Annotated in this window: 50 protein-coding genes (2 of these 50 cut by a window edge); 23 read left to right on the top strand and 27 right to left on the bottom strand. The window is 69.3% G+C overall.

What is annotated here, in order from left to right; translation table 11 throughout:
- Positions 1-207 carry the beginning of a 5-dehydro-4-deoxyglucarate dehydratase gene (locus AB0B64_RS48340; RefSeq protein ID WP_357939412.1) on the bottom strand. The gene continues 726 nt to the left of window position 1, outside the view, so the window shows 207 of its 933 coding nt (coding positions 1-207); its start codon is at positions 205-207; the stop codon falls past the left edge of the window.
- 93 nt (positions 208-300) lie between these two features.
- Here AB0B64_RS48340 and AB0B64_RS48335 point away from each other — a divergent pair, with 93 nt between their 5' ends.
- On the top strand, positions 301-1,086 hold the full coding sequence (locus AB0B64_RS48335; protein WP_358193326.1) for an IclR family transcriptional regulator: 786 nt from the start codon (positions 301-303) through the stop codon (positions 1,084-1,086).
- Positions 1,087-1,097: 11 nt separating this feature from the next.
- On the opposite strand, the gene AB0B64_RS48330 is transcribed toward AB0B64_RS48335, so the two are convergent.
- Both AB0B64_RS48330 and AB0B64_RS48325 read right to left on the bottom strand, forming a co-directional pair.
- Positions 1,098-3,185 carry a beta-galactosidase gene (locus tag AB0B64_RS48330; protein ID WP_358193313.1) on the bottom strand — a complete coding sequence of 696 codons (2,088 nt, stop codon included), beginning with the start codon at positions 3,183-3,185 and terminating at the stop codon, positions 1,098-1,100.
- A gap of 164 nt (positions 3,186-3,349) precedes the next feature.
- Complete coding sequence (locus tag AB0B64_RS48325; protein WP_357939418.1) at positions 3,350-4,339, bottom strand: LacI family DNA-binding transcriptional regulator; 990 nt, start codon at positions 4,337-4,339, stop codon at positions 3,350-3,352.
- 410 nt (positions 4,340-4,749) lie between these two features.
- Between AB0B64_RS48325 and AB0B64_RS48320 the strand changes: the two genes are divergently transcribed.
- The 3 genes from AB0B64_RS48320 to AB0B64_RS48310 are packed head-to-tail and all read left to right on the top strand — an operon-like array spanning position 4,750 to position 8,010.
- Positions 4,750-5,682 (top strand): sugar ABC transporter permease, encoded by a 933-nt coding sequence (locus AB0B64_RS48320; protein WP_357939420.1) that lies wholly within the window; start codon positions 4,750-4,752, stop codon positions 5,680-5,682.
- Positions 5,679-6,599, top strand: a complete 921-nt coding sequence (locus AB0B64_RS48315) for a carbohydrate ABC transporter permease (protein WP_358193282.1) — start codon at positions 5,679-5,681, stop codon at positions 6,597-6,599. Before AB0B64_RS48320 ends, AB0B64_RS48315 begins: the two co-directional genes overlap by 4 nt.
- 34 nt (positions 6,600-6,633) lie before the next feature.
- Positions 6,634-8,010 (top strand): sugar ABC transporter substrate-binding protein, encoded by a 1,377-nt coding sequence (locus tag AB0B64_RS48310; RefSeq protein ID WP_357939424.1) that lies wholly within the window; start codon positions 6,634-6,636, stop codon positions 8,008-8,010.
- Positions 8,011-8,090: 80 nt separating this feature from the next.
- Here the strand turns inward: AB0B64_RS48310 and AB0B64_RS48305 are convergent, their stop codons facing one another.
- The 3 genes from AB0B64_RS48305 to AB0B64_RS48295 are packed head-to-tail and all read right to left on the bottom strand — an operon-like array spanning position 8,091 to position 11,470.
- On the bottom strand, positions 8,091-9,713 hold the full coding sequence (locus AB0B64_RS48305; protein WP_358193257.1) for a hypothetical protein: 1,623 nt from the start codon (positions 9,711-9,713) through the stop codon (positions 8,091-8,093).
- Complete coding sequence (locus AB0B64_RS48300; RefSeq protein ID WP_358193250.1) at positions 9,710-10,603, bottom strand: ABC transporter ATP-binding protein; 894 nt, start codon at positions 10,601-10,603, stop codon at positions 9,710-9,712. The genes AB0B64_RS48305 and AB0B64_RS48300 overlap by 4 nt, the downstream gene beginning before the upstream one ends.
- A gap of 42 nt (positions 10,604-10,645) precedes the next feature.
- Entirely contained in the window at positions 10,646-11,470 is an 825-nt protein-coding gene (locus AB0B64_RS48295; RefSeq protein WP_358193238.1) for an oxidoreductase, read from the bottom strand.
- 214 nt (positions 11,471-11,684) lie between these two features.
- Here AB0B64_RS48295 and AB0B64_RS48290 point away from each other — a divergent pair, with 214 nt between their 5' ends.
- Positions 11,685-12,395: a helix-turn-helix domain-containing protein gene (locus AB0B64_RS48290; RefSeq protein WP_358193228.1), complete on the top strand. Its 711-nt coding sequence runs from the start codon at positions 11,685-11,687 to the stop codon at positions 12,393-12,395.
- Positions 12,396-12,409: 14 nt separating this feature from the next.
- Here the strand turns inward: AB0B64_RS48290 and AB0B64_RS48285 are convergent, their stop codons facing one another.
- A complete protein-coding gene (locus AB0B64_RS48285; RefSeq protein ID WP_357939434.1) occupies positions 12,410-12,724 on the bottom strand; it encodes a sensory rhodopsin transducer in 315 nt (104 codons plus the stop codon).
- A gap of 141 nt (positions 12,725-12,865) precedes the next feature.
- Between AB0B64_RS48285 and AB0B64_RS48280 the strand changes: the two genes are divergently transcribed.
- Complete coding sequence (locus AB0B64_RS48280; protein WP_357939436.1) at positions 12,866-14,287, top strand: hypothetical protein; 1,422 nt, start codon at positions 12,866-12,868, stop codon at positions 14,285-14,287.
- On the opposite strand, the gene AB0B64_RS48275 is transcribed toward AB0B64_RS48280, so the two are convergent.
- Entirely contained in the window at positions 14,288-15,643 is a 1,356-nt protein-coding gene (locus AB0B64_RS48275) for an NB-ARC domain-containing protein (protein WP_357939438.1), read from the bottom strand.
- A 252-nt stretch (positions 15,644-15,895) separates the two neighbouring features.
- Between AB0B64_RS48275 and AB0B64_RS48270 the strand changes: the two genes are divergently transcribed.
- The 4 genes from AB0B64_RS48270 to AB0B64_RS48255 all read left to right on the top strand — a co-directional run bounded on the left by AB0B64_RS48270 (position 15,896) and on the right by AB0B64_RS48255 (position 23,404).
- Positions 15,896-19,477 (top strand): WD40 repeat domain-containing protein, encoded by a 3,582-nt coding sequence (locus AB0B64_RS48270; protein WP_358193206.1) that lies wholly within the window; start codon positions 15,896-15,898, stop codon positions 19,475-19,477.
- A gap of 43 nt (positions 19,478-19,520) precedes the next feature.
- Positions 19,521-20,171, top strand: coding sequence for a hypothetical protein (locus AB0B64_RS48265; protein ID WP_357939442.1), 651 nt, complete (start codon positions 19,521-19,523; stop codon positions 20,169-20,171).
- The gene (locus tag AB0B64_RS48260) at positions 20,171-22,849 is read left to right on the top strand and encodes an NACHT domain-containing protein (RefSeq protein ID WP_358193197.1); all 2,679 of its coding nucleotides are present in this window, start codon (positions 20,171-20,173) and stop codon (positions 22,847-22,849) included. Before AB0B64_RS48265 ends, AB0B64_RS48260 begins: the two co-directional genes overlap by 1 nt.
- Positions 22,850-22,936: 87 nt before the next feature.
- Complete coding sequence (locus AB0B64_RS48255) at positions 22,937-23,404, top strand: hypothetical protein (RefSeq protein WP_357939446.1); 468 nt, start codon at positions 22,937-22,939, stop codon at positions 23,402-23,404.
- A 2-nt stretch (positions 23,405-23,406) separates the two neighbouring features.
- Here the strand turns inward: AB0B64_RS48255 and AB0B64_RS48250 are convergent, their stop codons facing one another.
- Both AB0B64_RS48250 and AB0B64_RS48245 read right to left on the bottom strand, forming a co-directional pair.
- Positions 23,407-24,792 carry a serine hydrolase domain-containing protein gene (locus AB0B64_RS48250; protein WP_358193188.1) on the bottom strand — a complete coding sequence of 462 codons (1,386 nt, stop codon included), beginning with the start codon at positions 24,790-24,792 and terminating at the stop codon, positions 23,407-23,409.
- Between the two features lie 6 nt (positions 24,793-24,798).
- Positions 24,799-25,047 (bottom strand): hypothetical protein, encoded by a 249-nt coding sequence (locus AB0B64_RS48245; protein ID WP_357939449.1) that lies wholly within the window; start codon positions 25,045-25,047, stop codon positions 24,799-24,801.
- A 235-nt stretch (positions 25,048-25,282) separates the two neighbouring features.
- Here AB0B64_RS48245 and AB0B64_RS48240 point away from each other — a divergent pair, with 235 nt between their 5' ends.
- The gene (locus tag AB0B64_RS48240) at positions 25,283-26,206 is read left to right on the top strand and encodes a MarR family transcriptional regulator (RefSeq protein WP_357939451.1); all 924 of its coding nucleotides are present in this window, start codon (positions 25,283-25,285) and stop codon (positions 26,204-26,206) included.
- 162 nt (positions 26,207-26,368) lie between these two features.
- Complete coding sequence (locus tag AB0B64_RS48235) at positions 26,369-26,779, top strand: hypothetical protein (RefSeq protein WP_357939453.1); 411 nt, start codon at positions 26,369-26,371, stop codon at positions 26,777-26,779.
- Between the two features lie 54 nt (positions 26,780-26,833).
- Here the strand turns inward: AB0B64_RS48235 and AB0B64_RS48230 are convergent, their stop codons facing one another.
- On the bottom strand, positions 26,834-27,775 hold the full coding sequence (locus AB0B64_RS48230; RefSeq protein ID WP_357939455.1) for an RNA polymerase sigma-70 factor: 942 nt from the start codon (positions 27,773-27,775) through the stop codon (positions 26,834-26,836).
- 207 nt (positions 27,776-27,982) lie between these two features.
- Between AB0B64_RS48230 and AB0B64_RS48225 the strand changes: the two genes are divergently transcribed.
- The gene (locus AB0B64_RS48225; protein WP_357939457.1) at positions 27,983-28,738 is read left to right on the top strand and encodes an SDR family oxidoreductase; all 756 of its coding nucleotides are present in this window, start codon (positions 27,983-27,985) and stop codon (positions 28,736-28,738) included.
- 41 nt (positions 28,739-28,779) lie between these two features.
- On the opposite strand, the gene AB0B64_RS48220 is transcribed toward AB0B64_RS48225, so the two are convergent.
- The gene (locus AB0B64_RS48220) at positions 28,780-29,646 is read right to left on the bottom strand and encodes an AraC family transcriptional regulator (protein ID WP_358193158.1); all 867 of its coding nucleotides are present in this window, start codon (positions 29,644-29,646) and stop codon (positions 28,780-28,782) included.
- 126 nt (positions 29,647-29,772) lie between these two features.
- Here AB0B64_RS48220 and AB0B64_RS48215 point away from each other — a divergent pair, with 126 nt between their 5' ends.
- Positions 29,773-30,738 carry a DMT family transporter gene (locus AB0B64_RS48215; RefSeq protein ID WP_358193143.1) on the top strand — a complete coding sequence of 322 codons (966 nt, stop codon included), beginning with the start codon at positions 29,773-29,775 and terminating at the stop codon, positions 30,736-30,738.
- A 260-nt stretch (positions 30,739-30,998) separates the two neighbouring features.
- Positions 30,999-31,859, top strand: coding sequence for a M23 family metallopeptidase (locus AB0B64_RS48210; protein ID WP_357939463.1), 861 nt, complete (start codon positions 30,999-31,001; stop codon positions 31,857-31,859).
- A 126-nt stretch (positions 31,860-31,985) separates the two neighbouring features.
- On the opposite strand, the gene AB0B64_RS48205 is transcribed toward AB0B64_RS48210, so the two are convergent.
- Positions 31,986-32,849, bottom strand: coding sequence for an EamA family transporter (locus tag AB0B64_RS48205; RefSeq protein ID WP_358193120.1), 864 nt, complete (start codon positions 32,847-32,849; stop codon positions 31,986-31,988).
- Positions 32,850-33,066: 217 nt separating this feature from the next.
- Between AB0B64_RS48205 and AB0B64_RS48200 the strand changes: the two genes are divergently transcribed.
- Positions 33,067-34,173, top strand: a complete 1,107-nt coding sequence (locus AB0B64_RS48200) for a diaminopropionate ammonia-lyase (protein WP_357939467.1) — start codon at positions 33,067-33,069, stop codon at positions 34,171-34,173.
- Between the two features lie 9 nt (positions 34,174-34,182).
- Here the strand turns inward: AB0B64_RS48200 and AB0B64_RS48195 are convergent, their stop codons facing one another.
- The 11 genes from AB0B64_RS48195 to AB0B64_RS48145 all read right to left on the bottom strand — a co-directional run bounded on the left by AB0B64_RS48195 (position 34,183) and on the right by AB0B64_RS48145 (position 46,699).
- Entirely contained in the window at positions 34,183-34,983 is an 801-nt protein-coding gene (locus AB0B64_RS48195) for a GNAT family N-acetyltransferase (RefSeq protein WP_357939469.1), read from the bottom strand.
- A gap of 47 nt (positions 34,984-35,030) precedes the next feature.
- Positions 35,031-36,899 (bottom strand): hypothetical protein, encoded by a 1,869-nt coding sequence (locus AB0B64_RS48190; protein WP_357939471.1) that lies wholly within the window; start codon positions 36,897-36,899, stop codon positions 35,031-35,033.
- Positions 36,900-36,901: 2 nt separating this feature from the next.
- Positions 36,902-37,732: a carbohydrate ABC transporter permease gene (locus AB0B64_RS48185; RefSeq protein ID WP_357939473.1), complete on the bottom strand. Its 831-nt coding sequence runs from the start codon at positions 37,730-37,732 to the stop codon at positions 36,902-36,904.
- On the bottom strand, positions 37,722-38,663 hold the full coding sequence (locus tag AB0B64_RS48180; RefSeq protein ID WP_357939475.1) for a sugar ABC transporter permease: 942 nt from the start codon (positions 38,661-38,663) through the stop codon (positions 37,722-37,724). The genes AB0B64_RS48185 and AB0B64_RS48180 overlap by 11 nt, the downstream gene beginning before the upstream one ends.
- 1 nt (position 38,664) lies before the next feature.
- Entirely contained in the window at positions 38,665-39,927 is a 1,263-nt protein-coding gene (locus AB0B64_RS48175) for a sugar ABC transporter substrate-binding protein (protein ID WP_358193076.1), read from the bottom strand.
- A gap of 19 nt (positions 39,928-39,946) precedes the next feature.
- Entirely contained in the window at positions 39,947-41,551 is a 1,605-nt protein-coding gene (locus AB0B64_RS48170; protein WP_358193065.1) for an FAD-dependent oxidoreductase, read from the bottom strand.
- Between the two features lie 72 nt (positions 41,552-41,623).
- Positions 41,624-42,634, bottom strand: coding sequence for a LacI family DNA-binding transcriptional regulator (locus AB0B64_RS48165; RefSeq protein WP_358193054.1), 1,011 nt, complete (start codon positions 42,632-42,634; stop codon positions 41,624-41,626).
- 959 nt (positions 42,635-43,593) lie between these two features.
- On the bottom strand, positions 43,594-43,971 hold the full coding sequence (locus tag AB0B64_RS48160; protein ID WP_357939483.1) for a helix-turn-helix domain-containing protein: 378 nt from the start codon (positions 43,969-43,971) through the stop codon (positions 43,594-43,596).
- On the bottom strand, positions 43,968-44,141 hold the full coding sequence (locus AB0B64_RS48155; protein WP_358193033.1) for a hypothetical protein: 174 nt from the start codon (positions 44,139-44,141) through the stop codon (positions 43,968-43,970). The genes AB0B64_RS48160 and AB0B64_RS48155 overlap by 4 nt, the downstream gene beginning before the upstream one ends.
- Before the next feature lie 300 nt (positions 44,142-44,441).
- The gene (locus AB0B64_RS48150; RefSeq protein ID WP_357939486.1) at positions 44,442-45,848 is read right to left on the bottom strand and encodes a pyridoxal-dependent decarboxylase; all 1,407 of its coding nucleotides are present in this window, start codon (positions 45,846-45,848) and stop codon (positions 44,442-44,444) included.
- Between the two features lie 41 nt (positions 45,849-45,889).
- Positions 45,890-46,699, bottom strand: a complete 810-nt coding sequence (locus AB0B64_RS48145) for an AraC family transcriptional regulator (protein ID WP_358193018.1) — start codon at positions 46,697-46,699, stop codon at positions 45,890-45,892.
- 130 nt (positions 46,700-46,829) lie between these two features.
- Between AB0B64_RS48145 and AB0B64_RS48140 the strand changes: the two genes are divergently transcribed.
- The 6 genes from AB0B64_RS48140 to AB0B64_RS48115 all read left to right on the top strand — a co-directional run bounded on the left by AB0B64_RS48140 (position 46,830) and on the right by AB0B64_RS48115 (position 53,504).
- Entirely contained in the window at positions 46,830-47,543 is a 714-nt protein-coding gene (locus AB0B64_RS48140; protein ID WP_358193010.1) for an ABC transporter ATP-binding protein, read from the top strand.
- Positions 47,540-48,229 (top strand): ABC transporter permease, encoded by a 690-nt coding sequence (locus AB0B64_RS48135; RefSeq protein ID WP_357939492.1) that lies wholly within the window; start codon positions 47,540-47,542, stop codon positions 48,227-48,229. The genes AB0B64_RS48140 and AB0B64_RS48135 overlap by 4 nt, the downstream gene beginning before the upstream one ends.
- 4 nt (positions 48,230-48,233) lie before the next feature.
- Positions 48,234-49,334 (top strand): sensor histidine kinase, encoded by a 1,101-nt coding sequence (locus AB0B64_RS48130; RefSeq protein WP_358192992.1) that lies wholly within the window; start codon positions 48,234-48,236, stop codon positions 49,332-49,334.
- Entirely contained in the window at positions 49,334-49,930 is a 597-nt protein-coding gene (locus AB0B64_RS48125; RefSeq protein WP_358192973.1) for a response regulator transcription factor, read from the top strand. The genes AB0B64_RS48130 and AB0B64_RS48125 overlap by 1 nt, the downstream gene beginning before the upstream one ends.
- A gap of 90 nt (positions 49,931-50,020) precedes the next feature.
- Entirely contained in the window at positions 50,021-51,946 is a 1,926-nt protein-coding gene (locus AB0B64_RS48120) for a hypothetical protein (RefSeq protein WP_358192959.1), read from the top strand.
- A 586-nt stretch (positions 51,947-52,532) separates the two neighbouring features.
- A complete protein-coding gene (locus AB0B64_RS48115; protein ID WP_358192953.1) occupies positions 52,533-53,504 on the top strand; it encodes an NBR1-Ig-like domain-containing protein in 972 nt (323 codons plus the stop codon).
- 47 nt (positions 53,505-53,551) lie between these two features.
- Here the strand turns inward: AB0B64_RS48115 and AB0B64_RS48110 are convergent, their stop codons facing one another.
- The 3 genes from AB0B64_RS48110 to AB0B64_RS48100 form a co-directional block, all read right to left on the bottom strand.
- Positions 53,552-54,493, bottom strand: a complete 942-nt coding sequence (locus AB0B64_RS48110) for a SpoIID/LytB domain-containing protein (protein ID WP_357939502.1) — start codon at positions 54,491-54,493, stop codon at positions 53,552-53,554.
- A gap of 36 nt (positions 54,494-54,529) precedes the next feature.
- Positions 54,530-55,423, bottom strand: a complete 894-nt coding sequence (locus tag AB0B64_RS48105) for a peptidase inhibitor family I36 protein (protein ID WP_358192941.1) — start codon at positions 55,421-55,423, stop codon at positions 54,530-54,532.
- Positions 55,424-55,490: 67 nt separating this feature from the next.
- On the bottom strand, positions 55,491-56,336 hold the full coding sequence (locus AB0B64_RS48100) for a peptidoglycan-binding protein (protein ID WP_358192923.1): 846 nt from the start codon (positions 56,334-56,336) through the stop codon (positions 55,491-55,493).
- A 630-nt stretch (positions 56,337-56,966) separates the two neighbouring features.
- Here AB0B64_RS48100 and AB0B64_RS48095 point away from each other — a divergent pair.
- Positions 56,967-57,173, top strand: the start of a protein-coding gene (locus AB0B64_RS48095) for a TIM-barrel domain-containing protein (protein WP_358192913.1). It continues 2,916 nt past the right edge of the window; the window shows 207 of its 3,123 coding nt (coding positions 1-207); the start codon lies at positions 56,967-56,969; its stop codon lies off the right edge, out of view.

The following is a 57,173-nucleotide window of genomic DNA, read 5'->3' as shown; positions in this document are numbered from 1 at the left end:
CACCGCCTGGTGCTCCGTGGCCGTCAACGACGCCATCTCCCCGGTCCCGCAGGCGACGAAGATCGCGCTGGGCCGCGCGGCGAGCACGTCCGTGAGATGAGCCTTGAGCCCGGACAGATCCACGTCCCCCGACTCCGTGAACGGTGTGACGGGGAAGGCGAGCAAGCCTGAGAGGGAAGCGGCGACTCGCGTGACTGCGGGGGACATCAACAGCAACCTCTTGTCTACATATGGAGACAGCATCTATATTTGTAGCCGAGACATTAAGTGGGTGTTTCACCAAACGTCAAGAGGTGGTCGATGACGCAATACGCCCCGGACTCGTTACCTCAATCCGCCGAGACCGGGGGAGGTGTCCGCAGCGTCAAATCGGCCGAGCGGACCATCGCGGTGCTCGAACACCTCAGCTCCGCCCCGAAGACGTGCTCACTGCGCGAGCTGACCACCGCGCTGGGCCTGCCGCGGGCCAGCGGCTACGCGCTGCTCACCACGCTGGTGAGCACGGGCTGGGTGGAGACCGACGGCGCCGGTCGCTACCGGCTCGGCATCCGCGCGCTGCGGGCCGGGATGTCGTACGTCGAGCGGGACGACGTCGTCCAGCGGGCCCGTCCGGTGATGAACGAGCTCAACGACGAACTCGGCGAGACCGTCCACCTGGCCCGCCTCGACGGCATGGAGATCGTGTATCTGGCCACCAACATCTCCCGGCACTCCCTGGCCGTCGTCACCCGTCCCGGCCGGCGCCTGCCGTGCTGGGCCACCGGCCTCGGCAAGGCGATCCTCGCCGGGCGTCCCTGGGCGGAGGTCGACGAACTCCTGCCGGAGATCCTGGAGCCGCGCACCGTCCACACCTTCACCGACCGGGCGGCACTGCGCGCCGAACTCGAGGAGATCCGGCGCCGTGGCCACGCCGTCGACGAGCAGGAATCGACTCTCGGGCTGCGTTGCTTCGCCGTCACCCTGGACTTCGGACCCGTGCCGAGCGAGGCGCTCAGCTGCTCCATCCCCCTCGTCCGCCTCGACCCCGACCGCGAGGAGGCGATCGTGGCGGCACTGCTCCGGGCGCGGGCCCGCATCATCCGCTGAAGGGATGCCGCCTAATCCACCGCACGGAGTACGGCGACGCCCGAAGGCGGCAGGGTGACGGTGGCGACGCCCTCGTCCGACGGGTCCAGGGCGTCGGTCCACTCGCCGTCGAGGGCGATGTCGTGCTTGTCGCCGGTGTGGTTCAGCAGGATCAGGAAGCGGCGCCCGGCTCCGGCGCGGACGCTCGCCTGGACCCCGGCAGGCAGCCCCTGGACGACGGGCGTCACTCCCGCTTCGGCGAGCGCCCGGCCGAGGACCGCCCGCATGGTGACCGCGTCGAGCCGGGTCGAGAGGTAGCGGGCGATCCCCGCGCCGAACTCGTGCCTGGTCACGGCCGGGCGCCCGGCCCAGTCGGCGGAGTCGAAGACGAGCTCGGGCTCGGCGCCGGCCAGATGCAGGTCCTCTCGCCACAGGTCGGCGACCCCTTCGAGGTGCGAAAGCACTCCGTGACCGCGGATGGGAAACCGCTCGTGCTCGGCCGCCGGGCAGAACTCCTCGACCCGGACCCCGAGGACCTCGCGCAGCGGCGCGGGGTAGCCGCCCAGGTGGACCCGGTCATGCTCGTCCACGATCCCGCTGAAGAAGGAGACGGCCAGCGCGCCGCCGCCGGACACGTACGCCGAGACGCGTTGTGCGTCCGCGCTCGACAGGAGGTACAGGTTCGGCACGACGACGAGCGCGTAACCGGTCAGCTCGGCCGAGGGCGGCACGACGTCCACGCCGACCCCGAGGTCGAACAGCGGGCCGTAATGGTCCAGCAGGCGCTCCTCCTGCCGCACACCGTCGGAGGGGTGGGAGTCGAGTTCGAGCGCCCACCAGCTGTTCCAGTCGAGCAGGATCGCCACCTGGTTGCGGACCCGCGTGCCGGGCAGGTCGGGCACCGAGGCCAGTTCCCGGCCGAGCGCCGCGATCTCGCGGAAGACCCTGCTGTCGGCCCCCGCGTGCGGCACCATGCCCGAGTGGAACTTCTCGGCGCCGCCGCGTGACTGCCGCCACTGGAAGTACAGGATCGCGTCGGCGCCCTGCGCGACGGCCTGCCAGCTCCACAGCCGCATCTGGCCGGGCTGCTTGATCGCGTTCCTGCCCCGCCAGTTGACCGCGCTCGGCGCCTGCTCCATCAGGATCCACGGCTGCCCGCCCCCGGCGCCGCGCATCGTGTCGTACACCAGGCCAGGGGCCAGATGCGGCCGCTCGTCGTGGGGGTCGGGATAGGAGTCGACCGCCACGACGTCCAGCCGCGGCGCCCAGTCGAAGACGTCCACGGCCTTCAGGCCGCCCAGGAAGTTCGTGGTGATCGGCACCTCGGGAGTGACCCGCCGCAGGATGCCCGCCTCCAGGTCGAAGCAGTCGCGCAGCGCCTCGTTGGCGAAGCGCGTGTAGTCGAGCTGCTGGGCCGGATTGGGGTACGTCGGAGCCGCGCGGGGTGGCTGGACGTGGTCGAAGGAGGCGTACCGCTGCGACCAGAAGTCCGTTGACCAGGCGTCGTTCAGCGCCTCCAGGTCGTCGCCGTAGCGCTCGCGCAGCCAGCGGCGGAAATCGGCCGCCGACACCTCGCAGTAGCAGGCGGCGATGTGGCAGCCGTACTCGTTGCCGACGTGCCACAGCCCGAGAGCCGGATGGTCGCGGTAGTGCGTGGCCAGCCGCTCCACCAGGAGCGCCGCCCGTTCCCGGTAGACCGGGCTGGACGGACAGAAGTGCTGCCGCCCGCCGGGGCCCAGCACGGTCCCGTCCGCGGTGACCGGCAGGATCTCCGGGTGCTCGTGGACGAGCCAGGGCGGCGGGGACGCCGTCATGGTGGCGAGGTCGGCGGTGATCCCGTGCGCGTGCAGGTCATCCAGGACCTGGTCGAACAGGGAGAAGTCGTACGCGCCGCGCGCTGGCTCCACGCGCGCCCAGCCGAACACCCCGACGGTGACGAGGTTGACCCGGGCCTCGGCCATGAGGCGCAGGTCCTCCGCCCTGGTCTCGGCCGGCCACTGCTCGGGGTTGTAGTCGCCGCCGAAGGCCACGCCGCCGAGCCGGCGCCAGAACCGGTCGCCCGGGGACGGGGCGCCGGTGGTCCCGGAGCCCGGCCTGACATCGTGAGGTACGGCGTTCATCGTCGGCGCGGCGGCCTCGGCGGGCGAGGACCGCCGCTCCTCCCTTCTTCGGCGGGGCGTGCTGCGGCGGGTGGGACGTTCTTCGGCGGGGACGTTTCTTCGCTGTGGGCGTGCTGCGGTTGGTGGGACTTTCGTCGGTGTGGGGCGTGCTGGGGTTGGTCGGATCAGCCGGTCGGCGGCGGTGCGCCGGTGCTCTCCCTGACGATCAGCTGAGGGGCGACGAAGGCGGTGGCGGCGGGAGCCGTACCGGTCTCGATCTGGTCGATCATGAGCGACACGATCCGCTCGGCCACCACGTCGAAGTCCTGCCGGACAGTGGTGAGCGAGGGGGACAGGTAGGCCGACTCCTCGATGTCGTCGAAACCGACGATGCTCACATCCTCAGGGATGCGACGTCCCGCCTGGATCATCGCGCGCATCACGCCGAGGGCCATCTGGTCGTTGGCGGCGAAGACGGCCGTCACGCCGGGCCGCCGGGCCAGGACGCGGCCGGCCTCGTAGCCGCTGGCCGCGCTCCAGTCGCCGAACAGCATCTGGGGCACCGCCGCGTCCGCTTCCTTGAGCGTCGCGTGCCAGGACTCCGCCCGGCGTCGCGCGGCATAGGAGTCCTCGGGCCCGGCGACGTGCCAGACCGTCTCGTGACCGAGGCCGAGCAGGTGACGGGTGACGAGCCGGGCGCCGAGGGCCTGGTCGGTGTCGACCATCGGGTGGCGGAGGCTGACGTCGCCGTCGGCCATCACGACCGGCACGTCCGGCGGCAGGCGCAGCGCCGGGGTGTCGAGGATCTGCGCCTCGATGACCACGATGCCGTCGACGGCCTGCACCGTCAGCTGGTCGAACGCCTCGTGCACGGCCCGCTCGGTCTGCGACTCGACGGCGATCATGTTCACGGTGTAGCCGGCGCGCTGCGCCGCTTTGGTGACGGCGTCGACCGTACGGGCGTTGCCGAAGCTGCCGAGCCCGAAGCTGATCAGGCCCAGGGTGCGGAACTGGCCGGTGACCAGGGCGCGGGCGGCGGTGTTTGGCCGGTAGCCGAGGACGCGCATGGCCGACAGGACACGCTGGCGGGTCTCTTCCTCCACGTTGCTGCGGTTGTTGACCACCCGGGAGACTGTCTGACTGGAGACTCCGGCCATCGCGGCGACGTCGGCCATGGACGGCCGCCTGGGCGAGCGCCGTGCCGCCACGCTTTTCTGGGTCGCCCCGTCCACTGGCACCTCTGGTCATCCGATGGGCTTGCTGTCGTGCAAACTCTCGCACGATGTTTACGTGAACATGACCCATCCGTCAATAGGCCGCTGCCCTAGCCGACATGTAGTCATAAACGGTGATAAATCAGGCATTTGTGTTAACTTTGGGTTACCTATTGACATGTTCTTGCGGCGAATGGAGACTACGGGACATCTTCGCCATGTTCACGTAAACACGGAGTCTCGCGATCACAGCACCGAGCGCTCCACGGTGGCGCAGGTAATGGGGCGGTCCATGGATCGCCATGCCCCGACAAGGAGAGTTCAGTGCCAGTCTTCGTGGCAGCGCGAACATCCCACGGCAGGAGTACGGGATGACCGCGCCCGCCGGTCCAGCCGGGCCGGTGACCGCGCCCGGCGGTCTCGCCCGGCCGGTCCTGCGCCTGCGCGTCGCCGGCTACGCCTTCTTCCTGCCGTTCTTCGTGGTCTTCCTGGTCGCGGTGGTCGCGCCGCTGGCGTACGCGATCTATCTCAGCTTCTTCCAGGAACGCATGATCGGCGGCACGGTCTTCGCCGGCGTGGCCAACTACACCCGCGCCATCGGCGACGCGCTGTTCGGCGCCGGCCTGCTCCGCGTCGCGCTCTTCCTGGTCGTGCAGGTGCCCGTCATGCTGCTCATCGCCCTGGGCTGCGCGCTGGCCATCGACAGCGGTCGGCTGCGCTGGCCGTCGTTGTTCCGCATCACGATCTTCATGCCGTACGCGGTGCCGGCCGTGGTGTCGGCCCTCATGTGGGGCTACATGTACGGGGACCAGTTCGGCCTGATCGGCCAGATCGGCAAGGCCCTAGACGTCGCGGTCCCCGACCTGCTCTCGCGCTCCTGGATGCTCTCCTCCATCGGCAACATGGTGACCTGGGAGTTCGTCGGCTACAACATGATCATCCTGTACGCCGCGCTGCGGTCCGTACCGACCGAGCTCTATGAGGCGGCCGAGATGGACGGAGCGGGCGCCATCCGCATCGCCTGGAGCATCAAGCTGCCCGCCCTGCGTCCCGCGCTGCTCGTGGCGACGATCTTCTCGATCATCGGCAGCTTCCAGCTCTTCAACGAGCCGAACATCCTCCAGAAGCTCTCGCCCGCGGTGATCGGGACGAGCTACACGCCCAACATGTACGCCTACAACCTCGCCTTCAACGGCCAGCAGATCAACTACTCGGCCACTGTCGCCGTGCTGCTCGGCGTCGTCACCATCGTCGTGGCGTACGCGGTGCAGATCATCACGGCGAGAAGGGAGAAGACGCTGTGACGGCCGTCGCCGAGGCGAACCGCACCACGGGCGGGCAGGCCGCGCACCACTCCACCAAGGCGCGGCGCCGGGGGAAGAGTCCTGCCCTCACGGTGATCATGCTGGTGATGTTCGCGTACGCGGTGCTGCCGCTGTTCTGGCTGCTGGCCAACGCCAGCAAGAACGGCGGGGACCTGTTCTCGACCTTCGGGCTCTGGTTCGGCGGGGACTTCCACCTGTTCGCCAACATCGGCGAGACCCTGAGCTACAACAACGGCATCTTCGTGCGCTGGTTCGGCAACACCGTGCTCTACTCCGTGGTGGGCGCGGGCGGTGCCGCCCTGCTGGCCACCCTGGGCGGTTACGCGCTGGCGAAATACGAGTTCCCGGGCCGCAAGCTGCTGTTCGCGGTGGTGCTGGGCGGCATCTCCATTCCGGGCACGGCCCTCGCCGTGCCGACGTACCTGCTGTTCAGCCGGGTCGGGATCGTCGACACCCCGTGGGCGGTGCTCATCCCGGCGCTGTGCAGCCCGTTCGGCCTCTACCTGATGCGGGTCTACGCGGCCGACGCGGTGCCCGACTCGATCCTGGAGTCGGCCCGCATCGACGGCGCGGGCGAGTTCAGGATCTTCCGCACCATCGCGCTGCGGCTGCTCGCTCCGGGCTTCGTCACGGTCCTGCTCTTCGCGCTGGTCGCGACGTGGAACAACTACTTCCTGCCGCTGATCGTGCTGAACTCGCCGGACTGGTTCCCGCTCACGGTCGGCCTCAACCAGTGGAACGCCCAGGCCAACAGCGGCACCTCCGGTGCCGGTGACGCCACCTACACGCTCATCCTGACCGGCAGCCTGCTGTCGATCGTGCCGTTGATCATCGCTTTCCTGGGGCTCCAGCGGTTCTGGCAGTCGGGCCTCGCTACCGGAAGCGTCAAGCAGTGAATCCCGACAAACCCCCCGTGGATAAGGAAACGCCATGAAAACCCTTCCATCACGGCGCGGTGTGATCCCTGCCGGGATCGCCGCGGCCCTGTCTCTGGCCCTCGCCGCGTGCGGCGGCGGCTCCGGTGGGAGTGCCGCCGCCCCGTCCGCCGCCGCCCCCAGCGCAACGGCGGCTGTGCAGGACGCGCTGTCCAAGCCCGCCGAGCTGACGTTCTGGACGTGGGTCACGGGGATCGAGAAGACCGTCGCCCGCTTCACCACGAAATATCCGAACATCAAGGTCAACGTGGTGAACGCGGGTCAGTCCGCCGACCAGTACACCAAGCTGCAGACCGCGATCAAGGCCGGATCCGGCGCGCCCGACGTGGCGCAGATCGAATACTTCGCCCTGCCGCAGTTCGCCCTCGCCAAGCAGGTCGTCAACCTGGCCGACTATGGCGCCGCCTCGCTGAAGGACAAGTTCGCCGACTCGGCGTGGGGCCAGGTGGCGATCAACGGCGGCGTCTACGGCGTCCCGCAGGACACCGGCCCCATGGCGATGTTCTACCGCAAGGACATCTTCGACAAGCTGAAGATCAAGCCGCCGGCCACCTGGGCGGAGTTCGTCGACGCGGCCAAGAAGATCAAGGCCGCCGACTCCGGCTCGTTCATCACCTCCATCGACCCCGGTGACGCCGGCGGGGTGGACAGCCTGATCTGGCAGGCGGGCGGCGCGCCGTTCAAGACCTCGGGCGAGACCTCGGTCAGCGTCAAGCTCGACTCCGACCCGGGCGTCAAGCAGTGGGTCGGCACGATGAGCACCCTGCTCGGCGAGAAGCTGGTCGACCCGCAGCCCGGCTGGACCGACGAGTGGTGGAAGGGCATGGGCTCGGGCAAGTACGCCGTCTGGCTGACCGGCGCCTGGGCGCCAAACGGCATCATCAACTCCATCCCCAAGACGAAGGGCAAGTGGGCGGTCGCCCCGATGCCGCAGTACGACGCGGCCAAGCCGATGAACGCCGAGAACGGCGGCTCCTCGGTGGCGGTCATCCCGCAGAGCAAGAACATCCCGGCCGCCGTCGCCTTCGCGCAGTGGCTCAACTCCGACCCGGAGGCCGTCAAGTCGCTGAACACCGAGGCCGGGCTGTTCCCCGCCACGAAGGTGCTGCTCGACGACCCTGCCTTCCGTGACGCGCCGCAGGAGTTCTTCGGCGGCCAGAAGATCAACCAGGTCCTGAGCGACGCCTCGGCCGCCGTCCGCCCCGACTGGCAGTACCTCCCGTTCCAGGTGTACGCCAACAGCATCTTCAAGGACACCGTGGGCCAGGCCATCGACAGCGGCGGTGACCTGTCCGCCGCACTGAAGACCTGGCAGGACCGCATCTCCGCCTTCGGCACCGAGCAGGGCTTCACCCTCACCAACGGCGGCTGACCCCCCGGCACGACCTCGACCTCGACCACGACCGGCGGCCCGGTGGAACGCACTCCACCGGGCCGTCACCGCTGGCACCTTTAGCCCGAGGTGAGATCGCGGCGGCGCAGACCGTACAGACCGAGGATCGTCAGCGCCGCGGCGAGCACGGTCAGCACCACCGTGGCCACCGGGGCGAAGGACCCCAGCGGGTGCCAGGGAAGGTGGGACAGCACCGACGTGTTCACCAGCCACCCCGGCAGGTTCATGTAGGACCCCAGTACCTGCATGAACCCGCTGTAGACGAGCACCGCCCAGGCCGCGTTCACGGCCCGTGGGGCGAGCCCGAGCAGCGCGGCGGGCACGGCGAGCAGCACCAGCACCTCGGGGGCGCGTATGAGGCTCGCCCAGGTGACCTCTCCCACGAGGCCGGGCTCGCCGGTCGACAGGGCGGCGCCGATGCCGAGCGCGGCGCCGTACACCACCGGCAGGACGACCGCGGCGAGCGCGGTGACCAGCAGGGACGACCAGTACCACGTCGATCTGCCGGTCGGCCCGGCCAGCACGGGAGCGATCCGCCCGCGCACCTCCTCCGACCGGAGCCGGAGGACCGACAGGACCACGAACACGCCGGTGTAGAGGGACCCGGTGAACACCATGAGGCTGATCCAGGCCCGCCCGAAGTCCGCACCGGAGAAGATGGGGAGGTCGGTTTCCGCCATTCCGCCGGTCATGGCGCCCAGGACGAGGCCGACGGCGAGGAACGCGGCTCCCCACGCGAGGATGGCCGCCTGCTGGAGCCGCAGCGCGAGCGTGAACGGCGAGCGCAGCCACGAAGGCGCCGACGCCCGGCCGGGACGCGGGGCCATCAAGGAGGCGCCGAGATCTCTGCGGCTCGCCAGCGAGTAGGCGCCCGCGACCAGCAGCCCGGCGAGCAGAACCGAGAGGCCGAGCGGCCACCAGCGCTCGTCGGCCAGCACCCGGGTCTGCTGTGACCAGCCGATCGGCGACAGCCAGAACAGCGGGCCGCCCTCCGGGCTCTGCAGCGCCCCCGCGCCGCGCAGCAGCCACGCGGTGAAGAGCACGATGCCCGCCAGCCCGTTGGCGCCTCGGGGATGCTCGGTGACCTGGGCGGTCACCGCGGTGACCCCGGCGAACAGCAGCCCGGTCGCGGCGAGGGAGGCACCGAACAGCAGGGCGCTGCCGGTGGGGAACCCGATGCCGATCGTCGCGGCGGTGGTGAGGGCCGCGAGTGCGACATTGCTGATCACGGCGACGACCAGCGCCCCGGTGAGCTGGGCGTGCCGGCCCACGACGGCCGCCCGGATGAGCTCGGCCCGGCCCGTCTGCTCCTCCGCCCGGGTGTGCCGGGTCATGAGCATCATGTTCATGATCGCGGCGGCCAGCAGGAACTCGACCCAGTAGGCGGCGAGGAAGTAGCTCTGCGTGGTGACCTCGCCGAACAGGGGCCCGCCGAGCACCCTCATGAAGGAGACGCGGATCATCTGCGACGCTTCGGCCAGGGCCTGGGGCGTCGGGACGACCGCGCTGACGGCGGCGTAGTAGAAGCGTGGGACGAGGGCCGTGATGGCGACCAGCCAGATGGTGAGCTTGATCCGGTCGCGGCGCAGCGCCAGCCGTACCATCGCGCCGGTGCCGGTCAGGTGGCTGCTCGCCGCGCTCGATCCGGTACGGCCGCGCGCCCGCGTAACCGTGGTGGTCATGCCGCCTCCTTGTGCGCGTAGTGCCGGAGCATGAGCTCCTCGAGCGTCGGCGGGTGGCTGACCAGCGAGCGGATGCCGAACTTGGTGAGGTGCTGGACGGCGGCGTCGAGGTGTTCGGAGTCCACGCTGAACCGTAGGCTTCCGCCCTCGACCTTCGCGTTGTGGATGCCGGGCACCTGGTTGAGGCCGGTTACCGGGGTGGCGGTCTCGGCCACGATCGTGGTCCGGGTCAGATGCCGCATCTGCGCCAGCGTCCCCGACTCCACCGCCTTTCCGTCGCGGATGATGGTGATCCGGTCGGCGAGGGTTTCGACCTGGGCGAGGATGTGACTGGACAGCAGGATGGTCCGGCCGGCGGCTTTGGCCTCGGCGACGACCTGCTGGAAGACCGCCTCCATCAGCGGGTCCAGCCCGCTCGTGGGCTCGTCGAGGATCAGCAGCTCCACGTCGGCGGCGAGGGCGGCGACGAGGGCGACCTTCTGGCGGTTGCCCTTGGAGTAGGTCCGGGTCTTCTTCTTCGGATCGAGCTCGAACCGCTCGATCAACCCGTTCCGCCGCTCGTTGTCGAGCCCGCCACGCAGCCGGCCGAGCACGTCGATGGCCTCGCCTCCGGTGAGGTTGGGCCACAGCTCCACATCGCCCGGCACGTACGCCAGCCGCCGGTGTAACGCGACGGCGTCGGCCCAGGGGTCGCCGCCCAGCAGCCTGGCGCTGCCGGAGGTGGCTCGGATCAGGCCCAGCAGGATGCGGATGGTGGTGCTCTTTCCCGCCCCGTTCGGGCCGAGAAAGCCATGCACCTCTCCGGTACCCACGGTGAGGTCGAGCCCGTCGAGGGCCCGTGTCGGCCCGTACGCCTTGACGAGCCCGGAAATGGCGATAGCAGGGGTCATGGGTTTCTCCGAATTGCGGGTCTCGTTGAGCAGGCGGCTCGATTACTTGAGCGAGCCGGTGACGCGCGCGTCGAATTCGCGGTCCGTGAGGGACCTGTTGAGGTTGAGGAGTGCCTCGGCCTGCCAGCCCACGACGTAGCGGGTTTCCGGCCGGGCCGACTCGACGGCCTGCCGGATCGTCGTCGCGACCACTCCCGGGTCCGAGGCTGGGCTGTCCACGCCTGGCTGCGGCTCGGCCGCCTGTGCCATGGCCTCGGCCATCTCCCGGTAGGCGCCGTTCCCGGAGATCTCCCGCAGTTGCCGCGGGGTCCCGGTCTCGAAGTCGGTCTTGATGATGCCCGGCTGGACGACCACGACGTCGATGCCGAACTGTCCGACCTCCATGCGCAGGGTGTCGGAGAAGGCCTCCAGGGCGTGCTTGGAGGCGTAGTACCAGGCGCCGAGCGGAAGGGCGATCTCGCCGCCGATCGAGGAGACGTTGACGATCGTGCCCGAGCCCCGCGCCCGCATGTGCGGGAGGACGAGCTGGGTCAGCCGGGCCGGCCCGAACAGGTTGACCTCGAACTCGTCTCGAGCCATCGCCATCGGCGTGTCCTCGACCGCGCCGTGGACGACGGCTCCCGCGTTGTTGACCAGGACGTCGATCCGCTCGTGCGCGTCCAGGACGGTACGGACGACCCGCTGGAGGTCCTCTTCCTTGGTCACGTCCATCGGCAAGGCGTGACCGCCCGCTTCGCGGATCGCCTCCATCTGGTGCGCTCGGCGCGCCCCGCCGTACACGACGTGGCCGCCGCGCAGGAGTTCGAGTGCGGTGGCGTGGCCGATGCCGGATGAGGCGCCGGTTACGAGGCATATCTTGGCAGCCATTGTCGGTCCCTCCACGTGAACGGTCGTCGTTCACATATGAGGAAAGCTACGGATGCGTTCGCGGATTCGGCAAGTTAAGAATCTCGTTTTCCCAGGTCAGAAGGGCGCAATTGGCGAAACGACGGTGCTGGCAAATGCAACAACTCCATGCTTTGTGTCGCAATCAATCGGGCCCGGCCGCATACTTGGGCGGGCGCGACAAGCGGGAGGGCGCATGCCAGGAGGCCACCTCACGTACGAGGACCGTCGCAAGATCGCTGAGGGGCTGGTGGAAGGACTCACCTACGCGGAGATCGCCCGTCGCCTGGGACGACCGAGATCGACCATCGGCCGCGAGATCGCCCGCAACGGAGGACCGCACGGCTACCGGGCGGCTCGGGCCCAGCAGGCGACCGGACGGCGGGCCCATCGCCGGCCGCACTCGCCGCTGAATACACCGGCCACCGTGGATATCGGCGGGCGTGACCCCCGGGCCGTACAGGAATTCGAGCGGAAACTCGCCGGGGCGATGTCAGGGATCCCGCCGATGGCGGCCAAGGTGATGGTCTGCCTGTTCACCAGCGACAGCGGCGACATGACCGTCGTCGACCTGGTCGAGCGGCTGCGGGTCAGCCCCGCGTCGATCTCCAAGGGGATCGGCTGGCTTGAGGAGGTGGGGCTGGTCAAACGCGAGCGTGACAATCGGCGTGACCGGTACAGCATCGACGTCGACGTCTGGTATCGGGCCTGGTTGGTGGGCATCCGATCGATGACGCTGTGGGCCGACACCGTCCAGGAGGGCGTCGACGTCCTCGGCGTCCAGACCCCGGCCGGCTCCCGGCTCCTGATGGCAAGCCGGTTCTTCCAGGTCCTCAGCAATGACATGACCCAGGCGGCCGAACATTACCGGCAGATCTTCTCCGGCGCCGGGGACGTCAAGGACTGAACCGCCATGGGAGGTCAGGCGGCCGATCGGCGTACATCGGGGTGCGCATGGGTGAGTTGCACGATCACCGGCATGTCCGAGACGACCGCGACCGCGTAGGGGGTGCCGGGGGACAGGGCGTCGGAAACCGCCAGGTCGTCCAGGCTCAGGTCGCTGGTGCGCTGCGCGGGCACCGTCGCGCGGTAGGGGCCGAGCGGCTCCTCGCCCGTCGCGCAGAACGTGAGCTCGACGTGGGCGTTCTTGGGGCTGACATTGAACAGGCAGAGCCGGTCGCCCCGAACGCACCCGTCGGTGATCGCCATCTTCCAGTTTCCCACCAATGTGCTCATTTGCGACTCCTGTCCTCTCCTGCGACATTCGTCCAGCTACCCCGACAAGAGCGGATATATCGGATTAAGAGCCGGTGAATGAGGCCAGCGAGGGTCCGCGAGCGTATTGTCGGGGATCATCGGCGGTGTGAAGATCGGGGAATGGCCCCTTCAAAAGCCGTTCTCTCCGCGCTCGCCGTCGCCACTTCCGCATTACTGATCAGCGGAAACGCCGAGGCGGCCGCGGATGTGCCGTTACCCTCGGCGATCTTCCGCGCCACGCACAACAGCTACTCGGGCAACGTCAGCGGCGCCAAGAACTCGATCGCCTACCAACTCGACCACGGCATTCGCTTCCTCGAACTCGACATCCACGACAACGGTTACGCCACCTCGCACGACTACTCCGTCGGCCACGACTCTCCCGGCAACCAGGTCGACCACAACGGAAACCCCGCCTCGAACCTCCTGCGCGACTGGCTCGGCGTGATCAACACCTGGTCCGCGCAGCATCCCACCGCCGCACCGATCGTCGTCGCGCTCGACATCAAGGACGACCTGACCGACAACACCTCGTACGCCGCCGGCAACCTGGCCGCGCTCAACCAGGAGCTCACCTCCGTCTTCGGCTCGCGGCTGTTCTGGGCCAAGGACTACCCGGCGAGCCCGCCGTCGGTGGACACGTTGCGCGGCCGGGTGCTCCCCGTGATCTCCGGCGACGGCACGACCCGCGCCCAGTACAAACGCGACGTCGGCTACCACCCGGCCGTCGCGATCAACGGCCGCGGTCAGGTCGTCGAGGTGCACGACTCGGGCGCGGGCGCGCTCTGGTACTGGAGCGGCACGTACGGCGCCGACGGCCGCGTGACCTGGTTACGCCATGGCAAGTACGACAACGGCGTCACCCCGTCCGTCGCGCTGAACGACAACGGCGACCTGGTCGAGGTCCACCAGTCCCAGACCGCGACCACCCTCTGGTACCGCGTCGGCCGCCTCGACGCCGGCGGCGAGATCACCTGGTCGGCCAGCCACCAGTATGACAACGGCGTCCTGCCGACGGTCAGGTTCACCGACGCGGCGGGCACCCAGCTACGCGAGATCCACCGCAGCCAGAGCAACAGCCAGAACTGGGACTGGGACGGCGTGCTCAACGCCGCCGCGGCGACGGTCTCCTGGAGCGGCAACGCCAAGACCTCCGACGCCCGCTACGACGCGACCACCTCGACCAGCGGCTCGTCGCGCGTGCACGTGTGGACCGGCGCCGACGGCCCGACCCCGGCCCAGACCCTGCGCCTGGACACCGACAGGGTCGCCGGCGAGCGCATCCGCTACCAGCAGACCGCCTTCGACGAGTTCCAGAAGGGCGACAGCGCGGAGCTCCAGCAGGGCGCGCTGTTCTACGCGGCGTCGGCCGGCGAGTCCTCGTTCATCACCGCGGCCCGGCAGGCGGGACGGCTCGTACGCGGCTGGGACTTCGACTCCGAAGACGACGCCACCGACCCACTGGCCAACTATCCGGCGTCCAACCACCCGTACGACACCTGGTACCAGGACCTCCTCACCCGCTCGGGCGCCGTCGAGTAGTCAAGCGGAATTGGCCCGCGCGGCCTCACACGGCGTTCGGCGAAGCAGGGCCGAGACGTGGTCGCGCACCAGATCATGGAAGCGGTACCGGCAGGGTGCGGGCTCCTGCAAGAGGTGGACGTCCAGCAGCTGGTCCAGCTGCCGCCTCGCCCGCACCACTGTCGTGTGCTGCACGGCCGCGGCCTCGTCGACCCCGAACTCGGTGCCGGCCTGCGACCCCAGCACCCGGTACACGCGTCGCTGATCCTCCGTGAGCCGCTGATAGGACAGATCCAGGGCGGCGGTGACGCTGTGGCGCCCGGTCGTCAGCTCGGACAGCCGGTCGTCGTTCAACCGGTCGAGCAGATGCCGCACGCCCCACGTCGGACGTGCCCGCAGCCGGACGGCGGCGATGTGGATGGCGAGCGGGAGCCGCCCACACCGCTCCGCGGTCTCCGTCAGCACGCCCGCCGGCGCGTCCGCGACATGCTCCCGCCCGACCATGCGGGTGAACAGGGCGACCGCCTCCTCCAGCGGCAGGACGTCCAACGACAAGGTTCGCGTGTCGTCCAGGCCGATCAGCCGGCGGCGGCTGGTGACGATCAGCAGGCAGCCCGGTCCGGCGGGCAGCAGCGGGCGGACCTGGTCCTCGTCGGCGGCGTTGTCCAGCACGATCAGGACTTCGCGGTCGGCCACGACACTGCGATACAGCGCCGCGCGGTCATCGATATGCCCGGGTATGCGGTCATCAGGGATGCCAAGTGCGCGGAGCATGCGGGCGAGCGCATCACGTGGATCGACGGGGGTCGTTTCCCGGGTATGTCCGTGGAGGTTCACGAACAGCTGACCGTCGGGAAACCGAGAGCTGAGCAGGTGGGCGGCATGAACGGCCAGCGCCGTCTTTCCGACTCCGGCCATGCCGTCAATGGCGATGACCGTCGCCGTGTTCGCATTCTGATAATCCGACAAAGCCGTCAGTTCATGCTTTCGGCCAACAAACGCCGCAACATCGGCCGGTAGCTCTCGCGGAATGGTCACCGCTGCCGGCGCTGGGCAGATCTCTTCCGGTTCAACGCGTTCAGGGGAAGCCGACGGGCCGCGAGCGACGACGGCCAGCATCGCGCGCTCCTCGCTGTCCAGCTCCAGCGCCTCCGCCAGCAGCAGGATCGAGGTGATGCGCGGCTGCTGAAGCACGTTGTGCTCCAACCGGCGGACGGTCCGAACGTTGAGGCCGGTACGTTGGGCCAGCTGCTCCTGGGTCAGCAACGCCCGCCCCCGCCATCGGCGCAGCAGCGCCCCCAAAGACAACTCGGCCTCAGGACACCGTATGACTTCCGTCGGTAGGGAAGTGGTCAACCGAACGTGATTGTCGTTCATCGATTTGTGCTCCTATCCAGGGAGCCGCCCCGTTTTCTCTCGCCGCCCCTGGTCGGCGAGATCCCCATGTACATCGAAAGCGCTTTCCAGCTGTTCCCGCCACTGTTGGACGAAAGCGAACGGAATCGGACGGCCTTGCGACGGATGAGACGATCGCGACCTGCGGTTATCTCTAGGGCTCGGCCGCGACCGATACCTTCGCGGTTTGAATAGAATTGATGAGCATCGCGGCAATTAGCCAGAATGAAGGCCATGAGCGACGGGGACGAGGGCGGCAACCGCCAAGCCCAGGTGCTGTCACCGTCCGACGACGGGGGCGAGGTATGCCCCTACCAAGGACTTGTGCCGTTCGAGAGGGAGAAGACCGAGTTCTTCTTCGGCCGCGCGCGGGCCACGCGCAGCCTCGTCGACCGCCTGGGCGCGCGCCTGGACGGGCACGGGACCGTCCTGCTGGTCTCGGGTGCCTCGGGTGTGGGCAAGTCGTCGCTGTTGCGGGCGGGGCTGCTGCCGGCGCTGGCCCAGGAGATGCTGCCGGTCGCCGGCTCGCGGCATTGGCCGCGCCTGCTCATCACGCCGACCTCGACGCCGCTGCGGGCGCTCGCCGAAGAATGGGCGAAGTCGTTCGGCGAGCACGTCGAAACGGTGTACGAGCAGCTGCGCGACGATCCAGGACGGATGGCGCCTCTCCCGGCGGACGGCCGTCTCATCCTGGTGGTCGATCAGTTCGAGGAACTGTTCACCCTGGTGAGCGACGAGCAGGAGCGCCAGGTGTTCGTCAGGGCGCTGCACGCCCTGGCCGAAGGCCCGCGGGGCGCCGGAGTGATCGTCGGCGTACGCGCGGACTATTGGGACCGCTGCGCGGCCTATCCGCAGTTGGCCGAGGCCATCCAGGACGGCCAGGTCATCGTCGAGCCGATGTCGGAGTCGGACCTCCGGCTGGCCATCACCGGTCCCGCGGCCGCCGTGGGCCTGGAGATCGAGCCCGGTCTGGTGGAGACCATCCTTGGCGAGTTACGCGTCGACCAGGCCGCCGGGGACGGCTACGAGGCCGGCGCCCTGCCCCTGCTCTCGCAGGCGCTGCGCAACACCTGGGAGAGACGTGAGCACGGCCGGCTGACCGTGCGGGGGTACGAGGAGTCCGGCCGGGTCCGCGACTCCGTACAGCGCACGGCCGACGAGATCCTCGACCGGCTGTCGGCGGAGGACCGCAAGACCGCCCTCAGACTCTTCCGGCGCATGACACTGATCACCGCGGGCGGGCGGGTGGCCCGGCGCAGAGCGACGCTGACCGAGATCCACGCCGCCGCGTCGGCACTGTCGGCGGATCGGCGCGGGCAGGTGACGGCGCTGCTGTCCGCGTTCGCCGATCAGCGCCTGCTCACCCTGTACGAAGACACCGTCGAGATCGCCCATGACGCGCTCCTGATCGCCTGGCCGACCCTGCGCCAATGGCTCGAACCCGACTTCACCGCGCAGACGGTGTACGACAGCCTCATCGACGACGCCGCCCAATGGCGCGAGCACCACCGCGACCCCGCCTTCCTCTACCGGGGCGCCCGGCTGCTGGCGGTTCAGGACAGCCGGCACCGCTGGGACCGCGACCCTGACAGCTTTCCACCCCCCGGCCCGGCCGCCGAGGGCTTCGTCGCGGCATCGACGCGGGCGGCACGACGTACCGGCCGCCGTCGCCGGCTGGTCATGGCCGGTCTCGCGGCGCTGTCGGTCCTCGCTCTCATCGCGGCCGGCGCCGCCGTCAACGCCGCGAACGAGGCCGATGTGCAACGCGGGGTGGCGCTCTCCCGCCAGGTAGCGGCGCAGAGCGAGATCACCGGCGACGTCCCCCTGTCCTCGCTGCTGGCCGTGGCGGCGTGGCGGATCGCCGACACCGACGAGGCGCGCAACCGCGTGCTGGTCGCGGCGACGCGTACCGGCCGGGGGACTCTCACCGGGCACACGAGAGGCGTCACGGACCTGGCGTTCAGCCCCGACGGTTCGTTCATCGTGACCGGAAGCGACGACGGCACCGCGCGGTTCTGGGACGTGGCGAGTCGGCGGCAGCTCGGCGCCCCGATCACCCGCCCGAAGTACGAGTGCTCAGCCGTCAAGCTGGCACTGAGCCCCGACGGGCGTACGCTGGCCACGGCGTGTCTCGACACCGTCCGGTTCTACGACGTGGCCACCCGTCGCGACCTGGGCGCCCCGCTGGATCACGAGGAGGTCGTGTCGGCGCTCGCGTACAACCCGGACGGGAAGACCCTCGTGACCGGCGACTTCAGAGGCGTCGTCCGGCAGTGGGACGCGACCATGCACCGTCCGCACGGGACTCCCCTTGGCCGCGCCGACTACGGACAGGACCTCTCGTCCATCATCAGGGCGGTGGCGTTCAGCCCGGACGGAAAGACGCTGGCCGTCGCGAAAAAGAAGAGCGCACAGCTTTGGGACATAGCCACCTCCCGCCGGCTCGGCGCCCCGCTCGCCGGGCACACCGACACCATCACCAATCTCGTCTTCAGCCCCGACAGCACGGCCCTCGCGACCGTGAGCTGGGACCACACCGCCCGGCTGTGGAAGGTGGCCACGCGGAAGCAGACAGGTGTGCTCAGCGACCGCCGTACCGCTTTCAACGCGATCGCCTTCAGCCCGGACGGCACCCGGCTCGCCACCGCCGGAGACACCGGCCGCACCGTCCTGTGGGACACGGCCAGCCGCCAGCAGCTGACCGCGCTCGCCGACAATGGCATGGGTGTCGAGCGCGTGGCGTTCAGCCCGGACGGGAAGCTGCTCGCCGCCGCCAGCGACGACGGCGTCGTACGGCTGGCCGACCCCCAGATCCACTTGCAGGTCGGGACCTCGATGCCCGCACAGGCCGCCGTCGCGCTGAGCCCGGACGGACGGATCCTGGCCACCGGCGTGGCCGACCAGATGGACCCCGCGATCCAGCTGTGGGACGTGGCCACCCAGCGTCGCCTCGGCCCGCCGCTGCGTCCCCGGGGCGCGCGCCGTTCCGTGTACACGATCGAATTCACCCGCGACGGGCGGACGCTCCTGACGTCCAGCTCGGACGGCCTGCGGCTCTGGGACGTCGCGAGCCGCCGCGAGATCGCCCATGAGGCGACGCTCAAGGGCCTGGCCAGGCTCAGCCCGGACGGCAGGTACGTCGCCGTCCAGGCGGACAAAGCCATCGCGTTCTGGGACCTCGCGAGCCGCCGGGAGACCGGGCCGCGCATCAGCGTCCCCGACCACACCGACGTGATCACGGCGATGGCGATCAGCCCCGACGGCTCGACCCTGGCGACCTCGGGCTACGACGACCAGGTTCGGCTCTTCGACGTGGCCACCCGCCGCCAGATCGCGGGCTCGCCGCCCCCGGCCGCCGGCGGGTTCGTCAACGATCTGGCGTTCAGCCCCGACGGGCAGGCGCTGGCACTCACAGCCGCCGACTCCAGCGTGCGGTTCTGGGACGTGGTGCGGCACCGCACGCTCGGCATCGCCCTGATCGCCGAGGACGGCGCGATCAACACCTTCGCCTTCAGCCCGGACGGACAGATCCTCGCCACCGGCTCCGCCGACATGGTGCGGCTGTGGGACGTGCGGAGCCACCGGCAGCTGAGCACCCCGTTGACCGGCCACACCCGCGCCGTGACCGCGATCACCTACAGCCGGGACGGGACGACCATCGCCACGGTGGCCGGTGACGGGACCGCGCGGCTGTGGAACGTCCGCTTGCCCGCCGACCCGGTGGCCGCGGCGTGCGCCAACGCGGGCCGCACCCTCACCCGCGACGAATGGGCGAGCTACGTACGGGGGGAGGCCTACCGGCAGACGTGTCCATGACCCAGGGAATCCCACTGGAATCCACCACGGAGAGAGAGCGAGCATGTTCCTGCGAGGCTTCCGGCGACGGACGGGCAAGCCCGTCCCGGAACTGGCCGCGTTGTTCCGCTCGATCGTCACAGAAGGCCGGGACTTCCACCCGATGGCGTCCGACTTCCTGGAACACTTCATGGACGGCGCCGGTGCCTCCAGGACGATGTCCCTGCGCTGGCTGCGCTCGTTCAAAGTGATCAAGAAGGCCGAGCGCAAGAACCAGAACCGGTTCGAGCGGCAGCTCGTACGAGAGGCGAAAGTGTTGCGCGACGGCGCGTCGACCTGGCTGCACGATTACTGGGACGCCCGGATCAACGCGTTCATCGGCACGGAGCTCTTCTACGTCAGCCGGATGAGCCTGCTGCGCTCGCAGGGCTCGTTCGTCCTGACCCGGGCCGGGCTGGAGGTGCGGATGTCGGGCACGGTCCGCCATCACTGGTTCGATCCCTATGACTGGGACCGCGGCCGATGGGTCTACATCCCCCGGCACGGGTTCGTGCCCATCGCGGTCGGCCGGGAGCTGGTGGAGTCCGACGAGGCGCGCGACTTCCTGATGGAGTCACGTCATGTCCAGACACTGGCGGGCACCTACCTGGACGGCCGATGGCCCCGGCGCGGCAGCACGAGGTTCGAGTGGTCGCTGGTGAGGACGAAGCACTGATGGCCGCGGACCACCCCCGTCCACCCGATCCCACCGAGGCCGGCAGCGCCGCGGACTTCGTCCGGTCGCTGGTCCGGCTCAAACGGTGGGCGGGCGAGCCGTCGCTGAGCAGGCTGCGCACTCTCGGCGGCCAGACGGTGACCTCGGACGGAGCCACGATCGACGCGCTGCCCAAGAGCACGACCTCGCATGTTCTCCGGCAGACCGACAGGCTGCCGCGGTGGGACTTCGTGAAGGCGTTCGTCACCGCCTGCTTCCGTTACTGCGATTATCCGGCCGAGCTGATCCCCGGCGAGCTCGAACGCTGGCGGGTGGCCAGGACCGCCTTGGCCGGGCCGGTCCCCCGTACACCGCCCGCCTCGGATATGGAGCGGCGGACGTCGCCGACGATCGAGCCGCAGGCGGTGGACCCGGCGGAGGTGATGGCGGCGGAGGTGTCCGCGGCGGTCGCGGCGGAGGCGATGGCGGCGGAGGCGTTCGCGATGGTCGCGGCGGAGGCGGTCGCGGCGGTCTCGGTGGGCGGCGCGGTCCAGATCGCGGCGACCGACGCGGAGACCACCGACCGTCCCGGGCGCGACCACGCCGCCGAGCTCCTGGCGCGGCGAGTGGCCCGGGAGGAGGACAGGGCACGTAAGGGGCTGCTCGGCGGCTACACCATCGCACCGGTCTCCTTCGGCCCGTACGAGGACCCGATCCACCTGGACGACGCCGGCGGCGAGATGAAGGACGGCCCGTGGTCGATCGGCCGCTTCTTCACCGCCCTGCACCCGCGGCGCCTGCTGATCGTGGGTGAGTCGGGAGCGGGCAAGACGGTGCTCGCCATAGAGCTGGTGCTGCAACTGCTGGAGCCTTTCCTGACCGGCGGCGAACGCCCCGGCCACCCACAGATGGTCCCGGTACGCCTGGACGCCGCCCGATGGACCTTGGGCAGCCCGTTCGAGCCATGGCTGGCCGAACAGCTGGCGCACGACTTCGGGCTCACGGCCAAGGACGCGGAGCGGCTGGTACGGGACCGCCAGGTCCTGCCGGTGCTGGACGGGCTCGACGAGCTGGACCCCGAGCCGTCCGTGGGCCCGCCGCGCCGGGCGATCGGCCTGCTGACCGAGCTCAACCGGTACAGCGACCTTTCCGGCCGGCGGCCGGGGGCGGTCGTCGTGACCTGCCGGGCCGCCCGCCACGCCGAGCTGTCCCTGGTCCGCGCCGGGCTCGACAACGCCACCCGGATCCATCTGTACGACCTGACCATCGAGCAGATCAACGCCTACCTGCGCACCCGCTGGCCGGACGGCCATCCCTGTGACATCCACCGCGACGGCCTGCACGCCGCGCTGTCCGGACCATCCGGGAGGGCCGTGCACGCCGCCCTGGCCACGCCGTGGCGCCTGTTGCTGACCGTGACCGCGGTGGAGTCCGGCGCCGATCCGGACGAACTGCTCCGCGTCGACCAGGACCCCGACACGCGTTCGGCGGCGGCGCGGATCGCCCGCAGGCTGCTCGGCGCGTATGTCCCGGCGGCGACCGCACTGGCGCCACGCGCCGCCCACGGCACTCCGTACCGTCCTGAACAGGTGCGGTCCTGGCTGGAGAACCTGGCCGCCCACCTGCGGTGGCAGGCCGCCCGTACCGCCGAGACGGATCGGCCGCCGCCCGGCATGACGCCGATCGACATCGTGCCGCACCTGCTGTGGCCGATCGGCGGCGAGCGCCGGGTACGGGCGGTGCACTGCCTGTGCTGTGTGATCTTCGCCGTCGTCGCCATGCTGGCGTTCTGGGCGGGGTCGGCGGTCGACCGGACCGGTGACCCGCGCGACTGGCTCGGAGAGGGGCTCACCTTGTCGCTCATGGCGGGCTGGGTGGTCATCGCCACCGGCCTGTCGATGTCGCAGTGGCCGACCGCCGCCGGTGGGCGGGCCAACGTCCCTCGGCGGCGACGCGTGATCGGCGGCCTGTTCGGCGCCCTGGCGGGCGGCCCGGTCGGTGCGCTCTGCGGCCTGACCGGGCTCGTGCTGACCGAAGGCATGGTCTTCGGTCCCGTGTTCGCCATCGCGGCGGGGGCGGCCGGGGGCGCGGTGTTCGGCGCGGTCATCGGATTGACCGCCGCCGCCCGGCAGGGCGAGCGCATGACCATATCCGAGGCGGTCCGCGCCGAGCCGGTCACCCTGCTGGGCTTCGGACTGTGCGGCGCGCTGACCGGATTGCCGCCGCTGCGCCTGGCCGGCGCCGGTCCGGTGGCACTGACCGCGGAGATCATCGGGGCCTTCGTCCTGGCCTTCGCGCTCGGGGTCCTCTTCAAGATCACCACTGGCGGATGGAGCGAGGACGCGGAGCTGGCCCACCCGCGAGAGGCGCTTCACCGCAACCCGATGATCGGAGTGGCCTTCGGGCTCACCGGGGGTGTCGCGGCCTTCCTCGTATTCGTCATGAACCAGGGCGTCGTCCAGTCGCTGGTTTGCGCGCTCATCGGTGGGGTGACCTTCGGCCTCGCCTTCGGCGCGGTCGCCTGGTCCCGTACCATGATCGGCTTGATCATCGCGGCCGCGCGCGGGGTGCTCCCGTTGCGGCTGTGGACCTTCCTCGACTGGGCCTGCGAGGCACGGCTGCTGCGCGTCAGTGGCGCCACCTACCAATTCCGGCACCGCGAACTCCAAGACTTCCTGACACCGCCCGAGCCTGACTGACCCGTCGGAAGCCGGCGCGACGTAGGGTCCAGGACAGCAGCCACTTCACGGCCGACCGCGTCGGTCCTGGCGGAGATGGGAGCCTTCATGACCGTCACTCCGGCGCAGCTGCGCGCCCTCGCGAGTCGCGCCGAGGCGCTCACCGCGGAGGTACGCGCGCTCTGCGGCACCGCCCTGAACGGATCACCGGAACGCGAGCACCTCGCCGGCGCGTGGCAGGCCGCGGACTGGCTGGCCCGAGGCGCCGAGGATCTCCAGCAGGCGGCCGCGGACCTGGCCAGACTCCAGGACCAGCCGTGCGGCCTGCCGTGGGGCGTCTGCCCCGAGCACGGCAACACCCTGTCCGCCAGCGGAGGCGTCTCCACGTGCCGGGTGTGCCGTCGCTCCTGGACCGGCGACCTGCTCGGCCAGCCATGCCGGGAGCCGAGGACGTGGAAGGTGATCGACCGGGCCGGGACGGAGACGAGGATGTGCGACGGGCACGTTCTCGGCGCCCGCGCCGCCGCCGCGGGCGCCACCTTCATCCGCCTCGACGAGGCGGCCGCGCAGATGTGACGCTATTGCCGGGCTCGTGGATTCACCCGGCAATTGGTGTGGAGATACTGGGCGGCGCCATTCTGGAAGTCGTAGATCGCGACGGTCTGGGTGTCTTCCAGGGGATCGTCGGAAGGCATCAAGAAGTGCGTGTCACTTACCGGCAGCAGCTCGTACGTGACGCGTTCTGGTTTGCCGAGAAAGCTCGCCTCCATGGGGTTCAGGGCGAAGGTGAGCGATAGCTTTCCGTCCTCGGCCGTCACCTCGTAGTGGGTGCCGAGCCGCCCGTACGTGCCCTCGTACCTGGACAGGTCGAGGCTCCGCGAAGGGTCGGATTTCGGCAGCTCCGGGATCGTGACCGCGCCGAGCTCGGCCAGGATGACGTTGAACACCTTCTTGTAGAAGCTGTCTCGCGGTCCCGCGTTGGCCAGCATCGAGATCGCGAGATTCGAGTCCGGGAGAATGCGCAGCCGGGCGTTCTGGCCGATGGTGCTGCCGTCGTGGGCGTAGACGGTCTCGCCGTGCCAGTCGCACACGATGAGCCCGAGAGCCCACTCCGGGCCGTACATATAGGGATCGGGAATGGGGACGCGAGATTCCATCATCTCGCGGATGATCTCGGGCGCGGCGATACGGGTGCCGTTCGGTGTCTTTCCCTCGTTGAGGAAGACGTGTGCCATCGTGAGCACTTCCCGCGCCGTCGAGTTCACGTTGCCGCCGGGGCCGAAGGAACGCGGCAGATGCTCCACCGGTGAAACGATGGGGCCCTCGTCAACGGACCGGATGATGTGGCCCGTCGCGGCCCGGTTTGGGGCCACCTGCTCGTGCCGGCTGGTCGTGGAGGTCAATCCCAGAGGGCCGAAGAGACGATCCCGCATGATGTCGTCCCACTTCTTCCCGTCGATCACCTCCATGACGCGGGCGAGGATCGCGTAACCCAGGGCCGCGCTGTAGCCATGGGTATGTCCGAGGGGGTGAACCTGGGGGGCGCCGGTGATGTTCGCGATCATGCGTTCGTATACGTCGTCGTCTTCGCCTGGGTCGCCGTAGTCCTCCTCGATGCCGTTCGTGTGGTTCAGGAGGTGGCGGGGCGTGACTTCGGCGCTCACCTCCGGGTCGGCGACCCGGAAATCGCGAAGATAAGTCCGCACCGGCTCGTCCAGGCCGACTTTTCCCTCATCGACGAGCTGCATGAAAGCGAGAGCGGTCCATGTCTTGGACAGGGAACCGCACTGGTAAATGGTGTCGGTGGTCGCGGGTTCTCGCGTCGACAGCTCCTTGACGCCCAAGGCGAAGTCGGTGATCTCCCCGTCTTGGAGAATGCCGATCGCGACGCTCGGGACCTGGTATTCGGCGAGGAACTCGGCCGTTCGAGCCTTGATCCGCGTGATGTCCAGCCCTTTCGCCATGGGGGCCTACTTCGGGAGGCCGACCGCGTTGGCGGCGTCGGCCTCGAAGTATTCGGTGGTGGCGAAGGAGCCGGCGTACTCCTCGAAGAAGCCCTTAACGCCGTCGATCGAGTCGTGCACGATGACGTTCACCGCCTTGGTCCCGTCGGTGCTCGACACCGCCAGGGTCCACTTCGCCCCCTTGGGCAGCCTGCCGTGCGCTTTCTTCAGCGAGCCCCAGAACCTGTCCCCGTCGGAGATCGTGGAAACCGCCATCACATGCATGCTCGAGTCCTCTCCCGAATGTTTCCGAATGAACAAAGGCTACGTTGCATTCGATTTTTGGTCAACGCTTGGTGAAGTTGGTAATCACACTGACCTGCATATATAGGTGATAATCGTTGCAACAGCCTTGTGGGGAAATGCAATATAGACCGGTCTCATCGTTGCAATGTCCTGTCGATGAAAGCACACTGGACCCCGCGGACCGTTCACGACAGGAGAGGCGCCGATGCCCGGAGGCAGGCTGACCCATCAGGATCGCCGGCGGATCGCGAGCTGGCTGGCCGAAGGGCTGGGCTACGCCGAGATCGCCAGGCGGCTCGGCAGGCCGACCTCCACGATCAGCCGCGAGGTGGCGCGCAACGGCACGTCCGGCGACTACCTGCCGGACCGCGCCCAGCAGGTCGCCGCACGGCGCGCCCGCCGAGCCAGGCCACCTCAGGCGGGGGAGCCGCCCGAGGAGCAGCCGACCGAGGCGGCGCGCGGCTTCGTGGACCAGTTCGCGGCCTTGCTGGCCGCGACCGGCCTGCCGCGGATGGCCGCCCGGGTGTTCGTCTGCCTGCTCACCTCCGACGGTGGGAGCCTGACGGCCGCCGAGCTCGTACGCCTGCTCCAGGTCAGCCCGGCGTCGGTGTCCAAGGCCATCGGCTACCTGGAGGCCATGGACCTGGTCGGGCGCGAACCGGATCCCGGCGGGCGGCGCGAGCGCTACGTCGTCGACGACGACACCTGGCTCCGGGCGTGGCGGACCGACACCGGGGCGCACGCCGAAATCGCGCGGGCCGCGCAGCGCGGAGTCGCCCTCTTCGGCGCCGACTCGCCCGCCGGGACCCGGCTGGGCCAGATGGGCCAGTTCTTCGACTGGCTCAGTGGCGAGATGAGCGGCAGCCGCCTGGCCGACATCGTCATGGGCGATGCGCTGACGGTGCTCGCCGCGCTGGTGTACGCCGCTCGGCCGCTCACCGTGGACGAACTGGTCAGGGCGCTGGGACTGCCGGTGAACCGGGTCGCCGACGCCCTGGCCGCGATCGAAGAGCACTCGGTCATCGCCGACCCGCTCGCGCTGCTGCGCACGGAGCCCGGCACGTACACCGTCACCACCAGATCGGACCGCCTGAGCCCGGCGCAACGCGCGGCACTCGCGCCCGGCTGAGCTCGTCGGCCAGGAGATCATCTTTACCGTGTCGCAACGTCACTCTACGTGTCGAAAAACTACAGTGAGTGCTGGCTCTGGACCGGCTGGAAGATCGTCATCCGGCCTGATGAGAAGCCCTGTTCCCGTACAGTCAGTCCCTTTCTCGAAAAGAGAACCAGCATGCCGCGCATCAAGAAGACCGCTATGGCCGTTGCCGTGACCCTGACCTCCTGCGTCGGCGCGCTCGGCGCCTTCGCCGTCCCGGCGCTGGCCGACCTCGGCGGCGCCTCCGGCCCGGGTGTCCGCGCCGCCGCCATCGTCAACGCCAACGGCTTCGTCGTCCGCTCCAAAGGCGTCACCGGGGTCCGCAAGATCGCCACCGGCCAGTACTGCATCCGGCTCGACGCCGACATCAACGCCGCCAACACCGTCCCGGTCGCCACCACCCAGTGGACGGGCTCGCCCTGGGACTCCAGCATCTTCGTCCGTCCCGACGGCAACATCGTCTGCGGGGACTCGCGCGACATCTTCGTCGGCACCGGTAGCGCGTCCGGCGCCCGTGACACCGGCTTCCACGTGATCATTCCCTGACCGAAACCGTCCTTGAGCGGCCGACCGGTTCGCCGCCTGGGCGAACCGGTCCCCTTACGGCGGGGCGGACACGGCGGTGATCTTGGCCGGGTTCATCATCCACAGCACCTGGTCGATGCCCTGCTCCGAGGCGTTGACCGTAAGGACGGCGAACACCTCTCCGTCGCGGCTCAGCAGCGCGGCGCTCTGCCCGTTCGTGCTCGCGTACGCCACGTCGACCCCGATCCAGAAGTGGCTCGCGAACGCCCTGAGGTACTTCGCCACCCGCGACGCCCCCACCACGGGAAAGCGGGAGGCGCGCACGGCTCCGCCGCCATCGGAGTAGCTGATCACGTCCAGGGCGAAAAGCTCTTCCAGCGCCGTCATGTCGCCGGCGCGGGCGGCGGCGACGAAGGCCGTCAGCAGCTTGCGTTGTTCGGCTTTGGCCACGGGAGTACGTCGTTCGACGAGCACATGCTTGCGCGCCCTGCTGACCAGCTGCCGTACGGCCGGCTCGTTGAGCCGGATGATGTCGGCGATCTGCCGGTACGGATAGTCGAAGGCCTCCCGCAGCACGTACGCCGCCCGTTCGGTGGGCGTGAGCCGCTCCAGGAGCAGCAGCACCGCGAACTCCAGGGCCTCACCGCGCTCGGCGCCGAGGTGCGGATCGGCGCTGGTGTCGACGGGTTCGGGCAGCCACGGGCCGACGTACGTCTCCCGGCGGGCGCGCGCGGACTGGGCGGCGTTGAGGGCCAGCCGGGTGATCGTCGTCGCCAGGAACGCGGCCGGATTGTCCACCGTGGCGCGGTCGTACGCCTGCCAGCGCAGCCAGACGTCCTGCACCAGGTCCTCGGCTTCGGTGGCGCTCCCCAGCATCCGGTACGCGATCCCGAACAGGCGCGGCCGCACGCCGGCGAAGACCACCGCGGCCTGCTCGAGATCCTCCGGATCGCCCGATTCGGTGTCCGCCACTCCCATCGCCCCGCCGAGACCTTTCGCACCGGGATGTGTTTCCACCGACCGTACTCTGCGATCCACCTGGCCTGCGGAACCACCCCACGGTAATGGCGTCCTTTGCCGGTCGGCGTGGGCGAGAAGAGACGGCGAGGGGAAGGAGGGCTCTGGGAAAGATTTCGCCGGGGCTGTCACAGGCCGAGAGGGTGCCCTGTCTTAGCTCGCGGACCGGCTGGCACATGGACGCCCCGGCGGGCAGGAAGGCTCTTCATGAAGATCGTGGTAATCGGCGGGACCGGCCTGATCGGGTCGAAGCTCGTGACGAAGCTGAGAGAACACGGCCACGAGGCGGTGGCGGCCTCGCCGAACACCGGCGTCAACACGCTCACCGGCGAAGGTCTGGACGAGGTGCTGACCGACGCGGCCGTGGTGGTCGACGTGTCGAACTCGCCGTCGTTCGAGCGGGCCGCGGTGATGGAGTTCTTCGAGACCTCCACCCGCAACCTGCTCGCCGCGGAGGCGGCGGCCGGTGTCGACCACCACGTCGCGCTGTCGGTCGTGGGCACCGAGCGGATGCCGGACAACGGCTACTTCGCCGCGAAGATCGCCCAGGAGCAGCTGATCGAGAAGTCGGGGATCCCGTTCTCGCTCGTGCACGCGACGCAGTTCTTCGAGTTCGTCCGCGGCATCGCCGACGAGGCCACGGACGGCGACCAGGTACGGATCGCGCCCGTGCTGTTCCAGCCCATGGCGGGCGAAGACGTCGCCGAGGCGATCGGCCGCGTCGCGGTGGGCTCACCGCTGAACCGCCGGATGGAGATCGCCGGGCCGGAGCAGTCACGGATGGATGAGTTCTTCCGCGACGCCCTGGCCGCTTGGGGCGACCCGCGTACGGTGGTCACCGACCCGCACGCGCGTTACTTCGGCACCGAGCCGGGCGAGCGGACGCTGGTCCCCGCCGACGGCGCCAGCCTCGGCCGAATCCGCTACCGCGACTGGCTGAGCCAGAACGCCACCGGAAAGTAGATCTACGCAGGCGGAGCCACCAATTCGGCGTCGACAGAACCTCAGGCTCTCGCCAGGCGGTATTGGGCGGGCGTGACGCCGTATGAGCGGGTGAACCAACGAGTCAGATGGGCCTGGTCGGTGAATCCGACCTCGCTCGCGACCCGGGCCGCGGGCCGCCCCCGGGCGAGCAGGCGGCGAGCGGCCCGCAGGCGCAGTTGGCGCTGGTAGTCGCTGGGCGCCAGCCCGTACGTCGTGCGGAAGGCCCGATAGACGGCGTACCGGCTGGAGCCGGTCCAGGCCGCGAGGTCGTCGGCGTTGATCGGCTCGGTGTAGCAGTCGTCGATCAGCTCGCGGGCCTTCGCGGCGAGATACGCGGCAGTGGCCGCGCGGAGGGTGGCGGGTGGTTCGGGGGGTCTGCGCGCGGCGAGGCGGACAAGGGCGGCGATCGTGCCGGAGAGCAGTTCGTCGCGCTCGAGCGGGTCGGCGCCGCCCAGCAGCGCGGTGTGCAGGTCGCGTAGCCGCGTCGCCAGGGCGGGAGAGTTGAGGACCGGGCTGGCGAACAGCGGCAATCCGGCGGGGCGCTGCGTCACGTCGGTGAGGACGCCGGTGATCAGCTCCTGGCCGATGTGCACGATCCGATAGGTGAACCCCAGCTCGTGGGCCGCATGCCCGTCGTGGACCTCGTCGGGGTTGAACACCATGACCATCCCGGCCGCGCTCGTATGCCCGGCGCCGCGGCAGGTGAAGGTCTGCGCGCCCTGCTCGGTGACACCGAAGGAGTAGGTCTCGTGGCTGTGGCGGTGATAGCGGTGGCTGAGGAAGCGCGCGTACATGGCCTCCAGCGGCATCTCGGCCGAGCGCCAATAGCTGGTCCATTCCCGGGCCGGGTGGCCCCTGCCGGTCATCTCGTCATCACCTCGTTCCATGTGCGTACGACTCGCGGCGCACGAGCGTACAAGACCGGCCCATCGCCTGAAGCACAGGATGGTCGCTGCTGTCGCGCCCGCCTCCTCGACCCTCGGGCGCGGAAAGACGCGTTGCGGAGGTTCCCCATGGCAGACACGGAAACGAGTGGCGCGGGCCGAACCCAGCCCTACCTACTGCTGGCCACGACGATGCTGTTGTGGGGAAGCGGCTTCAGCAGCTCCAAGGTGATCGTGGATCACCTGCCTCACTCCGTGGTCGCGACGTTGCGGTTCGGCGGTGGAGCTCTGGCACTCCTGGTCGCCCTGCGGTTGTCCCGGCAACTCGGTGGTGTCCGCCGGCGGTCGTCGCCACGGGACTGGGCACGGGCCGCCGGGGCGGGCGTGATCGGGGTTTTCGCCTACAACCTGTTCTTCTTCTGGGGGCTGTCACTCGCGCCGTCGATCGACGGAAGCAGCATCGTCCCGGTCATGAGTCCCGTGCTGACCACCGCCTTTCTGCTGATCACCCGGCAGGAGAACGCGTCAGTGGCGCGGGTGGCCGGGTTGGCGACCGGAGCGGTCGGCGCGCTGATCTTCTTCGCGGGTTCGGCCGGAGCCGCGGGCGCGGGCCAGGCCCGGCTCATCGGTGATCTGCTGTTCCTGCTCAGCGCCGGCTGCTGGGCGGCGTTCACGCTGTCCGGTCGCCGCGTTCTGGCCGGCATCGAGCCGCTCAAGGCGACGACGTACGCGACGCTGAGCGGGGCGGTGCTGCTGGCGATCTACAGCGCGCCGGCGGCCACGGAGGTCGCCTGGCAGGATGTGCCCGCCTACGTCTGGCTGAACGTCGTCTTCGTGGCGCTCGGCCCGACCGCCGTGGCGAACCTGCTCTACTACCGGGGCATTCACGCCGTGGGTCCCGCGTCGGCGTCCATCATGATGTTCGTCGTGCCCGTCGTCGGGACCGCGTGCTCGGCCGTGTTCCTGGGTGAGTCCTTCGATACGGTGCAGGCCACAGGAGCGGCCGTGCTCCTCGTCGGCGCGGTCCTCGCAGTCACCCAGGGCAGGTTCCGGGCGCGGCGACCCGACACCGCCGCTCGGCAACCCACCTCGTAATCGCTATGCGGGGCATATGCGAGTGATATGCGGGCCCTCGATTACCTTCTTGCTTCGGGTTCGCCCTAAAGGCGGCCCTCCCTTCCGATAGAACGGGATCACCATGCCGCCAACGTAGCGCTGTCCCCACAGGGCTCTTGGCATCAGGCAACTGGGCGCCTAACCGTATCCCCCCATACGCACCTGTTCAGAGAGAAGTGAGCATGCTCGCAATCGGCAGGCCGACCTGGCCGAAGACGCTGAAACTTGCCGTCCTTGCCGTGTCAGTCACTTTCGCGGCGGCAGCGCTGATCCCCCAGGCCGCCTCGGCACAGAGCACCAGCGCCCTGGCCGTGTCCCACAAGAGCCCGTTCAACTGTGGGAAGACCTTCTACGCCAACAACTGGACCCCCACGCACAACCCGTCGGGCTCCATCGACTGGCAGAACTACGGAAGCGACGCCATCAACGGTGAGACCGTACGGGCCACCGCCGCGGGCACCGCGACCTTCCACGACGAGGGAAACACCAGCTACGGCAAGTGGGTGGAGATCCGTCACAGTGACGGCACCAGAACCCGATACGCCCACCTCTCGTCCATGGTGAAGGCGGCCGGCGGCTCGCTGAGCGTCGGCCAGGGCACCACGATCGGGACCGTCGGCTCGACGGGTGGCTCCAACGCTCCGCACCTGCACTACGAACAGCGGACCTCCAGCGGCGCGATGGACACCAGCCCGACCGTTGAGGGCGTGACCGTGTCCTTGGGCCAGAAGAAGGCCATCAAGAGCACCAACGGTTGCGGCGGTGGCGGCAACCCCGGCAACCCCAACACCCCCGAGAGCGTCTGCGGCGCCGGGTTCACGGTCATCGACTCTGCCGCTCTGACGGGTGGCCGCGCGTACCTGCTGTACAACTCGGGCAACGGCAGCAACTGCGTCGTGACGCTGAAGACGACGAACCTCGGCAAGGGGTCGGCGGTGTCGGCGTTCCTGGAGCCGCAAGGGGCGAGCAGGAAGACCGACTCGGGCAGCTTCGACTACTACGCGGGACCGGTCAAGCTTGCCGCTTCCGGAAAGTGCGTCAAGTGGGGCGGCTCGGTCGGCAGCAGCACGTACACCAGCGGCTTCGAGCACTGCGACTGACCTGATGCTCGGTCGCTGAGGCGTTCTGGCGAAGGCCACTACCCGATCATGGGTAGTGGCCTTTGACGTGCGGCGGGGCGTTCGCGGAGGGTACGCACGGCAGCCGCCAGCGCCACACGTGGCGGCTCAACCGGCGGCGAAGGCGCCGACGGAGGCCGCGCACAACAGCAGCCCTGCGGCGTGCGCCAGGCTGGTCCGCTCCCGCAGCACCAGGGCGGCCAGGGCGACCGTGAAAGCAGGGTAGAGGGAGGTGATGACGGCGGAGACGGTGAGCGTCGCCTCGCGGGTGGACAGGAAGTACAGAACGGTCGCGCCCACCCCCAGGATCCCAGTCCAAACCGCCGCCCACGGCACCCGCGCCGCGCCGGTGGTTCGGGCCGCCCGCCCCTGCCGGCCTTGACGGCTGGCCAGCGCGTAGACGGCCAGTACCACGACGGCGGACAGTTGGCTCGCGGCCACCGGCCACAAGCCTGCTGTGTCCCCGGCCCGGCCGAGACAGACGAACAGGGCGGCGAAACCGAGCCCGGCCAGCAGCCCTTCGGCCACCCCAGCACCACCTGCGCTGTCACCGCCGCGCTTGCCCGGCTGCGCGGCGACCAGCCAGATCCCGGGGATGGCCAAGGCGACGCCGAGGACCGCGAGCGCCGTGAACTCCCCGCCGGACAGCAGATCGACCGGGATGGGCAGACCGGCCGCGCCGACGGCCGACAGCGGCCCGGCCACGTTCATCCGTCCCCGGGAAAGGCCACGGTAGAGGGCCAGTGTCCCGACCGCCCCACCGAGCCCGGCGCCGATCCCCCATCCGATCGCGCCCATGCTGAGCTGGGCGCTGACGGCAAGGGCGGCGGCCAGGCCACCGATCGCGGCGGCGGACTGCCCGACGAGCCCGACCAGCGCGTAGTGGGTACGACGCGACAGCAGCCCGCCGAGGAAATCCGAGGCGCCGTACAGGGCGGCGGCGGCCAGGGCGAGCAGAACCGCCGTCGGCATCAGTGCTCACCGCCCGACGCGGTAGCGAGGTGGCACGCGTCCGGGCTCATCAAAGCGCTGTCCACGATGGTCTGTCCTCTCTCAGGAGTCATAAGGAGTACATGAGCCATGCTCCCGGCAGATTGGACGGCTGGACAGGACCGATTCCAGTCTGCGACAGAGGTCCGATTTCCGCATTCGCTGGACCGATGGTTGACGCGGGCCACAGGCTGAGGACGTGCTAGATGACGCTTCTTCCACGACGACCCTGCCGTGGTTCGCCCGGCCCGCCGCCCGGTCCTGGACCTGCGCGCCCGCCCCTGCCGGGGTGCGGGACTTCCACGCCGCCTTGCCCGGCTACGCACCCACCCCACTGACCGAACTTCCCTCCCTGGCCACCGAGTTGGCGGTCGGCCGGGTGTTCGTCAAGGACGAGTCGTCCCGCCTCGGGCTGCCGGCCTTCAAGGTGCTGGGCGCTTCCTGGGCGGTGCACCGGGCCCTGGCGGAGCGTACCGCCGCGGAGCCCGTCACGCTGGTCAGCGCCACCGACGGCAACCACGGCCGCGCCGTGGCCAGGACGGCGCGGCTGCTCGGCCGGCGCGCGCACATCTTCATCCCCCGGGGTGTCCATCCGGACGCCGTGGCGGCCATAGCCGCCGAGGGGGCGGAGATCACCCGGGTTCCGGGCTCGTACGACGACGCCGTACACCAGGCGGCCGAGGCGGCCACCGCCGCCGCCGACGCGATCCTGATCCAGGACACCGCGTGGCCCGGCTACGAGACGATCCCGGGCTGGATCGTCGAGGGCTACTCCACGCTCTGCGTGGAAATCGACGAGCAGCTCGCCGCCGCGGGAGCCACGGCGCCCGGGCTCGTCGCCGTCCCGGTGGGCGTCGGCTCCCTGGCCCAAGCCGTGGTCACCCACTACCGCGGCCGTCCGCCCGTACCGGCGCCGGCCTTGCTGTCGGTCGAGCCGGAAGCCGCGGCCTGCGTCATCGAGTGCCTCACCCGTGGCGAAGCCGTCAGCGTCACCACCGGCCCAACCGCCATGGCCGGGCTGAACTGCGGCACCCCGTCCAGCATCGCCTGGCCCTACCTGAACGGCGGGCTGGACGCCGCGGTCGCCATCACTGACGCCGCGGCCGCTCGCGCGGCCGGTGACCTGGTGGAACTCGGTGTTTCAGCGGGCCCGTGCGGGGCCGCCGCGCTCGCCGGTGTCCGCGCGGTGCTCACCGGGGAGGGCGCCGACGAGCGTCGTGTGACGCTCGGGCTCGATCCGACCTCGGTGGTCGTCCTGCTCAGCACCGAGGGTACGGCCGCCAACCCGCACGGGGCCTGTCCTTGAACCTGCGATTCAGCCGAGGTCCGGATGGGGGACGTAGCGGTCCGGTTGGATCAGGTCGAGGCCGGCGTCGTCGGCCATCAAGGTGTCCATGTCCGCGATGCGCCAGCCGGCGCCGAGCAGCGTGGGCACGAGGGGATGCGTCCCCGGGACCGCGATCTGGGCGGTGCGCGCCCGGGTGGCGGCGAGGGCGCCGAGCACCGCGTCCGCGCAGTCTTGTGGGGTGACCCCGCCGCCCGGGCCGATGACGACATCGTGGCCGGTCCGGCGGGCAGCGGCGTAACCTCGGTCCGTCGCGTACGCAGTGACGTCCGGCAGGGCGGCGTACCAGGCAAGGGTGGCCCGCCGTAGCCCTCCGGAGGCGCGGGCGTCCAGTTCCGCGATGTCGTCCGCATCCGTTCGCCGCACCGGTGGCGTGGGCAGTCCCGCCGTCGGCCCGGTCAGGTAGAGCAGCGGGACCCAGGGACGCAGTCCGTGCCGGATATACAGGGCCATGGCGCGGGGATCGGACGAGGCGAAAGTCACTTTCGGCCCGTTTTCGGAGAGCAACTCCGTGAGCATGGTCCGGCCCACCCCTGAGGACTGATGCTCGGGCAGTACGAACAGATCGCCCAGGTGGGTGAGGGGGCCACGTCGGAGTGTGCCACCGAAGCCGAGCCCTCCACCGGCCTCGTCCGCGGCGAAGAGGAGCGTGCCGAAAGAGCGCTCGGCGTCGAGGAAATCGGGTGTCCCGGACCATCCGGCCAGCAGGCCGAACCTCTTGGCGACCTTCCGTACGGCGGGCATGTCCTCGGCTGTCGCGGCTCGAATCACATGTCCTCCATCCGGCTCCGGCCCCCGATTCAATCACCTATCCAGCGTCAGCCCACGATGACCGTGAGGTCGAACGTGCCCTGGTGCGGGATGCGGAGGGCGTGGAAGCGGCGGGCGCCGTCGCGGAAGTAGCGCACGGAACCGGCCGCGACGGTCGCCTCCATCGGGGTGCCCCAGCGGAAACGGATCGTGGTGCGGCCCCGGCGGATGTCGAAGCCGTCGGCGGTGGCCGTGGTCGAGCCGCCGAACGCGGCCTGTGTGCCGTTGGTGAAGGTGAGGACGTCCGTGGGACGGAGGACGAGGGGGATCTGCTCGGTGGCGGCGGCGTTCGCCTTGACCGTGCGCCGGATCGTCCGGCGGGTGACCAGGACGTCCGTGGTGACGTTCGCGTTGCCGTAGCGGATGCCCAGGGCGGCGGGGGGCGGGCCGCCGGTCCACTCCTTGCCACCGGGGGCGCCGTGGAAGTAGGTGGCGGGCAGCGGGCCGTTGGAGTCGGGCGCCTGGCCGGGGAAGACGGTGGCCCAGCAGGCGTAGTTGTTGTCGTTGAGCCCGCAGATGATCGTGCCGGCTTCGGGATGCCACAGGAAGGTCAGGCCGGTGCGGGCGAGGGAGGCGCGGTCGCCGAAGTAGCCGCCCAGGTACAGGCCGGGCTTGCGGACGTACAGGAAGTCCTGGCCGCGGTCCTTGCGCAGCTCCACGAAGTTGTCGGAGCGCAGGTAGGGCAGGTCCGCGATGGCGGCGGCCCGCTGCCGTCTGGTGGGGAACCCCTCGCCGTAGAGGCCGTGAGTGAGGATGCGCGGTGAGGTGTCCTGCTTGGCGAGCGGCGTCACCGGCTCGGTGGAGGCGGCCCAGGCGGCGCGGGCCTCGGCGAGGTCCTCGCGGGCGGTCAGGAAGGCCGACAGCAGCGGCACCTGGCGGATGAACGTCCAGTTGAGCGCGGTCCTGTCGGGGTCGGGCCGGACCTCGTCGTACCAGCGGGCGCTGGTGCGGGTGGAGGGGGCGACGTTGACCATGTACCCGGCGCCGTCGGGCTCGCGCAGCAGGTTGTAGGACAGGAAGCCGGTGAAGGCGCGGGCCATGTTCACCAGGTTCAGGTCTGAGGTCTGCTGGTAGGCGTCGGCCATCTCGGGGAGCATGACCTCGAAGTTGTAGTTCATGTCGTGGCCGCCCTTCTCGTGGAAGAAGCCGGCGGTGCTCAAGCCGGTCGCGGCGAGCCGGGGGAACGCCTCGGTCAGGCTTTTGGCCAGCGCGGGGTCGGGGTCGAGCTTGAGCGCGAGCGCGGCCCCGGCCAGGCCCGAGGTGGTCTGGTTGGCGTAGCTGAGGGGTTCCTGCCAGACGCTGTGGTTCGCGGAATTCAGGAACCAGGTCATGGCCGTGTGCAACGCGGCGGTGAGCTGGGTCTGCCGTGCGGGCAGCACCTTGGCCGCGCGCAGGATCCGCAGGGTCTTGGCCAGGTAGCCGATGCCGAACCCGGTGGGGGCCAGGCCGTGCTCGTTGCGGCTGTACTCGGGGAAGGAACCGTCGGAGTGCTGAAGCGACAGGTAATGGCCGAGCGCCGCGTCGAGCGCGGCCAGCAGGTTCGCGTCCCCGGCGTACGGGTTCCACGGGCGGGCGTTGGCGTAGAACCAGGCCAGCGTGAAGACGTGCTCCTGCACACGGGCGTTGTACGACGCCGCCGGCGAGCGCCACCAGCCGCCGGCGAAGAAGCCGCTGTCGTCCATGTCGTTGACCATGGGCGCGAGGGTGGCCAGGTACGGCGCGAAGCGCTGCTCCTGGGGGGAGAACGACGCGCGATTCAGGGTGGACAGCGGCGGCAGGTCGGGGACCGCCGCGAACGCGGTGCCGGGCACGAGCAGGGGGGTGGCGGCCACCGGGAGCAAGGCGGTGGCGCGGAGGAGGGTGCGGCGAGAGAGCATGATCAGCCTTTCAGACCGGTGTGCGCGAGCCCTTCGATGAACTGCCGCTGGGCCAGCACGAAGACGACCAGGATGGGGAGGGCGGTCATCGTGGCGGCGGACAGCTGTACGTTCCACAGGGGCGAGCCGTAGGCGTCGACGAACTGGGTGAGCGCCTGCGGCAGGGTGAACTTCGACGGGGTCGACAGGAACACGATCGGTTCGAGGTAGAGGTTCCACGAGTGCAGGAACGTGAAGATGGCGACCGCACCGAGCGCCGGCCTGGCCAGCGGCAGCGCCACCCGGTAGAAGGTGCCGAAGCGGCCGAGCCCGTCGACCCTGGCGGCCTCTTCCAGCTCGCCGGGCAGCGTGATGAAGAACTGCCGCATGATGAACGTCGCCAGCACGCTGGGCGCGCCCAGGATCGGCACCAGGATCAGCGGCCAGTGCGTGTCGGTCATCCCCAGGGTGTGGAACATCTGGAACAGCGGGACGATCGTCACCTCGCTGGGGATCAGCAGGCCGACGAGCACGACCAGGAAGAGCACATTCTGGCCGGGGAAGCGGACGCGGGCGAAGGCGTAGCCGGCCATCGCGGCCACCGCCATCGTGCCGACGGTCACCACCGCGGCGATGTAGAGGCTGTTGAAGTACTGCTGCCCGAACGGCTGAAGCTCGAAGACCCGGCCATAGGTGGAGAAGTCAAACCTGGAGGGCACCAGCGCCGGCGGGAAGGCGAAGATGTCGCTGATCGGCTTCACCGACGAGGTGACCATCCACCAGGTCGGGAAGACGAACGGCACGCACAACACGCACAGCAGCGCGTACAACGCGAGCTTGACCCTACGACTCATGGAAGACCCACCTCCGGCGCAGCCGCCACTGCAGCAACGTCAGCGCCGCGACGATCAGGAACAGCAGGACCGACAGGGCGGCGCCGTAGCCGAGGTGCCGGAACTGGAAGGCCTGCTGGTACAGGTAGTAGACGAGGACAGTGGTGGACATGCCTGGCCCACCCTGGGTGAGCACGGCGATCTGGGCGAACACCTGCAGCGACCCGACCACGGTGACGATCGAGGTGAGCAGGATCGTCGGGCTGATCAGGGGCACCGTGATGCGCGCGAACCGGGTCCAGGCGCCGGCGCCGTCGAGCTGCGCCGCCTCGTACAGCTGACGTGGCACGCCTTGGAGCGCGGCCAGGAACAGGACCATGTTGAGGCCCACGTTCTTGACGACCTGGACGACGATGACCGACAGCAGGGAGGTGGTCTCGCCGCGCAGCCAGTTGGGGCCGTCCACGCCCACCAGGCCGAGCACGCCGTTGACGCCGCCGTCCTGCTGGAGCAGGAACTGCCAGACGATGGTCCAGGCGACCAGCGACACCAGCACCGGCGAGAAGAACAGCGTCCGGAAGAACGTGGTGCCGCGCAGCCGTTGGTCGAGCAGGATGGCCAGGAGCAGGGCGAGGGCGAGGTTGAGCACGACCAGGCCGACCGAGAAGAGCGCGGTGCTGGTCAGCACCTGCCCCATGTTCGGGTCGGCGAGCAGTTTGGCGTAGTTGTCGCCGCCGACGAACTCGAACGTGCCCGCCAGGACGTTCCACTCCTGGAGGCTGTAGTAGACGACCAGGCCGAGCGGCAGCAGGACGAACAGCGCGCTTCCCACGAGCTGCGGCGAGATCAGCAGGTAACCGACCAGGGCGTCGCGCCGGGGGATCGTCCAGAAGGGGCGGCGCCGGGTGGCGGCGCGCTCGGCCACCCGGTTGCCCAGATCCGTCACCGTCACGTCATCCGCCCAGCAGCGGCTGGATCTTCGCGCACACGCCGTCCAGCACCGCCTTGACGTCGGCGTCCGGCTTCCACAGCGGGTCGAGCGCGGCCCTGGCGGTCTGGGCGAGCTCGGCCTGCCCCTTGTGGCTGGGCTTGACCACGCCCTTCTCGATGCCGTCGATCACCACTTCCTGGAGCTGGTCGCTGTTCAGCATGGGACTGGTCTTGGCCATGGTGTCGGCGGTCAGCAGGGAGCTACGCGCGGGCGGGAAGTACGCGGCGAGCTTCGCGGAGTTGGCGGCGTTGGTGAAGTAGGCGAGGAAGTCGGCGGCCTGCTCGGCCCTCGGCGACTTCTTCAGCACGCCGATCCCGGCCTGGCCCATGACCGCGTACTTGCCCTTCGGCCCGGCGGGCAGCGGCACCAGGTCCCACTTGAACGTCGCGTCCTTCAGCATGGCGGCGCGGGAGATCTGGGCCACGGCCATCGTGGTGTCGCCGGAGAAGAAGTCGACGGCGGTGCCCGGCCCCGGCATGGACTTGTCGGTGAAGATCGCCTTGTGGACGAACGTCATGGCCTCCACCATCTCGGGCGAGTTGAACTGGCAGGTGGCGCCGTCGTCGCTCCACGCCTTGGCGCCCCAGCCCTGCCAGATGGTGGCGAGGTTGTCCCAGGCCTTGTAGTCGAAGTTGAGGATGGTCAGACCGTTCTTGCCCTTCGCCGCGACGGCCTTGTTGATCTCGTTGGCGTGCTCCCAGTCCCACTGGCCCGCCTTGATCAGCTCACGCGGCGACTTCTGGCCCGCGGACTTGACCAGGTCGGTGTTGACGAAGATGCCGAACGGCGAGGTGGAGAACGGGTAGGCGTACAGCTCGCCGCCGTTCTCCCACAGCCGGGTGGCGGCGGGGACCAGCTCGTCCACCTTCTCGATCTTGCTCTTGAGCGGGACGAGGGCGCCGGAGCCGACGAAGTCCGGCGCGGAGTTCTCCAGGATCCACGCCAGGTCGGGGGCGTTGCCGCCGGCGATCTGCGTGGTCAGCGTGGTCGTGTAGTTCTCGAACGGGATCGGGTCGAAGGTGATCTCGCCGACCTGCGGGTGGGACTTGCGGTACTCGGCGGCGATGTCCTTGAACAGCTTCAGGTGGGCCTCGTTGGAGGTCCAGATCGACATGCGCAGCGGCTGCGGGCCCTTCGCGGCCGGCGCGGCGTCACCGCCGCCGCAGGCGGTGAGGGTGAGGAGGGCGGTCAGCGTGAGGGCCGCCAGCTTCCCGGGTGCTTTCATGGGGGATTCTCCTTGTACGTCAGTAACCGGTGACGTCGGGCCAGCGCAGCTCCACGCCGTCGCCGGCGAGCCGGTGCTGGTAGTCGGCCAGGAGCCGCCCGTCCGCGCGCACGGCGTGCGGCGTGGTGGCCTGGTCCAGGCAGAAGGCGGCGAGCGCGCCGGCCGCCTCGCCGACGTTCCACTCCACCGGGTGCAGACGGTAGGCGCCGTTGGTGATGTGGGTGGTGCCGATGTTCTTGGAGGCGGGCAGCAGGTTGGTCATCCGCTGCGGGACCAGCGCTCCGAGAGGGATCTCGAACGGGGAGCAGGCGACGTCGATGTAGTTGTCGCCGCCGGTCGAGGGGTGCAGGTCGATGCGGTACATGCCCACGCCCACCGAGTCGTGATAGGAAGCGGCGCCCTTGTCACCGCGTACCGCCACGGACAGGTCCTGTTCGGTGACGGTGGTCAGGGCCCGGATGCGCCGGGACTCCCGGATGTAGGGGGCCTGGGCGAGCCCGTCGGCGCTGCCGGTGACGTCGCCGCGCAGCCGCAGGCCCGGGTAGCCGGTGCCGCCGTCGTGGCGGGGGGCCTCGGTCTGCAGCCAGTACATCACCGACATCGACAGCTCGCGGGCCGCCGCCAGGTGCCGATCGGCGTCCGGCACGTCGATGATCGGCCCTTCCAGGTAGTCGATCATCGGCCAGTTGACCAGCGTGATGTCGCTGTCGTACGTGCCGGGCCGGAAGTTGTCGCGGGCGGCGATCCGGCGGAACGTCCACAGGTTGCCGTCGCCCGGATTGACCCGTTGGTCGGCCTCCACCAGGCGGGGGTCGTCACCCGGGTTCGGGGTGAAGGAACGCTCCACGATCTCCAGCGTCCGCGGGCTCGGGCAGCGCCACGACAGCAGCCGGTCGCCCCAGAAGGGCGGCTGGTAGGCGCGCCAGAAGTCGTACGAGGCGGGCCTGTCCACGGTGTGGTCGCCGTCAACGTGGTCGATCGCGAAGCACACGGACACGGCCTGCATGTTCATCGGCTGGGCCGTCGCCGGGGCGCTCGGCTCACCGGTCTCGTCGCGCGACTCGAACCCGGTCACGTACTCGGCCCCGGCCAGCGGCAGCAGCTCGCCGGTCTCGGTGGCGTCCAGCACGTACGCCGCCACCGCCGTGATCTCGTCGCCGCTGTCGCGATGCGCGAGCCGCACGGCCGTGACGCGGTCGCCGTCCACCTCGGCCCCGACCGGCCGGTACGGCTGCAGTACGCGTAACCTGCCCGACCCCCGGTAGGGGGCCAGCATCTCGTCGATGACCGCGACGGCGACCCGCGGCTCGTGGCACAACTTGCTGACGTGCCCGGCGCCCGGGTTCAGCTCCCGCCACGCCCGCGCCCGCTCGGTCAGCGGATAGTGGTCGCGGTAGTAACGCCGGATGCCGTCGCGCAGCGCGCGGTAGCTCGCCGTGACGCCGAACCGCTCCACCCAGGTGTGCTCGTCCGGGGGTACGGCCTGGCTGGTGAGCTGTCCGCCCAGCCAGTCGTACTCCTCGGTGAGCACCACCGAGCGCCCGGCCCGCAACAGGGCCAGCGCGGCGGCAACGCCGCCCAGCCCGCCGCCGACGACGAGCGCGTCTGCCGATATCTCAACCACGTGGGGGGTTACCTCTCCTCAAGTACGGTCTGTGTCAGGTACGGGGGCCAGGGTCATGTCCGGAGGCCAGGGTCATGTCCGGGGTGCGGGTGCCAACGTCGATCCCTCGACCAGCTCGCACGCCAGCAGTTCCTGCGGAACACCACCGCGTTCCAGCACCCCGGTAAGCAACTCGACGGCCCTGCGCCCCATCTCCCGCCGGGGAATGCGGAACCCGGCGAAGTCGATGTCGGTCGACACCGGCCTGGTGGACGCGCCCAGCGCGAGAATGGACAGGTCGCGCGGCACGTCCAGGCCACGGGCTCGGGCGCTCTCGACGATGGCCACGCCGTCGGCCAGCTCCTCGGCGAACACCACGCTCGCACCGGAGTCGAACAGCTCGTCCGCGGTGGTCAGATGCAACCCTTCGACACCGGTCGCGGCCACACCTGCGGTGAAACCGCGCAGCCGATCGGCGAAGGACTCCGCACCCGCCCCCACTCCGACATAGGCCATCCGGCGATGCCCGAGCGCCGCCGCCCGCTCGACCAGCGCGCGCATCGCGGGCGGGTAGTCGGCCCCGACGTACGGCACCGGCCCACCGGCGTCATCGCGACGGCCGACCGAAACGAACGGGATGCCCTCGGTCAGCAGCCGAGACAGGTCGTCCCGGTCGATGGTCCGGCCGAGCAGAACGCATCCGTCAGCCAGCCGAATCCGGCTCTCCCCACTGAAGATCCGCCGCCGCTCACCCTGCTCCACCTTGGCACTGGTGAACAGCAGCAGGTCACAGCCCGCCTCCTCGGCACACTCCTCGATGCCGACCAGGAACGGATGGTAGAAATCAGCACCTTCCGCCGGGAAGACGGCCTCGTAGGTGAACACGCCGTAGATGCGGTTGCGCCGCTCGGCCAGCCCGCGCGCCGCCGGATCGGCAACGTATCCGGTCTCCCTGATTACCTGGAGTACTCGGTCGCGGGTCTCGGGCGAGATCCGCACCTCGCCGTCGGCCCGCCCGTTGAGCACCAGTGACACCGTCGTCTGGCTCACGCCAGTCATGCGCGCGATGTCCTGCTGCGTCAGACGCCGCCCTGAACCAGTCACTGTGCGTATCACCCATCGTCCTGCTAATGCGCATTAGTTCGGTCATTGTGAAACCGGACATTAGAGGATGTCAAGGGGTAATAGCTGAAGTAATCCGTATTATCAGCGGCTCTGGGCTTCGCGGGTGTGACGACACCCAGTAACGCCGCCAAAACCCGCCGACGGTATCTGACCTGGCCTTCCGGGACCGTGACCAGTCCAACCTCGACGCCCTTGGCCGCTCAGCAGACGGGCGGTCCCGGCTACTGTGCGGCGAACGGGCAGAAAGCCGAACCGGGGAGTGAACGAGTGCGGTCGCCCCTCCTCATGGCCCAGTGATCAGTCCTGGAGAGCACACGTTCCGTTCTGTCGGAGCGCTGCTCTACGGTTTGCGTCCACGGACTTCCTGATGATCGGAGTGAGAAGGCGTGCGACTGTCGACCCCGCCTGCGCCAGTGGATGTGGCGGCGATCTTTCCGGACCTGGCTGACCAGGTGAAGACCACGGTCCGGCTGCACCCGCGCCGTGGAGCTCCGGCCATCACGGATAGTTCCATGGGCGGTCCTCTGCTGTGGCCCGCCGGGAGCTGGACAAGAAGGTCGCCGAATGGAGCGACTCTTCGCACAATCCCGAGGAATGGAGCTACCAGGACCACCTGTCCACGGCCCCGGGAACCAAGGTCGGCGGGTGGGTTGACTGGATTCAGGACCCGATCTCGATGGAGTGCGACCGCGGACACGAGATGTCGCACCTGCTCACCATCGCGAGCTGGGAGCACGATGGGGGGTCGGACAAGAGATGGGTACCACTGGAAGAACAGCACCTGCTGCGCCCCCACCAGGTCTCCGAACTCCAGGAACCCGCAGGCATCATGATCGGTGACGCAGGATCGATGTACGTGTTCACCTGCTTGGAATGCTCTGACCGACCCGTGGAGACAGCCAGTCAGTGCTCGTAACCTCAGGCGCGGAGCGGACGGATCACGCTGATCGCTGGTCGGAGGAGGCGGCGCGCAGTTGCGCCAGGTCCAGTTCGATGCGGCGTCCGTGGACGGTCACGACGATGCTGGCGCCTTCGGCTCCTGTTGCCGTGAGGTAGTCGAACAGAGTGGACAGCAGCATGTCGCTGCGATTCTCCAGCCGGGACACCACAGCCTGTCCCACACCGAGTCTCTTGGCCACTTCGACCTGGGTCATCTGTCCGGCTTTGCGGATCATCGCTAGGTTCATGGCATAGGCGCGGTCCATTTCCTCGGCCGCCTCGTGCGCCTGGGCCACGTCAGCGGCGAGTTCGGGATCGGCGAGCAGTCGGTCCAGGTGTTCGTTGCCGCGGACGAAGGTGTTGTCAGGCTCGGTCATGGCTTCTCCTCAAACGCTGTCTCCCGTTTCCACTGATCGATCAGCCCGTCCGCGCGTGCGGCCACGCTGTCGTAGACCAGATCGCCCAGCTTGGCCTTGTCCCCGGCGAACAAGGCCACGACGACCTTCCCGGTGTTCGGTGGAAACCAGCAGATCAATCGCACCGCCACCTCCGGATGGTAGGCGTGCGACACCGCCACAGCTGATGACGGCGTGACTGGCGAACCCACCGCAGTGTGGCCGTTTCCGCATCCGGGGTGAGTGGTCCAGTCATATTCCGACGCTGATCCAGGGCGCGGGCGGTGAACACCAGGAGCAGCCGCGACCGCTGGTCGTCGGCGCGGGCTTCTGCTTCGAGCCGGTCAAGCCACGCACCGAATTAGGCTGGCCAGTCAATGTCCACATACTCCACTATGCCATCGGAGTCATATGCCCTTCAAGTCATATCGATTCGGAGGTGTCGCCTTAGATCAGCACGCTGATCGGATGATTCCCAGTGCCTCCTCGACGCGGTCCGCGTGGGTGCGGAAGCTGAGCACGCACAGGCGCAGGAAGAACCTGCCGTCGATGGCCGTACTGCTCAGATACACGCGCCGACTGGAATTGATCTCGGCCAGGAGCCGCCTGTTGTCCTCGTCCGTTCCGCGCAGCCGGAAGAGCACCACTGTCAGGTCCGGTTGCCACGGCACCTCGAAGCGTGGGTCCCCGGCGAGCTGGCGGTGGACATAGGCGGCGAGGTCGAGCTTTTCGTCCAGCTCCCGTTCGAAGGCCCGTACGCCGTGCAAATGCAGGGGCAGCCACAGTCGCAGCCCCCGGAACTCCCGGGTCAGCTCCACCCCGAGGTGGCCGAAGTCGGGCAGGTCGTCCACCGGGCTGAGGTCCTGCAGATACCGGGCGTCGGCCGCGTGGGCGGCATGCAGTACGGCGGGGTCGCGCACCAGGAGCAGGCCCGTGCCGTACGGCAAGAACAGGCTCTTGTGCGGATCCAGCGCGATCGAGTCGGCCGCCTCGATCCCGGCGAGCCGGTCCCGGCCCCGCTCGGTGAGCTGGAACCCGCCACCGTAGGCGGCGTCCACGTGGAACCACAGCCCCTCGCCGCGAGCCAGTTCGCCCAGCTCCACAAGCGGGTCGATGGTGCCGGAGCTGGTGGTTCCCGCGGTGCCGACCAGCAAGAACGGACGCAGCCCTGCGGCGCGGTCGGCGGCGATCATCGTGGCCGCCGACGAGACGTCCATGCGCAGGTCCGCGGTGGCGGGCACGGTCCGGATCCGCTCGGCGGGCAGGCCGGCGATGCGGGCGGCCTTGGCGACGCAGTAGTGCGTGTGCTCGGTCACGTACAACATGCCGTCGCCGTCGCCTCCGCCGTCGCCTCCCCCGTCTCCGTGGGCGTGGCGGGCGGCGAGCAGCGCCGAGAGTGTTGCCACCGACGCGCCCGTCGTGACCAGCCCGCCCGAGCCCTCCGGCAGTCCGAACCGGTCGCAGAACCAGGTCAGCACCCCGTGCTCCATGGCGACCAGCGCGGGCGCCACCTGGGCCACGCCGGTGAAGCGGTTGACGGTCTGGGCCAGCAGTTCGGCCAGCGCCGCTGTGACCAGCCCGCCCGCCGGGAAGTACGCGAGATAGCCCGGACCGGCCGTGTCCACGCCTTGCCCGGCGGCTTGGCGGAAGAGCTCCAGGAGGGCGGCGAAGTCGCCGGGGCCTTCGCCGGGCGGGCGCCGCAACGTGGTGACCAGTTGTCCGGCCTGCCGGTAGTCGCTCGCGGGCGCCGAGTCCAGGTCGCGGACCCAGTCGGCCAGGAAATCCACCGCGTGCCGGCCCAGGCGCTGAATGGCGGAGGGGTCGAGTTCGAGGGGGAGAGCGCGTTCGTCGGTCGTCATGCGGGCACGGTAGATACGCGGCGTACGCGAAGGATTGGACGTTATTGCACCCCACGCTGGTAGGCGCGCGGCGGCACTCCGACGAGGCGCCGGAAGTGCCGCGAGAGGTGCGACTGGTCGCAGAACCCCACCGTGACGGCCGCCTGCGCCGGCGGCATGCCCTGCCGCAGCAGCTCGCGAGCCTTCGCGACGCGCAACTGGGTCACGTACGCGTGCGGCGGCATGCCGTACGCGCGCCGGAAGGAACGCAACAGGGCGTACGGAGTGACCTCTGCCACCGCCGCCAGTTCGGTCAGGCCCGGCGGGTCCGGCATCGTCGCGTGCAGCAGATCCCGTACCTGGGACATGCTCCTCCTGCCGGTCCGGCGGGCCTGGCGCTGCGGTCGGCGCGTGCCGTACGCGCGGAGCATGAGGGTCAGCAGCGTGTGGAGCTGGGAGTCCGCGGCCAGTGACGCGCCGGACTCCGCCAGGCGATGGGCGGCCGCCACTCGCCGGGCCATTCGCGGGTCGGTGATCACCCGCCGCTCGAACGACGGGGTCCCGCCGGGCACGCCGATCTCGTCGGCGACCTCCCGCACCTGCTCGACGCTCGGATACAGCACCCGGTACGTCCATCCGTCGGTCGTGTGGGGCCCGCCCGTGTGGACGACGCCCGGTTCGATCACCACGACCTCGTCCGTCCCCGCGTACTGCACGCCGTCGGAGAACCGGATCTCCTCCTGACCGGCCTCCAGCGTTCCCATCGCGTACGTCTCGTGGCTGTGCCGGGCGAACCGGTGCTGGACGAACTGCGCGCGCATCAGATCCAGGCCACCGAGCCCGTGGTAACGCCAGTAGTGGGCAGATTCCACATATCCCTTCATAGCGCGAGAGCGGGTGAAACGCGCCGCTCAGGAACCGACGCGCATCACCCGGATGGAGGATGCCGGGGCGGCGTGATGGGCGATGTTGCGCGACCCGCCCCGACGGGAGTCTTGAGGCATGGAAGCCATCGAGGTGACAGACCTGCGCAAGACGTACGGGGACACCACCGCCGTGGACGGCGTCACGTTCACGGTCCACGCCGGGGAGACCTTCGGCATCGCCGGCCACAACGGGGCGGGCAAGACCACCACTGTCGAATGCCTCCTCGGGCTGCGGCGCGCCGATGGAGGCAGCGTGCGCGTCCTGGGCGAGGACCCCGCGCGCCGGCGCCGGGCCCTGGCCCAGCGCATCGGCGCCCAGCTTCAGGAGAGCGCACTGCCAGAGCGGATCAAGGTAGCCGAGGCGCTGCACGCCTTCGCCTCCTTCTACCACCAGCCCGCCGACTGGCGGGTGGTCATGGAGCGCTGGGGACTGACCCCCTTGGCGCGCAAGGCGTACGGCGACCTGTCCGGCGGGCAGAAGCAGCGGTTGATGCTCGCCCTGGCCCTGGTCGGCGACCCCGAGGTGGTCGTGCTGGACGAGCTGACCACCGGCCTGGACCCCATTGCCCGCCGGGAGACCTGGCGGCTGGTGCGGGAGCTGAAGACATCCGGCACCACCGTGGTGCTGGTGAGCCACTACTTCGACGAGACCGAGGCCCTGTGCGACCGCCTGGCCGTCTTCGCCCGCGGCCGGATCCGGGCCATGGGCACCCCGGCCGAGATCATCGCCCGGACCGGCACCTCCAGCCTGGAAGAGGCGTACTTCGCCCTGGAAGGAGCGGACCAATGAAGGCGTTCACCGCGCTCACCACGACCGAACTGAGGCTGCTGCTGCGCGATCCCGCCTCGGTGTTCTTCATGATGGCCTTTCCGCTGATGCTCCTGGTGCTCAAGCGCGGTGACAGCGGCGCGGTTCCCGGCTACATGGCGATGATCGCGGCCATCGGCGGCATGGGCGCCATGCCCGGCATCGTGGCCGCCTACCGCGAGCGCAAGGTGCTCAAGCGGCTGGCGACCACGCCGATCTCCCCGGTCCTGCTGCTCGGCGCCCAGCTGGTGGCGCAGGTCGCCGCGGCTCTGGTCGGCTCGGCGCTGCTGGTGGTGGCCGCGATCGTGGGGTTCGGCGCGAAGCCGCCCACGAACGTACCCCTGCTGGCCGTCGCCTTCGTGCTGTGCTCGGTGACGGTCTGCGCGCTCGGCTTCGTGATCGCCGCGATCGTCCGCAACACCAGGGGCGCGAGCCTGATCGGCATGATGGTCATGTTCCCGATGGTCTTCCTGGCCGGCGCGGCCGTGCCCCGCAAGGCCCTGCCCGACTCGCTCCGCGTGATCGGCGACTTCCTGCCGCTGACCCCGGGCGTGGACCTGCTGAACGCCGCCTGGACCGGCGCCACCGTACTCTTCCCGATGATGATCCTTGCCGGGATAATCGTGGCGGGTACGGCGGTGGCCGCGGCGCTGTTCCGATGGGAGTGACGGCGTGAACGTTTGGGAGGCGCGCTGGGTGCGCGCCTTCCACCTGTTGTTCTACGCCTGCCTGGCGCTGGGGCTGATCCTGTCGATCGGCGAGAACAAGAGCCCGGCCCCCGTGACTCTGGTGGTGCTCGCGTCGCTGGCCGGTTGGCACTGGTTCTTCGTCGTCCGCCGGCCGCACCTGCTCGGCCGGCTCCGCCCCATGGCGCTCCACCTGGCCGTGCTCTGCGCTCTCTACGTCGCGCTGGTGCTCACCGACCGCTCCTTCGATGTGGTGATCTTCGGGCTGATGCCCCAGCCGTACGTGATGCTGCCCATCCCCTGGTCGTACGCGGGAGCCGTGGCGACGATCCTGTGCACGTTCGCGGCCAGGGGCTACCTGGACGACCCCGACGTCCTGTGGCGGCTCGCCGGGAGTTGCGGCCTGGTGGTGGCGATCGGCATGTTCTTGACCTACGTCTTGCGCCAGAGCGAGCAGACCAAGACGCTCGGCGTGCTGGAGGAGCGGGCCAGACTGGCCAGAGAGATTCACGACACCATCGCCCAAGGGCTGAGCGGGATCATCACCCAGCTTGAGGCGGCCGAGCAGGCCATGCCCGAACCGGGCATACCCGACCTGCCCGCCGTACGCAGGAGGATCGCGCTGGCCAAGGAGCTGGCCCGCGACAACCTCCAAGAGGCCCGCCGCTCGGTGGACGCGCTCCGGCCGGGCCCCCTACAGGACGCGCGCCTCGACGCCGCCCTGGCGCAGGTCGCCGAGCGGTGGTCACGTACGTCCGGGGTGAGCGCCACCGTGACGGTGGAGGGCCCGCCCCGGCCACTGCCCGGCGAGGTGGGCGCCACGCTGCTGCGCGCGGCGCAGGAGGGGCTGTCCAACGCGGCCAAGCACGCGCGGGCGGGCCGGGTGGCGATCACGCTGACGTACATGGACGACGAGGTGATGCTGGACGTGTTCGATGACGGTAGGGGCTTCGACCCGGCCGCGCGCGGCTCCGGTTACGGGCTGGCAGCCATGCGCGAGCGCGCCCGCGGCGTGGGCGGAACGCTGACGGTGGAGACGGCGCCGGGAGAGGGGACGGCACTGTGCCTGCGTATCCCCTCAAGCTGATGATCGTGGATGACCATCCGGTGGTCCGCGACGGGCTGCGCGGCATGTTCGACCACGTGGACGACATCGAGGTGGTGGCCGAGGCGGGCGACGGGTACGAAGCGCTGGCCATGGCCAGGCAGGCACGGCCGCACGTCATCCTCATGGACCTGCGCATGCCCAGCCTGGACGGCGTGGGCGCGATCGAGCGATTGCGCGTGGACCACCCGGAGATCAAGGTGATCGTGCTGACCACGTACGACACCGACGCCGACGTGACCCGGGCCATGGCCGCCGGGGTGGCGGGCTACCTGCTGAAGGACGCGCCGCGCGAGGAACTGCACCGGGCGGTCCGTACGGCCGCCGCGGGCGGCGCGGTCCTGGCGCCGTCGATCGCCTCCGCGCTCATCCGCGGGCCCGCGACGCAGGCGCCGAGCCCGCGCGAGCTGGAGGTGCTGCGCCTGGTGGCACGGGGCGCGGCCAACAAGGAGATCGCGAGAACCCTGCTGATCAGCGAGACCACGGTCAAGACGCACCTCAAGCACGTCTTCGCCAAGCTCGGCGTCGAGACCAGGGCGGCGGCGGTCGTGGTGGCCATAGAACGTGGGCTCCTCTGACGCGGTCTGTCATTCAGCGGACACAGCGTAGGGAATCGGGAATCTCCCCGGTTACCGTTCAAGGGAGCGTTCCAATGGAGGGAGCCGTCCATGGATGCAGCGGTGACGCCCACGCGCAAGGTACTCATCAAACTTGACGAGATCAGGACGTCGTTTAACGAAACGGACGGTCGTCTCATCGATCGCCCGACGCGGACAATCCGCCTCACGGACGTCATCAAGCTCCTCGCCGCCGGGCGCGCTGCCTACGAGCAGGACAAGGACGCCGTCGGCTTCGCCGTCTTCCTGGCCAAGTGGCCGGAGGCCTGTCCGGTCACTTCGGCTCAGCTGGCCGGGGTGGCTCTGGCCGCCGAGGACGGTGCGGCCCTGGGGGATGTCTGGGAGGGCGTCTTCGGCGCGTACCTGCGCCTGCTGGAGCAGAAGTGGGCCGAGCTGAAGGCCACTGACCTGCGGGTCCGTGACCGCATCCTGGCCGGCCTGCGCCGCTGCGCCGTCACGGTACGCCCCGGCACCGACGGCGTCGTACGGTTACGCGCGCTCACCCGCCAGGACCTGCAGCAGAACGAGTCCTTCCTCCTCCTGCTGCGCCGAGTGGTGAACCTGCTGCTCGGCGACGGTAACGGTCCGGCACCGACCATGCTCAGGCTCGTCCCCCCAGCGGAACCGCTGCCCCGGGACTTCGGGGACACCGGCGCCGCGATCCGCGATGCCAAGTACACCACCAACCTCACCTTCGTGCCCGTGCACGAACGCGATGCCGTCCAGTACATGATCATGCGTGTCACCACCCGCCTCACCCGGCCCGACGGTCAGCCGCTCGAACTGCCGGGAACCGTCTGGCCGCTGACGATCCCCCTCCCGAACGGATCCGCCCGCTACGAGCTGATCACCGATGACAACCGCGTGGTGCGTGCCGAACGGCTGGGCGACGTGGTGGACCGGCCGCTACCGGCGTGGTACCCACGGCCGGTTTCGATCAAGGAGGGCAAGGACGCGCTGCAGAGGCGGTTCGCGCTCGGCGGCGTGGGCGACCGGCTGCCTGCCGACAATCGTCCGGCGAAGGCGTGGAGCCTGGCCGAGCTCGGCCAGGTCGCGTCGGCGTTCGAGCGCATTCCGGCCGGCGACCTCGAGGCGCTCAAGGGCACCTCACTGATCCGCGACATGCCCGTGGATCCCATAGCGGCCGGCCGGCACGGCGGTGAGGCCCATGTGAGCACGGGTGGTCTGGACCTGATCGGTCCGAAGCCTGTCGAACCGACGCCGCACGTCCATTACTTCGACCTCGCCTTCGACGACATGACTCGCGCGGCGTCCGGCCCGCCGGGCGACTGCGGGCCGGGCGGCGACTGGACCCTGTTGCACGAGATCGGCCATGTGGTCACCATGTGCCCCCACGAGCAGGCCTCACTGTCGCTGGCTCGGCTCAGGGACAAGCCGCGGCAGGCGTACGACCTGCTCGACCAGCGGCTGCGCGCCTCCTTGGCGAACGCCGACAATCGGCTCATCCAAGCCTTCAACACCTGGACCACCGCCTACGGGGCCTACACCGACGCGAACGACGACTTCGTCCCCGTCGCGAACGAGACCTGGGCGGCACTCCGGGAGACCGTACCCCCCAACGTCAGGGATGTCATAGCGACCTTCGCCAAGGCGCAGGCGGCGGCCGTCGCGCAGGCGGACCCCACGCTGGCCGCCGCCCGGACGCTGGACGCGTTGCTTCCTGAGGGGCAGCGCGATGTCGTCAAGGTGACTACGGTGCTGCTGCTGCGGCATACGTATATCGCGGGGTTGGCGGCGCCCGGGCTGCTGTTGGCGCGGTTCGCCGCCTATGCCGCACAGGTCGGATACCAGTCGTGCACGCCGTACGGGCGGACGTCGACCAAGGAGTTCTTCGCCGAGACCTACGCGCTGTTCACGTCGGATCGGGAGCGGCTGTGGGCGGCCAACTGGCGGATGTGCGCTTGGCTGGAGGACGGCTATCCGCCTGTGGAGGAGTACCTACCGCGGGTCCGCTGATGGCGCGGACGCTCTGGAGATCGTAGCCGGCAGTGACTCTCCGTGCTCGCTGACTTGATGGGCGGGCCGGTTGACTTGAGGGATTACCCCGCCGGATGAGAAATTGCCGATTGTCGACTGTGTGGTTACAGCAGATGTCAAGTCGGCGCGGCTTTGCGGTGTCCGAATATGTAAATCGAAGGATTACAGAGTGTCCGTCTGTCGTCACTTGGATCTCACTCGTGCCAGTTCAGGGGTTGCCTAGATCGCCCACGAACCATGCCCTCGGGGGTGAACACACGGGTTATGGCTTCATTGACTCGGATTCTCGGAAAGACGGGAAAGTCGGTTCATACATTCTCAGCGTCTGACGGGGCCATTGACGGTCGCTTCGTCCGACGGGTACGGCGATGGCGTGGCGAGTCCGGCCTTCGCGCCGGACGGTGGGCCCGCCACCTTGGGTGGCGACCATGCTGCGCACCGTATTCGAGCGGAACGATGAATGGTGCGAATGGTTCTCGGGTTATCGGTTGCCTTCTCAAGCACCGTCTCACTGGGATTGTCCGTTTCGGTTGATGAACACCATGGGTGCTGTTAGCTTCACACGGTGGACGACACGCGGGTACGGACGGAGGCGATCGAGGACTTCGCGGTGACCCTGCGGGAACTGCGCACCTCGGTCGGCAACCCGTCTTTTCGGGAAATGTCCGGTCGGTCAGGGGCGATTTCTCACACAACGCTGCACGAGGCTACGAAGGGTAACCGGCTCCCGAGCTGGGAGACCACCGTCGAGTTCCTCAAGGTGTGCGGCGCGGACCCGGCCGCGTACCGCGAGCGCTGGGAGCGAGCGAACCTGGCGGTCAGATCGGGGAGCGCCGGGGAGCTTTCGATTCGCACGGACACCTCAGTGGATCATCTGCCCGGCGAAGCCGCGGAACCCCATACCGTGCGGCTCGCCAACGGATGGTCGACCGGCGAGATCGTGGGCGAGGTCCATACGCCGGAGGGACAAGGGCGATCACGGTGGATCCGCCCGGCCGCGTTCGCGGCGGCGGTCGTCACCGTGGGGTCGGTGGCCGTCATCGTGGCCACCATCAATCGCGGCGCCACGCCCGACGTACAACCCGGCCCGGCCCTGTCCGGCACCTCGGCGATGGCCGCGCTGTCCCCAGCCGATTGCCCGGTGCGTTCGACCAGCCCGCCCTTGGCCGCGCCGCTGCACAAGGGGGACGCGGTGACGTTCATCGAGGACGTCACGCTCCCCGACTGCTCGCGCGTCGGCACCGGTAAGACCGTGACCAAGACATGGCGACTCAAGAACTCCGGGACCGTGCCGTGGAAGGGCTATTCGCTGCGTCGCCTTGACGTCACGCAGCAGGCCGATCAGTGCCAGACCATTTCCCACGTGCCGATCAAGGACACGCAACCCGGCGAGCTGGTCGACATCCAGACCGTCGTCACCACGCCGAGCAAGCCGGGCCTGTGCTACGTGCGATTCAAGATGGTGGACGCCTCGGGAACGGTCCTTTTCCCCGGAAGCCGGCCGGTCAACTTCCAGATCATCGTCGACGCGCCATAGTTCCCCGCCGCGCAGGATACGGCGGGGAACTATGGTCTTCGGAGGGGTCAGGAGCCGATGACGATCCCGGTGTAGTAGTTCTTGAGGATCCTGGAGTAGCTCCAGCCCGCTCTGGCCTTGTCGCGGGAGCCGTACTGCGACATCCAGTCGCCGTTGACCCAGTTACCGCACGCCGTCGTCGTCGAGCAGTACTGGGCCCGGAAGATCTTCCCGCTGCGAGTCAGCCGGGTGCCCCAGGTCGCGTCCACCGCGGCGTTCGTCACCGCCTTCGCGGAGCCGGGCTTGTACACCTGGCTCGAGGTGTGGTCATAGACGTCGAAGCACTGGCCGCTCGGCGTCTTGCTGGCGGAGTGCAGCGCCCAGTACCAGCCGAAGTTCTTCACGGCCATCGCGCCGGCCTTGAGGGACTCGCTCGGCCAGCTCGTCACCCACTCGTTGGGCAGGACGTTCTTGACGTAGGTCTTGAAGTCCACCCGCTCCACGCGATTGAGGGACTCGCGGTACACGAGGATCGTCGTGGGCAGCTTGCTGTCCGTGCCGTCGGTCTTGCATTGGGTCGGCGGTAGGGAGCTACCCAGGAACTCGTGGGAGGCGTTCTGGTTCTTGAGAGTGGAGTTGAGGTTGGCCTTGGCGCCTGGGGCGAAGTCCTGGTAGGAGCCGGTGAGGCCGGTGTTGAAGTAGACGCGGACCTTCTTGCTGCTGCGGTTCCAGGCGGAGGCGGCGGCGTTCTTGATGCACTTGCCCTTGCCCGCGCCGGGGCCCTTGAAGTCGTAGCAGCTGGGCTGCGTGGTGGAGTAGTCGGGGATCGAAGTGGTGAAGTCGGAGACCGATCCCTGGTTGTTGCTGTTGAAGTAGTAGCAGAACTCGCCGCTGTCGCAGACTCCGTCGCGGCTGGCCGCCGAGGCGGGCGTCGCGGTGGTCAGCATGGTTCCGCCGAGTGCCACCGCGGTGGTGAGCCCCGAGATCAGCCGTACAGTTCGTGAAGGCACAGGTGTCTTCCTCTCATGTCAGCGGGTCGCGGGTCGTTATCGGACGTTGTAGCCCTGGGAGTTCCAGAACGAGGTCGGGTTCGGGTTCTCCAGGGTCGGGTCGCCGACGCTCTTGGACGCCCGCGTCTGCCGTCCGGGGCGCATCTCGACGTGGGTGTGCGCGGACGAGCTGCTCGAAACCCCGTGCCACGACTCGTCGGCGATGATCTGGCCGCGGCTGACCGACTGGCCCACACGCAGGGAGGACCGCGGAGCGGAGTGCAGGTAGATCACCGTCTTGTTCGCCGCGGCGTTGTAGACGGCGATCGTGGACAGTCCAGCCCGGCCGGTGGATCCGAACTGGACATTGGTGATCGTGCCCGCCACCAGGTTGTGAACATCCGCGCCGATGCCGCGGGCGATGTCGATGCCCTCATGCCGGCCGGAGGTGGAGGTGTAACCGTCGAAGCCGCAGGTGATCCCGCCGCCGGAGGACGCGTACAGCGCGAACGACATGTTGGTGCGCGCTGTTGACGACGGGTTGAACTCGTGCGAGGCGTTCTGGTTCTTGAGGCTGGCGTTCAGGTTGCCCTTGGCGCCGGCGGCGAAGTCCTGATAAGTGCCGGTATTGCCGGTGTTGAAGTAGACGCGGACCTTCTTGCTGCTGCGGTTCCAGACGGAGGCGGCGGCGTTCTTGATGCACTTGCCCTTGCCCTCGCCGGGGCCCTTGAAGTCGTAGCAGGTGGGCTGCGTGGTGTCGTAGTCGGAGACCGATCCGGTGAAGTCGGAGACCGAGCCCTGGTTGTTGCTGTTGAAGTAGTAGCAGAACTCGCCGCTGTCGCAGACGCCGTCGCGGCCGGCTGCCGAGGCGGGCGTCGCGGTGGCCAGCACCGTTCCGCTCAGTGCCATCGCGGCGGTCGTCGCGGTGAGGATCCTGGTGAAAGTTCTCATGCTGTTTCTCCTTTGTCTGCGGTGCTTCAAGGTCTCGGATGGTCAGCGGAGCTTGGCTTCGGAGGACTCAGCGGCGCTGGTACTCCTCCCAGGTGCGGATGGTCACCTTCGGCCCGTCGTCCGGCCCGCGGTTGGCGAGCCCGTTCTGGCCCAGGTAGTAGTCACCGATCTGGTGCTGTGCCTGGCTGGAAAGACTGGTGTCGTTGATGGCGGCGGCGTGGATGTGCCACGGCCAGTCGCCCTGCTGGGGGCTGCGCACCCAGGCCGCGAAGCCGACCCGGCGCAACGCGCGGCAGACCGCGGTGCGGGTGGCGGCGGTCATCCCCTTTACGGAGACGTCGATGACGCCGCCGCCATCGTGGGTGCCCACGGAGGTCGGGTCGCCGCCGGGGTTGTAGGAACCCTGGTCCAGCGCGAGATCGCGGCCGAGCAGGCGCTTCGCCTCGGCCAGCATGTTCCGGGTACGGGTGTTGACGACGGCGGCGCCGTAGGACACCCGGGCGCCCGGGTCGACGGTGGCGGTGACGGTGAAGCGGCCGGCTCCGAGCTTGGCGAGCGACCCCTTGCCCGGCAGGCCGTTGGCGTCGAGACCGGTAAGGCCGAGCGACTTCTGGTACTTCGCATAGGCGGTGACCGTCGTGGAGCCGAAGTAACCGTCCACCCACTTCGCGTCGAGCAGGCTCCGGTCGCGCAGCGCCTGCTCAACGAGGAGCACACTGGCTTTGGCACCCGGGGTCTGCGTGGTGTCAGGCCGCCTCGGGTCGATCAGGGCCGCCTTGACGGTGGCTTCCATGTTCACGCTCGGAAGGGCCCTCATGCCGGCCGCCTCGGCCGCCGACATCACGGACCCTTCGGCCAGTGATGTGAGCAGGGCGGCCGACAAGAGGGCAGCGGCGCATGAGGCCAACTTCATCGTTACTCCTGGGGTGGGGTTGCTGGGCGGCGGGATAAACTTCGCCGGTTACCCAACGTGTCCACAAGGAGATCGGTGTTGTCAGCCTGTCCACACGCGATCTGACAGCCCTGGCCGTACGCCATCTGACAGGTGTTCCGGTGGCGCTTACAGTGCCTGACCAGGCACGTCGTGCACTATGACGTCGGCCGGGCACTGACGGCAGAACGGCCCGCTCCGGGGGCGCGGCAACATCGGCTGCGGCTACACACAGTTGCCGACGGCGCGCAGTGAGTGGGAGATGGGGCGCTAGCGCCAGTTGTGCGGCGCGCGTTTGAGAGTGTAAGCCGCCTCTGGCAGGTCGTCCCGGACGCGGATCATCCAGCGGACGAGATCGGTGGTGTTCTCGACAGGATGGACGGGAGGAGCCTTCCACGCCTTGATCCCGGCAGGACGTACGGCTGGGCACAAGATCGTCTCCGGCCACCGCGCCGTGATCCGCACCTCTACTGACCGATTCACATACCTCACTGACCGGATCCGATCAATATGTCCCCCCGATCTTGTCAGGTCGATCAGTCTGGTCAATAGTTGCGGCAAAGCAGTCAAATTCGGTCCGTGCCCGATCGAACGTGACTAAGGAGCCGCCCAGTGCGACCAAGCCCCTTCCTGCGCCTCGTAGCCGTCGCGATCACCGTGGTGGCCATGTCAGGCATCGCCCCCGCTCCGGCGGAGGCGATGCCAGACAGCAACCGGATCAAAGCGGTGACCTCAGGAAACGCCCGTTTCGAAGTGCTGTCCCCAACCCTGATAAGGACCGAGTACGCGGGCGACGCCAAATTCCTCGACACTCCGACC

The organism is Nonomuraea sp. NPDC049129 (assembly GCF_040648495.1).
In the GTDB taxonomy this organism is placed as follows: Bacteria; Actinomycetota; Actinomycetes; order Streptosporangiales; family Streptosporangiaceae; genus Nonomuraea.
Note: the sequence above shows the minus strand (reverse complement) of the source record. Positions and strands in the feature narration are given on the sequence as shown.

Excerpts from the sequence above, each read along its gene's own strand:
- AB0B64_RS48190 (WP_357939471.1), bottom strand. The coding sequence starts at position 36,899 with ATGCTCTCTCGCCGCACCCTCCTCCGCGCCACCGCCTTGCTCCCGGTG.
- AB0B64_RS48275 (WP_357939438.1), bottom strand. The coding sequence starts at position 15,643 with ATGAACGACAATCACGTTCGGTTGACCACTTCCCTACCGACGGAAGTC.
- AB0B64_RS48205 (WP_358193120.1), bottom strand. The coding sequence starts at position 32,849 with ATGCCGACGGCGGTTCTGCTCGCCCTGGCCGCCGCCGCCCTGTACGGC.
- AB0B64_RS48215 (WP_358193143.1), top strand. The coding sequence starts at position 29,773 with ATGGCAGACACGGAAACGAGTGGCGCGGGCCGAACCCAGCCCTACCTA.
- AB0B64_RS48240 (WP_357939451.1), top strand. The coding sequence starts at position 25,283 with ATGCCCGGAGGCAGGCTGACCCATCAGGATCGCCGGCGGATCGCGAGC.
- AB0B64_RS48320 (WP_357939420.1), top strand. The coding sequence starts at position 4,750 with ATGACCGCGCCCGCCGGTCCAGCCGGGCCGGTGACCGCGCCCGGCGGT.
- AB0B64_RS48270 (WP_358193206.1), top strand. The coding sequence starts at position 15,896 with ATGAGCGACGGGGACGAGGGCGGCAACCGCCAAGCCCAGGTGCTGTCA.
- AB0B64_RS48245 (WP_357939449.1), bottom strand. The coding sequence starts at position 25,047 with ATGGCGGTTTCCACGATCTCCGACGGGGACAGGTTCTGGGGCTCGCTG.
- AB0B64_RS48220 (WP_358193158.1), bottom strand. The coding sequence starts at position 29,646 with ATGGAACGAGGTGATGACGAGATGACCGGCAGGGGCCACCCGGCCCGG.
- AB0B64_RS48135 (WP_357939492.1), top strand. The coding sequence starts at position 47,540 with ATGAAGGCGTTCACCGCGCTCACCACGACCGAACTGAGGCTGCTGCTG.
- AB0B64_RS48280 (WP_357939436.1), top strand. The coding sequence starts at position 12,866 with ATGGCCCCTTCAAAAGCCGTTCTCTCCGCGCTCGCCGTCGCCACTTCC.
- AB0B64_RS48105 (WP_358192941.1), bottom strand. The coding sequence starts at position 55,423 with ATGAGAACTTTCACCAGGATCCTCACCGCGACGACCGCCGCGATGGCA.
- AB0B64_RS48260 (WP_358193197.1), top strand. The coding sequence starts at position 20,171 with ATGGCCGCGGACCACCCCCGTCCACCCGATCCCACCGAGGCCGGCAGC.
- AB0B64_RS48265 (WP_357939442.1), top strand. The coding sequence starts at position 19,521 with ATGTTCCTGCGAGGCTTCCGGCGACGGACGGGCAAGCCCGTCCCGGAA.
- AB0B64_RS48285 (WP_357939434.1), bottom strand. The coding sequence starts at position 12,724 with ATGAGCACATTGGTGGGAAACTGGAAGATGGCGATCACCGACGGGTGC.
- AB0B64_RS48175 (WP_358193076.1), bottom strand. The coding sequence starts at position 39,927 with ATGAAAGCACCCGGGAAGCTGGCGGCCCTCACGCTGACCGCCCTCCTC.
- AB0B64_RS48225 (WP_357939457.1), top strand. The coding sequence starts at position 27,983 with ATGAAGATCGTGGTAATCGGCGGGACCGGCCTGATCGGGTCGAAGCTC.
- AB0B64_RS48150 (WP_357939486.1), bottom strand. The coding sequence starts at position 45,848 with ATGACGACCGACGAACGCGCTCTCCCCCTCGAACTCGACCCCTCCGCC.
- AB0B64_RS48255 (WP_357939446.1), top strand. The coding sequence starts at position 22,937 with ATGACCGTCACTCCGGCGCAGCTGCGCGCCCTCGCGAGTCGCGCCGAG.
- AB0B64_RS48300 (WP_358193250.1), bottom strand. The coding sequence starts at position 10,603 with ATGACCCCTGCTATCGCCATTTCCGGGCTCGTCAAGGCGTACGGGCCG.
- AB0B64_RS48290 (WP_358193228.1), top strand. The coding sequence starts at position 11,685 with ATGCCAGGAGGCCACCTCACGTACGAGGACCGTCGCAAGATCGCTGAG.
- AB0B64_RS48125 (WP_358192973.1), top strand. The coding sequence starts at position 49,334 with ATGATCGTGGATGACCATCCGGTGGTCCGCGACGGGCTGCGCGGCATG.
- AB0B64_RS48160 (WP_357939483.1), bottom strand. The coding sequence starts at position 43,971 with ATGACCGAGCCTGACAACACCTTCGTCCGCGGCAACGAACACCTGGAC.
- AB0B64_RS48185 (WP_357939473.1), bottom strand. The coding sequence starts at position 37,732 with ATGAGTCGTAGGGTCAAGCTCGCGTTGTACGCGCTGCTGTGCGTGTTG.
- AB0B64_RS48330 (WP_358193313.1), bottom strand. The coding sequence starts at position 3,185 with ATGAACGCCGTACCTCACGATGTCAGGCCGGGCTCCGGGACCACCGGC.
- AB0B64_RS48250 (WP_358193188.1), bottom strand. The coding sequence starts at position 24,792 with ATGGCGAAAGGGCTGGACATCACGCGGATCAAGGCTCGAACGGCCGAG.
- AB0B64_RS48325 (WP_357939418.1), bottom strand. The coding sequence starts at position 4,339 with ATGGCCGACGTCGCCGCGATGGCCGGAGTCTCCAGTCAGACAGTCTCC.
- AB0B64_RS48140 (WP_358193010.1), top strand. The coding sequence starts at position 46,830 with ATGGAAGCCATCGAGGTGACAGACCTGCGCAAGACGTACGGGGACACC.
- AB0B64_RS48235 (WP_357939453.1), top strand. The coding sequence starts at position 26,369 with ATGCCGCGCATCAAGAAGACCGCTATGGCCGTTGCCGTGACCCTGACC.
- AB0B64_RS48120 (WP_358192959.1), top strand. The coding sequence starts at position 50,021 with ATGGATGCAGCGGTGACGCCCACGCGCAAGGTACTCATCAAACTTGAC.
- AB0B64_RS48305 (WP_358193257.1), bottom strand. The coding sequence starts at position 9,713 with ATGACCACCACGGTTACGCGGGCGCGCGGCCGTACCGGATCGAGCGCG.
- AB0B64_RS48310 (WP_357939424.1), top strand. The coding sequence starts at position 6,634 with ATGAAAACCCTTCCATCACGGCGCGGTGTGATCCCTGCCGGGATCGCC.
- AB0B64_RS48100 (WP_358192923.1), bottom strand. The coding sequence starts at position 56,336 with ATGAAGTTGGCCTCATGCGCCGCTGCCCTCTTGTCGGCCGCCCTGCTC.
- AB0B64_RS48295 (WP_358193238.1), bottom strand. The coding sequence starts at position 11,470 with ATGGCTGCCAAGATATGCCTCGTAACCGGCGCCTCATCCGGCATCGGC.
- AB0B64_RS48335 (WP_358193326.1), top strand. The coding sequence starts at position 301 with ATGACGCAATACGCCCCGGACTCGTTACCTCAATCCGCCGAGACCGGG.